Raw genomic sequence first — 57267 nt, 5'->3', positions numbered from 1 at the left:
CATGCAGCGAAACCGCGTGATGTTCGACAGTCAGGCCGCACTCACGGCGGCACTCCAGTCCCCGGCGCGCATTGCCATGCGGGAAGACTTCAAGACCTTCCCGCCATTCGAAGGTGGCAATTCGCATTTTCCGATGGCGACGAAGATCGTCGTGCCGAAAGACGCTTAAGCGTCTCGCGCAGCGGTGACGCCAGCGGCAACGCTTGCACCCAGAAACATCGTATCGCTGGCCAGCAGATAGAAGCTGATGCCTGCCTGCGACCACTTGGTCACGTCATCTGCCGAGGGGCGGAAAATTCCGACCGTTTTTCCGGCCTTGATAGCGGCTTGCGTGATTGTCAGTATGGCCGCCTCGAGCTTTGCCGCTCCTTCGGGGCCGAGTGCATTGATCGAAACGGAGAGATCGCCGGGGCCGATGAAGATCACGTCGATGCCTTCGACGGCGACGATCTCCTCGACATTGGCGAGACCTTCTGCGGTTTCGATCTGGATGGCCAGGACGAGGCTTTCATTGGCGCTCTTCAGATAATCGGGAATGCGATAGCCGTAACCGGCGGCACGTCCGGGCCCGACGCCGCGCTCACCAACAGGTGGATAGCGGGTGGCGGCAACGGCGGCTTTTGCATGGGCAGCGGTCGAGACACGTGGCACCAGAACGCCTGCGGCACCCGCATCCAGCACACCGGCAATCGATTCCGGCGCATGGCCCGGCACGCGCACCAAGGCGGGCACATGGTGAACATCGGAGGCGCGGATCAGGTTTTCGATCAATTCCCGCCCGATCTGCGAATGCTCCGCATCGATGCAGATGAAATCAGGGCCAGCGGCGGCCACGACCTCGATGGCGACCGGATGCGGGATGGCAGCGAATGTGCCGATCAACCGCTTTTGTCCAAGACATGCTTTTCGAAAATCGCTCATAAAGACCTCTGGGAACGGGGGTTTTGTCTGCCGTAATGCAGTGTTTTGATTAGTTTAAGTCTCAATCATATCGCCTGCAAGCGTGTAAACGGTATACGATAATCGATGTTAAATCACCTCATAATTATTTTATCCTTGAAATAAGCGCAAATCCGTATACGATTTTTGCAGGAGTTTACGATGCAAAAGTCGAACGACAATATCGTTGATGCCATTTACACGGACCTGCGCTTGCAGTTGCAACGCAGCGCGATTTTGCCGTCCGACCGGCTGGTCGATACTGCGATTGCGGCCCGTTATGGCGTTTCGCGTGTTCCTGCGCGTGAGGCACTGCTGCGGCTGGTGGCCGAGGGTTATCTGGTTGGCACGACACGCGGTTTTGCCCTGCGAGAGCTTTCGCTGGAGGATATTTCCGGCCTTTTCGAACTGCGTCGGCAGTTGGAGCCACGGGCTGCGGCAAATGCTGCGCGTGACATGACGCCGGAAATCGAGGCGGAACTGATGGAGGCCATGGGCCGGATCAAGTCTGCGCTGGCGGACAACAATATGCCGGTGTTGTTGGATGCCAATGTCGATTTTCGCAACGCGTGGCTGAAGGCCGTTCGCAACCGGCATCTGGCCGAGACCGTCGCGCGCTTCATCAACTACTTCCAGTCGGTCCGGCTCGATAGTTTTGCGGATGCGGACATGGTCAAGCACTATATCGATGGCCTGTCGCGCATTCATGCGGCCTTCGTCGCGCGCGATTCCGTTGTGATCGCGGAATATATGACGATTTACATGTTTGCGGCGGAAGAAGCCTTTCTCACCATTCGCCGCCGCCAGTTGGAACAGGCCAAAACAGGGCGCGGCGCGCGCCGCAAAACCATCAAAAAGGGAACGTCATGATCAAGCCTCACCCCTTGAAAGGTCCGAGCAAGCTGAAGCTCGGTGTCTTCTCGCCCAATGCCGATGGCGGTCTTGCCATCACCGATGTGCCGGAACGCTGGCAGGCCCGGTGGCAGGACAATCTGAACGCCGCCCAGATCGCCGATCGCGGCGGATTAGATTTTCTGCTGCCGATCGCCCGCTGGAAAGGCTTTGGGGGCAAGAACCGGGTGCGGGAATGGTCTTACGAAACCTTTACCTGGGCGGCGGGGCTTGCTGCCGTTACGGAGCGGATTGCACTCTTCATGACGGTGCATGTTCCCCTGGTGCATCCGCTTTATGCAGCAAAGTCGCTGGCAACGGTTGATCACATCAGTGGCGGTCGTGCAGGTCTCAATATCGTCTGCGGCTGGAACCCGAAGGAATTCGGCATGTTCGGCGTGCCGCTGGTCGAGAAGGGTTACGATCAGGCTGCGGAATGGCTGGAGATCGTCGAGCAGGCCTACGGTGCGCAAGCGCCCTTCGATTATGATGGCAGCTACTACAAACTGAAAGACGTGGTCAGCCGCCCCGCCAGCCTGCAATCGCCACGACCCGTAACGATGAATGCCGCCTTCGGTGGGCCGGGCCGGGATTTTGCCGCGAAAAACTGCGAATATCTCTTCACGACCTTCACCGAGATTGAAGAAGCCGGGAAGCACGTCGAGGACATCCGCACGCGGGCAGATGCGCAGGGTCGTGATGTCGGGGCCTATACCGTCTGCCACGTGGTGTGCCGCGAAACCCAGCAGGAGGCGGAAGATTATTACGAACGCTACGCCGTAACCCTTGCCGACCATGAGGCCGTTGATGCCCATATGGCCGGAAAGAAGGAGTTCTCCCAGTCCCACGACAAGGAAAGCTATGAACGTTACCGCAAGCGGTTTGCAGGCGGCGCGGGTGGATATCCGCTTGTCGGCACGCCGGAAAAGATCGTCGAGGACATGATCGCGATTTCGCAGCAGGGCTATTCCGGCATCGCCCTGTCCTTCGTCAATTACACTTACGAGTTACCATTCTTCTGCGACCGCGTGATGCCGCTGTTGAAGCAGGCCGGGCTGCGGGTCGAATGAACACGCACGCCGCACCGGATGAGGTCGAGGCTCTGCGGCTTGCCTTTCGCGAGGGCATGTCGCAACTGGCCGCTGCCGTCAACATCGTCACCACCGACGGTCCCGGCGGCAGGGCCGGGTTCACGGCATCCGCCGTTTGTAGCGTGACAGATCAACCGCCCACGCTGCTTGTCTGCCTCAACTGGTCCAGTTCCGTAGCGCATATGTTCGAGACAAATCGCGTGCTCTGCGTCAACACGCTGAGCCATAGCCAGGAAGCTTTGTCGCGGCGTTTCGGCGGCTCGACATCGCAGGAAGAGCGGTTTCTGGACGGTGCTTGGTCACCGGGGATAACCGGGTCGCCACGATTGGAGGGGGCACTTTTGTCCTTCGATTGCGAAATCGAAACGATGGTCGAGAGCGGCACGCATCAGGTCTTGTTTTGCCGTATCATCGAACTCGTACAAGGATCAGGAGAAAACGCTCTGGTTTATTTCCGCCGCCGATATCACGCGGTCGGCTGATGCCTCTGATGGCGCTGAAACACGCGCTGCCATTACCCGCATTTTTGTATGCTCAGCCGTTAAGCGTCGCGCCAATAATTTTCATGCAGATGCATTTTAAAGCAGCAATTTCGCAGTTTTTTTGATATGATTTCGGCCCATTTCAACGTTCTCATTTGACAATGCTATAAGCTTCAACTTATGAATATGCATATAAATGCGTGACATAAATGCATATAAATGCGTGACATAAAAGGGGAAGACCATGGCAGAACGGTCATTCGCGCGTGAAGTTGAGGATCTCAAGCTCGGGGAAGGTGAAATCTTCCGGGGCGAGGGTATTCTGGCGATCACGAAGGCATTGCTTCAATCCGGCGTGTCCTATGTCGGCGGCTACCAAGGCTCGCCCATTTCCCACCTAATGGACGTTTTGGCTGACGCCAAGGACGTCATGGAAGATCTCGGCATTCATTTCGAAACCTCGGCATCCGAGGCTGCGGCGGCTGCTATGCTGTCTGCCTCCGTCATGTATCCGGTGCGCGGTGCTGTGACCTGGAAATCGACGGCTGGAACGAATGTGGCATCCGATGCCCTGTCGAACCTGTCTTCCGGCGGCGTCACCGGTGGTGCCCTCATCATTCTCGGCGAAGATTTCGGCGAAGGCTCCTCCATCATGCAGGAGCGCAGCCACGCTTTTGCGATGAAATCCCAGATGTGGCTTCTCGATCCGCGCCCCAATCTGCCATCCATCGTGCAGTCGGTGGAAGATGGCTTCCAGCTGTCTGAAGCGTCCAACACGCCTGTCATGTTGCAGGTCCGCATTCGCGCCTGTCACGTCCACGGCCAGTTCATCGCCAAGGACAACAAGCGTCCGGAATATACGTTGCGGCAGGCGTTGGAAAATCCGGTCAGGGACGTCAACCGCATCGTCCTGCCACCCGCCAACTTCGCGCATGAGAAGGACAAGCTGGAGCGCCGCTGGCCTGCCGCCGTCAATTTCATCAAGGAGCGTAAGCTTAACGAGTTCTTCGGTCCTGAAGAGGGTGACATCGGCATCATCCTGCTGGGTGGCATGTACAACGGCGTCATGCGCGGCTTGCAGCAACTGGGCCTGGCCGATGTCTACGGCAATTCCGCCGTGCCGCTCTACGTGATGAACGTTGCCTATCCGACCATCGATGACGAGGTTGTCGAGTTCTGCGCCGGCAAGAAGGCCGTCATCATCGTCGAGGAAGGTGCGCCTGAATATATCGAGCAGACGCTGAACACGCTGCTTCGCCGTCGCGATATCCAGACGAAACTGCACGGCAAGGACATGCTGTCGCTGGGCGGCGAATATACCGCGCCCGTGATGATGAACGGCCTGAAGGCCTTCATCGAAACCTATGACCGTCTGCTGCTTGGAAACCAGCCGCCGGTGCCGGACCCATCGGATGTGCTCAACGACCCCAAAGTCAAGGCGCTGGCCGAAGTCGTGCCTGCCCGTCCTGCCGGTTTCTGCACGGGCTGTCCTGAAAGGCCAATCTTTGCGGCCATGAAACTGGTGGAAAAGGAACTCGGCGAGCATCACGTCTCGGCGGATATCGGCTGCCACCTCTTCTCGATCCTCCCGCCCTTCAATATCGGCGGCACGACAATGGGCTATGGCCTTGGCCCCGCCTCGGCCTCGGCCTTCAATGTCGAGTCCGACAAGCGCTCGATTTCGGTGATGGGCGACGGTGGCTTCTGGCACAATGGCCTTGCGACATCGGTCGGCAATGCCGTGTTCAACAAGCAGGATGGCGTCATTCTCGTTGTCGATAACTTCTATTCGGCAGCGACAGGCGGGCAGGACATTCTGTCGTCGCGCGCCACCAATCCGAACCGCAAGACCAACAACTCCATCGTCAATGCCGTCAAGGGCATTGGCGCGACATGGGTGCGTCAGATCGACCGCACCTATGATGTCGCCAAAATGCGCGACACGTTGAAGGAAGCGCTGACATCGAAGGAAAAAGGCCCGAAAATCATCGTCGCCTCCTCCGAATGCATGCTGAACAAGCAGCGCCGCATCAAGCCGCAATTCGCCAAGGCTGTCAAAGACGGCAAGCGCATGGTGAAGGAACGATTCGGCGTGGACGAGGATGTCTGCACGGGCGATCACGCCTGCATCCGTCTTTCCGGTTGTCCATCGCTTTCAGTCAAGCATACGGATGATCCTTTGAAGGATGATCCGGTCGCAGCCATCGACAATTCCTGTGTCGGCTGCGGCAATTGCGGCGAGGTTTCCGAAGCTGCGGTTCTCTGTCCGTCCTTCTACCGCGCCGATATCATCCACAACCCCACCGGTTGGGACAAGTTTGTCGCAAAAATGCGCGCTTCGGTCATCGGCTGGCTTCAGGCCCGCCGCGCGTCCAGCCGCATCGTATTTGCAGATTGAGGGTGGACCCATGAACGAAACGGTAAACCTCAAGACGACGCTCGCCTCCGACAAGCCCTTGACGCTGGCCATCATGGCCATGGGCGGACAGGGCGGCGGCGTGCTGGCAGACTGGATCGTCGGCCTAGCCGAAGCGCAGGGCTGGATGGCGCAATCGACATCCGTGCCGGGCGTTGCCCAGCGCACGGGCGCAACCATCTATTATATCGAGATGCTGCCTGCGCGTGACGGCGTCTCGCCCATCTTCTCGCTAATGCCGACGCCGGGTGATGTCGATGTGGTGCTGGCTTCCGAACTGATGGAAGCCGGACGCTCGGTGCTGCGCGGTCTGGTCACGCCTGAGCGCACAACGCTTATTGCGTCCACGCACCGTTCCTTTGCCGTCGGCGAGAAGGAAAAGCCCGGCGATGGCATCGGCGATCCGACGGTCGTGGTGGGCGCCACCGATTTCGCCGCCAAGCGCACCATCGCTTTCGACATGGACACGCTGGCGCTGAAAAACGGCAGCGTCATCTCGTCGTCCATGTTCGGTGCCCTGGCTGCAGCAGACGTTCTGCCGTTTGCCAAGGAAGCTTTCGAAGCAACCATCCGTGGCGGCGGCAAAGGTGTGGAGGCAAGTCTTCGTGCCTTCAACGCATCCTATGACCGCGCCAAGGCCAAGCCGCGTGATGAGGTCAGCGCCTCGCCGCACAAGCGTTTCGACACCATGCCGGAAACGGCTGGCCACCCGGAACTCGATCGTCTGGTCCACCGCATGCGCGCCGAATTCCCAGAGGCCGCATGGCCCCTGCTTTTCGCAGGCGTGAAGAAGCTGACGGAATTTCAGGACCCGGCCTATGCGGGAGAATATCTCGACCGCGTTGCCAAGCTTCATGCGCTTGACCGGACGAATGACGGCGAAGAGAAGGGCTATGCGTTTACGGTGCAGGCCGCCAAATATGTCGCCATCTCCATGGCCTATGACGATATCATCCGCGTCGCAGACCTGAAAACACGCGGCACGCGTTTCGATCGCGTGCGCAAGGAAGTGGGCGTCAAGCCGGACCAGCTTCTCTACATGACGGAATATATGCATCCGCGCATGGAAGAAGTCTGTGGCACCTTGCCCAAGGGGCTGGGCCTCTGGATTGAGGGCAGGCCGAAGGTGTTTGCCTTCTTCGATCGCCTCATCAACAAGGGCCGCCGTGTGCAGACGGGAACGATGTTCTGGTTCCTCTCGCTTTATCTCATCTCCGCGCTCCGCCGCATGCGCCGCAGCACGTTGCGCCACTTCCGCGAAATCGAACACCGCGACGCATGGCTCGGCACAGCCGCCTCGCTGGTATCGCGCAACTACGATCTTGCCGTGGAAGTGCTGAACAACAGGCGTCTGGTCAAGGGCTATTCCGATACCCACGCCCGCGGCCTTTCGAAGTTCGACCGGGTCATGTCGTCTCTGCCATCTCTGGAGCACCGCGACGATGGTGCCGCATGGATGCGCCGTCTGCGACAGGCCGCCCTTCTGGATGAGCAGGGCATTGCGCTGGACGGCGCGCTGAAGACGGTTTCGACGCTGTAAATATTCGGTGGCGCCTGGGGAAAGGCGCTAACCAATGGCCGCTCCACCACGGGAATCGGAGCGGTCTTATTCGGACATGACGAACAATAAGAGCGAAGGAAAAATCCTCGCAGGGGAACGTTCTGATGGACAAAATCACAACTGCCATACCGCCTGATTATAGCGCGACAAAGGAAGTTTCGCGCTCCAAGAGCCTGCTTGTCGTCGCACTTTGCTGGTTTGCAATTTTTGCAGAAGGTTACGATGTGGGTGTGCTGGGTGCCATTCTTCCCGCCCTCTCCACCGATCCGGTCTGGCAGTTGACGCCGCTGCAACTGGGGGCGATGGGAAGCTACACCGTCATTGGCATGCTGATTGGCGGTATCTTCGCTGGCACGATCAGCGAACTCTATGGTCGCAAGCCCGTCTTCATCGGCTGCCTCACGCTCTTTGCCCTATGCATGGTGGCGACAGCCTATGCGCCGACACCGACCTTTTTTGCCGTCAGCCGTTTCGTGGCGGGTCTCGGCCTCGGAGGCATCATTCCCGTTGCGGCGGCGCTGACGGTCGAGTATTCGCCCAAGAAGAGCAAAAGCTTCAATTACGGCCTGATGTACTCAGGCTATTCCATGGGCATTTTGGCTGCGGCTCTCTGTTCACGGGCATTTCTGGCAGAGCATGGCTGGCGCACCATCGTTCTGGTCGGCGCGCTCCCCGTTCTCGTCGTGCCGTTCTTCATGGTTTTCCTGCCTGAATCTGTCGAGTCTCTGGTGCTGCGCGGCAAGCGCGCTGCGGCGGAAAAGACAGCGCGGAAGATGGGCGTTCCCATCGCTTTCACCACCAAACAGACGCCGACGGACCGAAGCTGGACCGCGGTTTTGCGGCAAATCTTTGCGCCTGACAAAGCCTTTGAGACCATCTGCTTCTGGGCCGCGCTGTTTATGGGGCTTCTTCTCGTTTACGGGCTTGCCCAGTGGCTGCCGCAGATAATGCGCAAGAACGGCTATGACCTTGGCGACAGCCTGTTGTTCCTGGCGGTCTTCAGCCTCAGCTCCGCCGTTGGTGGTATCGTGCTCGGAACATGGGCCGACCGTTTCGGTACCCGATTGGTGGTTGCCCTTTCGTACCTTCTCGGTGCCTTCGGCATTGCCGCTCTGGCCTTCAAGGGCTCGTTGCTTATCAACTACGTCTTCGTGGCGATTGCCGGTTTCGGCACCGTGTCGGCCTCACTCATTCTGACCGGCTTTCTGGCGCAGCGTCTGGACGCGACGATACGCTCTGCCGGTACGGGTTTTGCGCTGAGCTTTTCGCGCATCGGGGCTCTGACCGGCCCGTTGCTGGGCGGCTTCATCGCCAGCACGAACGCCGCACCCGAATGGAATTTCTACATTTTCGCAGGCGTCTCCGCGCTGGCAGCCATTGCCACGCTGCTCATTCCTGTCGGCAAAACGAATTCGGACCGATGAAAAATTGCTCAAACATCAAAGTAACAGGGGAGCGGGCATGTTTATGACAAATGTTTGCCAGCCACGATGCATTGTCTCGCACGATGCGACATGTGAGGAGTTGGGCGGATGATCCGTTTTCTTCTTTTGAGACTGTCAGTCGCCATACCGACGATGTTCATCATTTCCGTCCTCGTCTTCAGTTTGCAGATGCTGCTTCCTGGCGATGTGGCGCTGGTGATTGCCGGTGGCGAAGCGTCGCCCGAAGTGGTCGCGCAGATCCGCCAGGAACAGGGGCTGGATGATCCGTTGCCGGTGCAATATCTGCGCTGGAGTGCGGCGGCTATCCAAGGCGATTTCGGCATATCCTATCGCACCCGCGATGAGATCGGCCCAATGCTGCTCGACAAGATCCCAGTGACGCTGACGCTGGCGACGGCGGCCCTTCTCATCTCGTTGCTAATCGGCATTCCTGCCGGAATCATGGCGGCCATCTGGCGCGGCAAGGGCTGGGACCATGCGGTAACGGTGGTTTCGCTGACGGGCATATCAATACCGAATTTCTGGCTCGGCATCATGCTGATCCTCATCTTCGCGGTCAAGCTGGGCTGGTTGCCAGCAGGCGGTTACGTTAGCCCATTCGAAGACCCGATCAGGGGCCTCAAATCCATCATCCTTCCCGCCACGGTGTTGGGCGCTGCCCTTGCAGCGGCGATGATGCGCCACACACGCGGTGCGATGCTAACCGTCATGCAGCATGATTACATTCGCACGGCGCGCGCCAAGGGCCTGACCGAACGCAAGGTCATCACCAAGCACGGCTTTCGAAATGCGCTCGTGCCCATCATCACGCTGGCGACGCTGCAATTCGGCGCGCTGATGGCCGGTGCCGTGTTGACCGAGCAGGTCTTCTCCATCCCCGGCCTCGGCAAGATGGTCGTGGATGCGGTGTTCAACCGTGAATATGCGGCGGTACAGGCGGTCACGCTGTTGTCGGGCTTCACCTTCGTGATGCTGAACCTGCTGGCCGACATCTTGTACTTCTGGGCCAACCCCAAGCTGAGGAGCCGCTCGCTATGACGAATGTTGCTGTCGCCAAACCACCTCGCCGTCGTCTGATCGAGTCCCGCGTGCTGCGCCGTTTCATGGCGCACCGGCTGGCGTTGATCGGCGCGATCATCGTGCTTCTCTTTGGCATCATGGCCATCGCCGCCCCCCTTATCGCACCCTATGAGCCGAATGCATCCAGCTGGTCGGCCATCCGCAAGGCGCCGACATGGCTGCACTGGTTCGGAACGGATGAAATCGGTCGCGACGTGATGTCCCGTGTCATCTGGGGCGCGCGCGCCTCGCTGTTGGCCGGTGTGGTCTCAGTCGCCATCGCCTTTGTCATCGGCGTTCCCGTCGGAATGCTTGCGGGTTATTTCGGTGGTCCGCTCGACACCGTCATCATGCGCATCATTGACGCGTTCCTGGCGATCCCCTTCCTCATTCTCGCCATCGCGATGGCCGCTTTTCTCGGGCCGAGCCTGACCAATGCGATGATTGCCATCGGCGTCTCCACCGCACCCGTCTTTGCCCGTATTGCGCGCGGCCAGACCATGGCCGTGAAGGTGGAGGAATATATCGAGGCGGCCCATGCCATCGGCACCGGCCACGTTGCTATTCTCATCCGGCACGTGTTCATCAACATCACGCCGCAGCTCGTCGTTCAGTCGACGCTGGCCATTGCGACAGCCATCATTGCGGAAGCAGCGCTTGCGTTTCTGGGTCTCGGTCAACAGCCGCCGGATGCCAGCTGGGGTTCGATGCTGAACTCGGCCAGCGCATCGCTTTCGATTGCGCCATGGATCGCCATCTGGCCGGGACTTGCAATCTTCCTCACCGTTCTGGGCTTCAACCTGTTGGGTGATGGCTTGCAGGACGCTCTGGATGTGAAGGGCTGATGACGATGGACGATAACAGAAGCAAGACGGAGAATGGCAATATGCAGGCAACGTCTGATGCGACCAATCCGGTGCTTTCCGTGCGCGATCTCACAACGGCCTTCCGCACCGAAAATGGCTGGACCGAAGTTATCAGGAACATCTCCTTCGATATCGGCGCGAAAGAGACCGTCGCCATTGTCGGTGAGAGTGGCTCCGGCAAGAGCGTGACCTCGCTGTCGATCATGCGTCTGCTCAACCCTGACAACACGAAGATTTCCGGCTCCATTAAGCTACTGGGTCGCGAGTTGACGACGCTCAGCAAGGACGAGATACGGCGCGTGCGTGGTCGTGACGTCTCGATGATCTTTCAGGAGCCGATGACATCGCTCAATCCGGCCTTCACCATCGAAAACCAACTCGCCGAAGCGCTGCTGTGCCAGGATCCTGATATCTCTCAGGCGGAGATCGAAACGCGTGCGCTGGCACTTCTGGAGAAGGTGCGCATTCCCTCGGCTCGTACGCGGCTGAAGCAGTATCCGCATGAGATGTCGGGTGGCATGCGCCAGCGGGTGATGATCGCCATGGCGCTGGCCTCGCGCCCGAAGCTGCTGATTGCCGACGAGCCGACGACGGCACTGGACGTGACGGTGCAAGGACAGGTTCTGGACCTCATCAAGACCTTGCAGGATGAAGAGGGCATGTCTGTGCTCTTCATCACCCACGACATGGGCGTCGTTGCCCAGATGGCGGATCGCACCGTGGTCATGCTGCGCGGCGATCTGGTGGAGGAAGGTGCAACGTCGCAGATCTTCGCCGCGCCGCGCCAGCCCTATACACGTGCGCTTCTTGCGGCAGTGCCAGTCCTCGGCTCGATGAAGGGGCATGACTTGCCACAACCTTTCCCGCTGATCGACCCTGCCAGCGGCGCGATCCTGCCAGCACCCGATATGCCTGATACGGTAGACCGCAACGCACCGCCGCTGGTCGAAGTGAAAGGCCTGATGAAACGCTTCCCCATGCCTTCAGGGCTGTTTCGCCCCACGGCCTTTCGTGTCCATGCCGTGGAGAATGTCTCGTTTCAAATCCAGCCCGGCGAAACGCTGTCATTGGTGGGGGAATCCGGCTGCGGCAAATCCACCACCGGTCGCTCTGTACTGCGATTGACCGAGCCGAGCGGTGGGGACGTGCGCATCGACGGAGCCGAGGTCGGCGGTCTTGGCCGCTACGGCCTGCGGCGTATGCGCCGCACCGCGCAGATGATTTTTCAGGACCCCTATGCCAGCTTGAACCCACGCCTCAGCGTCGGCACGGCAGTTGCGGAGCCACTCGTGGCGCACGGCATCGGCAATTCTGCGGAACGCCGGGCGCGCGTCAGTGAGCTGCTGGTGCGTGTGGGCCTGTCTCCCGAAATGGCAAGCCGTTATCCGCATGAATTTTCCGGCGGGCAGCGCCAGCGTATCTGTATTGCCAGAGCACTGGCACTTGAGCCGAAGCTGATCATCGCCGACGAAGCGGTGTCGGCGCTGGACGTGTCCATCAAGGCGCAGGTGGTCAACCTGATGCTGGACCTGCAAGCCAGTATGGGGCTCGCCTATCTGTTCATCAGCCACGACATGGCCGTCGTGGAGCGCATCAGTCACCGCGTTGCCGTCATGTATCTGGGTGAGATCGTCGAGATCGGTCCGCGCGCGGCGATTTTTGGTGATCCGCGTCACCCCTATACACGCCGACTGATCGACGCTGTCCCCGTGCCGGACCCATCCCAGCGTGGTCTGCGTGGCGCAGCGGTTGTCGGAGAACTTTCGACGCCCGTTCGACCTGCAGATTTCGTCGCCCCACAGCGGATTTACGACGAAGTCGCGCCCGGCCATCTGGTCATGCGCAGCGAGGCACGAGAAGAGTTGGCGATGGCGGTCTGAGCGCTCCGCCACGCTTTTCAGATGTCGGTCAATGCCCGGGTCAGCGCATGATCCGGGTCCAGAAAGCCATCGAGAACATCGAAATGATGACGGTTTGGCTCCGCGTAACAGGCGGTTACCGCACCGAGACCGGTCCACATATTGGCCAGCAACGCGTTCTGACGCAGGAATTCGTGGCGTTCGGCACCACCCACCCAGGCGCAAAGGCGGGCATGGCCAACCGGACGCAGCAGCGCAGGACTTTCCGCGAGCGCCTCGGCTTCATCGATGCGCAGCGTCTCGTTCAGTTCACTGCGCATCAGGGGACGCAGATCATGCAGACCGGAAATGGGTGCGGCAATTTCGACGCGGTCCAGCACGGCGGATGCAAGGGGCGTGCCCGCGCTGACCATACGCGCCGACAGATGCCCGCCCGCCGAATGGCCGGTGATGATGATCGGCCCCGCGACCTCCTCTGCGGCCCGCGTCACCGCATCGCCGATCTGGTGTGTGATCTCGGTGATACGAACGTCCGGGCACAGGTCATAGGACGGCATCGCCACAGCAAATCCCCGCGCCACGCAACCTTGCGCAAAGTGCGACCAGTAGCTGCGGTCAAGGCTCTTCCAATAGCCGCCGTGGATGAAGACGACGAGGCCGCGCGGTGTGCCTTCCGGCAGAAAGAGATCCAGCGCGTTGCGTTCACTCGCACCATAGGCCAGCCCAAGTTTGGCTCGTCCCGCAGCCAGCATCGCCTCGCGATAGTCGGCTGCCGGTTTGGCCCAGGCACTCGGCCAGCGCTCCGCACCGACGATATGCGCCCCGTTGGAATAGGCGTCCGTATAGTCGGCGATGCGGTGGTAATTCATGATGCGACTCCCGTTAATCATCTGATCAAACATCAAAAATTTTAACGGTCGCGTAAAGAACAAAATACGAAGTCGGGAGGAACGACGCGTGAAATGGTCACAAATGAGCGGGAATGCCCGAGGCGCGGTGCTGATGGTGTTCAACGCGCTGATCTACTCCATCATGGTTCTGATCATCAAGTCCGTATCACCAGATGTGCCGCTTTTCGTCATCATGTTCTTCACCGTTGCGACGCAGCTTCTGTTTGTCGGAGGACGCGCCTTCAGGCGTGTGGGACCACTGCTGATTGCCGGAGAACGGAGGGGTGCGCATGTGTTGAGGGCGACGGCGCTGATCTCCAGTATGTTGGCGGGATTTTACTCGGTCACGGCTCTGCCGCTGGCGATCTCAACGTCCCTTAGCTTCTCCAAGGCCATGTTCGTCACCCTGTTCGCGGCGTTGATCCTTTCCGAAACGGTCGGACGATGGCGGTGGATGTCCGTGATCATCGGCTTTACCGGCGTGGTCATTCTCTCCGGCCCAACAGGCACCGAAACCATCGCGGTGCTGGGCGTGGCCGCAGGCGTGGTTTCTGCTGCGACGGCGGCGTTTGGTGCGATCATGACACGGCGTCTGGCCAGCGAGACCTCCGATGTGTTGCTGCTGAATCAGTCACTGGTCGGCACACTTGTACTGGCACCTCTGGCATTCTGGACATGGCAAGCCATCGATCTGCCAACCATGGGATTGCTCGCCATGACAGGCTTGCTCAGCGTCGTCGGCAATACCAGCATGATCGCAGCTCTGCGTATGGGAGAAGCCTCCGCACTGGCCCCGGTGGATTTTTCGCGTGCCATCTTTGCCGGTATTATCGGATATCTGGCCTTTCAGGAAACACCCGGCTTAGCGGCGCTGGTGGGCATGGCCATTATCGTCATCGGCGCGTTGATGTCTCTGCGGCAGCGATGACCTTATGCGGCGATCGCCCTCAGTTCCTCCACTACCGCCAGATGGAAGGCGTTGTCGGCATCTCCCGTATTCAGATGAACGGTAAAATGGTCTGCATTTTCGAATGGCTGGCGGCGAACGGTTAGGCCACGGCCTTCCAATTGGTTTGCAAAATCCACGCCCGATTGCTGAACGGTGTCTCGTTCATCGGTGCCCCATGCCAATGTGAACCGGGCCGATGTAGGCCCGCTGAAATCCGCCGCACAGTCTGGCTGGTCGGCGGGCAATCGCCTGTCGGGATCGGGATGCGCATCGCCAATGCGTCTATGATAGCTGCCGCTCATCGCCATCACCGCCGCGATCGTGCCATCAGGAATACCAGCGGCCCGACGACGTTCCGCGTCCAGTTCCAGACGTGCAGCAATAACGGCCCCTGCCGAATGTCCACCGATGACAACGCGGTTCGGATTGCCACCGGAGTGCGAAATATTCTCGAGCACCCAACGAACCGTTGCCCGTGCATCGTCCATCAGTTCTTCGGAGCCGACATGCGGTAGCAGGCGATAATTCGCGGAAATGAAGATGGCCGGAACGGCGAGCAGTGCCGGTGCCATAAAGCCGCACCACTCCTTGTGACCATGGGTGAAGCCGCCGCCATGCCAAAATATGAAGACCGGCAGATTGGTATGCGATCGTAATCCGTGATCCGGCAGATAGATGTCCATCCGCTGCGCCGGGTTAGGCCCGAAGGGAATATCGGCCAAGCGCGCGATGCCGGATGACCGCAGCAGGCTCGTCTCCGCATAGGCATCGGCAGCGGCGTTGATGGAGCCTTGCGGCGGCAAATCTCTGGCAAACACGGCTATCTCCCCCTTTTTGGTTTCTACCGGCCCACCGGCCTGGGTATTGTCTGCGCCCATTGCCGCAACAAACGTTCCAGCGCGATCAGAAATCGGGCTGGTGCGCCTTCCAACTTGCGACCGGCGCGAAGAATGAGGCTGACGCTGGTCTTTTCCATCATGTCGTCAGCAATCGGCACGCTGACCATGCTTCCGCGTCGAAGCTCGGACCAGACTGACAGCTGCGGCAGGATCGTCAGCGCCACACCGGCCCGCACCGCTTCCAGCATCACAAAAATCGAGTTGGTGGTGATCGCGGGCTCTATACGCTGCCCACTGTGGGCTTCCGCCTCACTCAAAATCTGGCGCAGACGAAAGCTGCGCTCGGAAAGGCACAGCGGATAGTCCTGCAACTGGGCAATCGTGACGCTATCTTGTCGTGCAAGCGCATGATCCGGCGGCACAATCACCATCAGGGGCTGGGCGATGGCGGAGCGAACCTGGATTTTCATATCGTGCGGCGTCTGAAAGACGAGCCCCATATGCGCTTCGTCATCTGCGACCATACGGGCGATTTCCTGACTGGCGCCGATATTGATGTTCAGCCGCACTTTGGGATTGTCGCGGTTGAAGGAATTGATGAGGTCGGTGAAGGTTTCACCGAGAAATCCCTCGCCCGCCGAAAGCGTAACGCTACCCGTCTTGACCGATCGCAAATCCTCCAGCTTGGCGCGTAGAGCTTCGCGGTCGGACATCTGGTTGCGGTAATGCTCCATGACCATTTCACCTGCATCGGTCAGCTTGATGCCACGGCGGCCCTTGACGATGAGCGCGATACCATGCTGCTCTTCCAGTTGCGCAATCTGGCGGCTGACGGAGGATGCAGCAACATTGAGACGATCACCTGCTGCGCGCATGGACCCCGCATTCAGCGCCTCCAATAAATATCGCAGTCCGTTTTCCGACATCATCGCGTCCTTCTGCCCATCATTGACCCGCTCTTCCGGCATTGTGATACCGGGAAAGCCCTCATGACAACAGCAGGGACCTTTGTCTCAGACATCAAGTATCATATCGCTCAATGGGATAGATTGGCAGGTCAGGCAACTGTCGGGCGCCAGTTCGGTTTCGACGGGACAGAGGAACTGCCCCTCCGTTACCTTGACGGCACAGCTTTCGCACTGGCCGACCTGACAGCCGCTCGGCAGCGAAATACCGGCAGCGAGTGCGGCTGAGAGCAGTGAGCCTGACGCCTTGGTCCATTCAAAACTGGCGCCGCTACGTGCAAGGGTAATGCGTGCCGGGGCAATGTCCTTCGGCAATGCCAGCTCGCTCTTGAAGGCTTCGGCGATGATATCGGCGGTCGGCATGCCGCGCGCCACGAGCGCCTGGCGAACACCGTCCATCAACGCTGCCGGTCCACACAGATAGACCAGCGGGCGTCTGGCCAGCAGGGCATCATCCATCGTTGCGACGATGTGTGCGATATCGCCGCCCGTTCTGACGTGGGATTGCGTCCGGGCATCGCCGCGGCGAAGCCAGAGATTTAAGGATAGCCAGTCGCTGTTTCGAGCAAGGTCAGCGAGTTCCCGTTCGAAGGTCGCTGTCTCCCAGGTTCCGGCCACGTAATGCAGCATGATGGGAGCCGTCGAGCCACCCTTTGCAGCAGCCCGCAAGGCCGACAGGAACGGTGTGATCCCGATGCCGCCCGCAATGCAGACGATGGGTCGGTCGATGGAAGGTGAGATCACGAAGCTGCCGGATGGCGGCGTCACCATCAATTCCGCACCGACCTCCAGATGATCGTGAAAATGATGCGACATGGAAAATGACACGAGCGGATCGGCGCTCGGGCTGCGTCTCACCGCGACTTCGAAGCTGTCTGATGACGCGCCATCGCAGATGAGGGAGTAGAAGCGACGTTCCTGCGCGCCGGGTATTCTGACGCCGATATGCTGGCCGGGGAGAAATGCGGGGAGAGGAAGGCCGTCTTCCGGCACAAGGACCAATCGCAGCACATGGCCTGCAAGCTTCTCTCGGGCCTTGACGATGAAGCTTCGCTCGCCCGACCAGTTGCCGATCGATGTCGGCACATCACGCCTGATGGCGCAGACCATATGGCGAAGCGGCGGCGCGCCGCTCAGGGGATCACGGGTCTCGTCGCTGATGATGGCGTTGATATTGCTGGAGTGTTCACCGGATGTGGGAGCGCTTGGCCTGCCAAGAGCATCATTGCCTTGCCACCAGCCGAATTCCGCAATTGCCACGTCATCGGCCAGATCACCGTCGATCCGTACCCGTAATCGCACCGTTCCATTCGTCGTAGTCACCAGCGCCCAGTCGTTCTCGGACAAACCTTCCCGTGCCGCAAGCGCCGGAGAAATTTCGATAGCCGGATCAGCGGAGCGCCGTCGCAACGAGGTGATATTGCGCAGCGATGAGTGCGTATAATAGCCTGATTTGGCCGTGGTCAGGGTAATGGGGAATTCGGGATCGACTGGTAATGGCGGCGCGGCAGAGGCGATGGCCGGATAACCATGCGCCTGCAACTGCCCGGAATGAAATTCGATCCGCTTCGATGGTGTTGGAAAACCGACAGGCGCTCCGCTTGCATCGCGCGCCGCATAGGCGCGTTCTGTAGCGGGCTGCGCCAGCGTGATGCCTTCCGGTGATGCCCGCAATCGATCCACGCTCAGTCCGGTGGGTTCCAGCACGGTGTCGATTGCCTTGACGAAAGGTCCCTGCCAGAGATCGCCTTCCAACCCCAGACGCTGGCCGAGCCCGCGTGCAATGGCATAATCCGGCCTTGCCTTGCCGGGTGCTGGCAAGAGAGCAGGACGGAACTGGATATGTGAGGCAGCCCGCGCCGAAATCTCGAAGCCGACTCGCATCGCATCATGTTCCCAAGGCGCGGTGACGGGCAGCAGGATGTCGGCGGTATCTGCCATCGGGGTCATGAACAGGTCGCAATGGACCTGAAAATCCAACGCTTCCAGCGCTCTTTTCGTGCGGCGCGCGTCGGGATGCGTCAGAGGCATATTGGCCCCAAAACCGATCAATGCCCGCACCCGGTTTTGCGCATTGCCTTCGATGGACTCGCACAAATCCCGCGCCGTGATGAAGCCGAAGCGAGGTGGGCCAAGCGGTAGTTCCACACGGCCAAGCGCTTTCTCCAGCTGCGAGGCAGGGAGATGTTTGAAGTCGGCGATCTTTGCTATGAGAGGTCCGGCAAACCAGCGGTTTCCACCGGCTCGATCGACATCATCCCGCAGGGCGAACAGGTTGGATATGGCCCGTGTCGTCTGCGTGGCGTTCAGCGCCTGCGCAATCCCGGTCCAGTGATAATAGGAAATGCTTGGTGAGGACGCGACGACTTCGAAGAATTCGGCGAGTTGAGTTTCCGGGATACCCGTTGCCGCTGCAACCTGTGACGGGGTCCATTCGAGACTTGCCTCATAAAGCAAAGCAAGCGAGGTGGCGCAGTGTCTTTCATGCCCGTGGGTATCGACAATCGTTCCGTCGAAAAACAGATCAGCATCGGGATGCACGCCATAGTCAACAGCAGGATTGACGGTTTCGAGCGACCCGTCTTTTCGCCTGATGACGAACCCTGCATCGGCACCGAAAGCAGTGGCGGAAAGCTTTTCGCCCGTCTGTCGGTCTACGAGAAAGGCTGCATCGGTCCAGTCGCGAACGAAATCCTGTGCGAAGCGCGTCTGCTCGATCAGAAAGCGGACCGCCCCCATTGCCAGCGCGGCATCTGAGCCGGGGCGGATGCGCAACCACAGATCGGACTGTTCGCCGCTGCCCGAACGCTTCGGGTCGATCACGACGATGCGCGCGCCGCGCTGCCGTGCTTCGGCGATGCGTTGCGCCTCCGCCAGCCATGTTCTGGCAGGATTATGACCCCAGAGAATGATGGTATCGGCATTGGCGAAATCCGGCACACCCAATGGCAAACCGAATGTGAAGGCTTGCGCGTAGTCCTTCTGGAAATTGCAGACCTCGACCGAGGTGACGAGGTTGGGTGTGCCGAACTGCCACGCCAGCCGCAATATCCAGTCGATACTATCGGAAATGGCCGTACCGCTAGGTGTCGTCGAGGCGATGGCCACGGCTTCCGCGCCGTAGCGGTCACGAATATCGGCCATACGTGCGGCGATCTCGTCCAGCGCTTCCTCGTAGCCGATTTCTTGCCAACCCGGATCGGCACTGCCTTTCGGGTTGGTCCGTCTCATCGGTACGGTCAGGCGGTCGGGGTGATGGACGATCTCAGGTGCTGCGCGGCCTTTGGCGCACAGAGCGCCGCCGGTCGGATGGTCGCGATCAGGATCGACGCGCAACATGCGGCCATCCTGAACGGTATAGATCGCGCCACATCGGGACCTGCACAGCGTGCAATAGCCCCGGGTGGTCACCGGTAAGGATGGAGAGGCGTGATCCATAATCGCTTCCTTCGCTGTCATAGCGCCTGTGTCCATTCTACCATCGAAATGACGGGATCACATCATGCCAAGCTCTTTGAGAGTCTTTGCAATCTGCTCGCGATGAGCGTCGCTGACATCGCGCAAAGGCGGGCGAACCCGTCCACCGGGAAGGCCGCGGGCATTCAGCGCGGCTTTGAGGATGGCCGGGCCGGAGCCGAAGCGACCGATCAGGTCTGGTGTGTACCATTCCTTCATCAGCACCCGGTCCTTCAAGCCGCAGGCCCGCGCCGCCTCCAGATCACCGGCCCAGAGATTGTCGTAGAAACCAGTCTGCGCGCGTCCGAGAACGCCGCCCGCGCCCATCGTGCCATCTCCGTCATGGACGGAGAGCATGGTGAGGCCGAGTTCGTTCATAGGGAAGCCGAAGACGCGGACTTTGTCTTTGAGGGCAAAGAAGGTTTCGGCAAAGCGTGAAAAGTCGGGCGTCGATTGTTTGATCGCAACGACGGCATCGATATCGGCCAGACGTTCCAGCAGCGACAGCGGCATGTCGATGCCGGTGCCGGGCGGCCAGTTATAGACGCAGATCGGCAGTTCCGATGCGGCGCCGACAGTGGTGTAGAAATCGACGATTTCATCCGCATTCGGACGCACATAAGGCGGTGGTGTGAGCAAAATCCCATCGAAGCCTGCACTCTTTGCAAAGGCCGCAAATTCGATGCTTTCCTGCGCGGTGAAGCTGGAGCAGCCCGCGATCAGAGGAAGTTTGCCGCGCATCTGCTCACCGGTTTTTTCGAACAGGCGCGCACGTTCCATCTTGGACATGCTGGTCCATTCGCCGGTGGTACCAGCCAGAACGAGGCCGTGCATGCCCTCGCCATGCAGCCATTCCAGGAGGACGCCGAGGCCCGCCTCATCAAGAGAAAGGTCGTCTTTGAAGGGAGTGGTGATAGCAGGCAGGTAACCCCGCCAGTTCACGCGCGATCTCTTGTTTTGGGTCATGTCATTCTCCGAAATATAGTCGTGCGTCAGATGTGTCGCGAAGGCGGGACAAGGCATCTGTGCTGGTTTGACGGACACGCGCATGGTGATCAGACGCGTGTCGTTGATGTTTTCAGGAACTTACGTTGAGATTTCCGACAATGGCGCCCAGCGCTTCAGGCAATGAGCGGCCAAAGCCATAGGCGCGCTCTGGCGACCAGCCGGTTTCAGGCATCGGAAACTCCGTCACATCCTTATAGGGCTGCTCCAGCAAGACAGAGAGCGCGTGAGGGAAGCGGTTGCCGATCCAGTTCCAGCCCATTCCAAGATCCGGCTCTGTCGGGCAGCCACCCGGATAGGGATGACCGAGTTCGTAGTCCGGCGACGCCGCTGCCCAAGCGTTTTCGAACTGGGTGAAGATATCGCGACGCTCCGGCTTCCATGTCGGCACGTTTTCAGACGGCCAGATGAAGTTGCAGCGCAGTTCCTTGTCGGCATGGCAATCGAGGCAGAAATCGACGCCGATCTCTTCCATCTTGTTGCGAAGATGGAAAATCTCCGGGGATTTCTCCAGCGATGGCGACGTCCATTCACGATTGAGATTGGCACCAACGGCATTGCTGCGTGTCAGACCAAGAGCCGAGCCATCGGGATTGCAGTTGTGCACGACGTAGAAAACCGCAGAGGACAGCAGCGCACGGGCCGTCGGATCTGTTTTGTGGAGCAATCTGTCGACAATGCCCTCGACGAAGTAACCGCCTTGCGTTTCGCAGGAGTGCTGGCGTGAAATGATCCAGCAGGAGGGCTTGCCCGGTCCCGGTGTGCCGATCGTCAGCATATCGATGGGGCGGCCCTGAACGCTCTCCCCGATGGTCGTCAGTGAGACGAGATCGGATGTCTGCGCCTTGGAGATGAAGGCAAGTTCGCGGGCAGGCTCATAGGGTGCCCAGAAGGCGTAATAGCAGATATCGTGTTCCGGCGTGTGCTTGAAGCTGTAGATTTCGCAGTCGTAATCGCCGCGCAGTCGAAACCAGGTCGTGCCGTCATAACTGGCAACCGGTCCGGTGTTCTGCCACATATTCTCGTAGTCTTCACGGTTTGCCAGACGCCAGCCCAGCGTCTCATTGGCATTTTCGAAGCTGAAACGGCAGTCTTTGCCCTGCGCGCCGCTGATGCGGAAATGGTACCATCCGAGAAACACATCACCTGGGTCTTTTCTCAGGCGCAGGCGGATATCGCGGTGATCGGTTGCAGAGACGATCTCGCCGCTGCCGGATGGAATCTTGGATGTGACTGAAACCATTTTGTTTTTCCTGTCTGTCGATGGCCCGGCCCTGAACCAGTTCATGTGGCTGAGCGAACCATCTGTCATTCTGCCAGCGTCCCAAGTTACGGAACGTCCGTGTGGAAACCAGCAGTGAGTAGGTTAGGTAGGGCGGCCTCGATTGGCCGCCCGTGATGCGTTTAGGAGGGATTACCCTTCGATCTTGGCACCGCGCAGGATCGGGAAACCATCGCCTGTCAGGGTCACGCCCTTCAGGCTGGCTTTCAGCGCGAAGATCGGTGCCTGGTGGTAGAGGTAGATCACCGGCAGGTCCTTCGCGACGAGCGCCTGAGCCTGCTTGAACAGTGCGATGCGCTCCTTTGGATCGACGGCTGCACGGGTGGCATCGAGAAGGCGATCCATTTCCGGGTTGTTGTATTTGCCGACGTTTCTTCCGCCCTTGCTGGACAGGACCGGCACGGCCAGAGTGTCCAGATCGTTGGCGGATTGCTGGCCGATCGGGCCCCAGGATTCGAAATCGCCATCGGCGGTCAGCTTCAGCGTGGTCGCGAAATCGACGACGTTGAGTTTGGTATCGAAACCAGCCTCGACCGTCATCGCCTGAATGAGTTCACCGACGCGTACCGACAAAGGCCTATTCGGCACCAGCATGGTGAAGGGCACGGGCTGCTTCACGCCTGCTTCATCCAAGAGTTTCTTGGCTGCGGCAACGTCGCGGGCCGGAATAGGAAAATCCGTGTTGTAGAACGGCGAATCCGGGCTGGCGAACTGGTTGGCCGCCTTGTAGTAGCCGGCAAAAACCGCATCCACGATGGCCTGTTTATCCAGCGAAAGCTCCAGCGCGTGGCGAACGCGCGGGTCTTGCATCGGGCCCTTGCGTTCAAGGTTGAACATCAGCGCCTGGGAATTGGCGGCGAAGTTCTGGATCATGGCAAGGCTCTCGTCTGACTTGACGGTATCGGCCAAGGCGGGATCGAGCTTTTCGATCATATCGACATCGCCGGACTGAAGGTTGGCGAGACGCACGCTGTCAGCCGGGATGATGCGGAAGATCACGCGATCGAAGGAATAATCCTTGGCAAAGCGGTAGTTCGGATCTTTCTCCAGAGTGATGCGGTCTTGCGCAACGCGGCTGACGAACTTGTAAGGGCCAACGCAGACAGGTGCACGACCGACGTTCGCGCCTTCACGCTCCAGGGCTTTGGGCGAAAAATACATGCCGTTACGCTCGGCCAGCGTTCCCAGAAGCTGGGCGGCAGGCTGCGCTACTTTTATGACGACCGTCTGTGGATCGGGCGTTTCGATGGAGGAGATGCTGGTCAGATCGGAATAACGCTGCGTGCCGGGCTTGCGGGCGCGGTCGAGATTGACCTTGACGGCAGTGGAATCGAACGGCGTTCCGTCCTGGAACTTGACGTCCTTCGCCAGGTGTAATGTCAGCGACAGGGCGTCATCAGACCACTCCCAGCGTTCGGCAAGGCCTGGCAGAATGTTGAGTTTGGCATCTGTATAGAGCAACCGTTCGCACATGGTTGACAGAACCGAAATGCCCGTCGAGGCAGCGTTGGATACCGGGTCCAGTGCATCCGGGTCGTCGGCGAGCGCAATGCGCAGATCGGCAGCGCTTGCAGAACCGGCCATCAGGCCCCCGGCCAATATCAAGGCCGTCATAATCTTGCGTGACATGAGTTCGTTCCCTTTATTATTTTTGAAAACTGCTTGTGTCGTCTCTATGCCGTCAACCCGCGACCGAGGTCAAAACGAGGTCGCTGGATGGATCGGTGATCTGCTGCAGTTCAACGAAATTGCCATCCGGGTCGCGGCAGTAGCAGACGCGCATCGGGCCGACATCGATGGGTTCGGAATTGAAGACCACGCCATCTGCCGAGAGGCGGGCGTGATCAGCAATCACGTCGTCGCTGTCGAAGCAGATGTGGGAATATCCACGCTGCGATAAGCCACGGTCATCCATGCGTTCGGATGCTGGCAGGGTGTATTCGAAGATTTCCAGAAACGCATTGCCAGCCTTCAAAACGGCAGCGCGCGCAGTGGAATCGGGGATTGTCGTGATCTGGCCGGCAAAGGCTGCCATATCGGTTCCGGCTTCCCAACCGAAGGAAAAGACTTCCGTAAAGCCGAGCTTGTCCTTGTAGAAGGTCAGTGCACGATCGAGATCACCAGTGGTGATGGAGGGGTGATGAATGCCACGTAGCATGGGAAATCTCCTTTAAGCGTAAGCCGTTGCTTCGATTTCGACCAGAAGATCAGGCGTAAACAGTCGCGAGACCTGAACGAGCGTGCTCGCTGGCTTGTGACCGAGGGCATTGAAAGGTCCGACGACCTCGCCCCAATTGGCCAGAGTGGCATCGATATCGGTCGTGTAAACGCGGATGCCCGCAACATTGGTGTAGGTCATGCCAGCATCGGCCAGAACCTTGCCGAGATTTTCGAGGACGAGCTTGAGCTGGCCCTTCATATCACCCAGATGCTGCGGTGCGCCGTCCGGGCCGGTCGCACATTGGCCAGACAGGGTGAGCACCCGTGACATTCCACTGACTTCGGTTGCGTGCGCAAAGCCAAAGCCTTCCTGCCAATTCCAGGGGTTGATCGATTTCGTTTCCATAGCTGTTCCTTTTTATAGCTGTGCGGCGTCGAGAGGATGCAAAAGCGCAACGCTTGCGAAGCGTTGGTGAATTTCGATCTTTCGGACATGACGAAGGCGTCGACCTGACGGATGCGCAGACGCGCAGCTTCCCGGCCACTCTCGCGGCCTCAGGCACCATTTCGTTCCCCTGTCATGACATGCTGGCCGAACTGCCGCGATTTCGAGATGCGGTGCCCGGCTCTTGTTCTTAACTCAGGAAACGTCATGCCTAGCGTTCGTTCAATGACGCTTATTGTCAGATTATGTTGCGTTTTACGCAACGTTAAAACCAGAATTTTTGACGGAGCGTCTTGATGCCGTATTTCTCACGATCTCGTCTTGTCGCGAATTTCCAATGGTTTTTCGTGGTTTAGATTCCCGAACTTTAGCTTTCCCAGTCACGAATTTGGATCATATCCCAGCGCGTTTATCTGATCCGGTTGAGGGTAAGTGCCAATATCTACAGGAGAATTGACTTGAAAACGCGCACTCACAGTGCACACTCGTCACAATCTCGAAAGGTGAAATACTTGCTCCAAATATGGTTGAACATCATGCCTGTGGTCTCACCGGCGCCATGATGATTGATTGCCTCATCATCGGCGGCGGCCTGTTGGGATCGGCCACGGCATTCAATCTGGCCACGGAAGGACTGTCGGTTCTGCTGGTCGAGAAAGGCCAGATCAACGGTGTCGCATCCAGTCAGAACGCCGGAAGCCTGCATTTTCAGCTCGAATATAGAATGATCGAGAACGGCGCGGATGCGGCGCGCAAGGCGGCGGAAGCCATGCCGTTGCATCTGGATGCCATGGCGCGGTGGGGCAGTGTCGAAGCGGAGCTCGGCGCGCCGGTTGGCGTGAAGCGAACGGGCGGCCTGATGGTTGCCGAGACAGCCGAGCAGGTGGCCGTGCTGGAACAGAAAGCCGCGCTGGAACGTGCATCGGGTCTCGATGTCGAATTGCTGGACCGATCTGCACTGGATGGTCTGGCACCTTATCTGGGACCAGCCGTCATGGCTGCGGCCCATTGCAAGGGCGAGGGAAAGGCCGATCCGAAGCAAACGACGCTCGCCTTCGCCAGAGCTGCGATAAAAGCGGGCGCGCAGATCGAGACAGGCTGCGAGGTGTTGGAGCTGTCGCGGCACGGCAATGTTTGGCATGCGAGATTGCAGGACGGTCGGCTCATCCACGCCAAAACCGTCGCCATTACCGCAGGCGGATGGTCGGGACGTGTGGCGGCCATGGCGGGCATGCAGATGCCCGTCAGCCCGGTGGGGCTGACCATGACGGTCACGATGCGCACACAGCCGCTCATTCCGCATCTGGTTCAGCATGCCGGGCGACGTCTGTCTCTGAAGCAGACACCGGAAGGGCAGGTGCTGATCGGCGGCGGCTGGCCCGCACAACTGCGCCATGTCGGTGGTGTCATCGATCTCGACGCACGGCCCGCGCTGCAACTGACATCACTGGCCGGCAACATGGCCGCTGCCGCTTCCGTCGTGCCGAAGCTGGAACAGTTGCAGGTGATGCGCGTGTGGACCGGCATGACCTCGCTGATTGCCGACCAATTGCCGCTGCTGGGCGAAATTCCCAAGGCGCCCGGCCTTTTCATCGCGACTGGCGGCTCCGCTTTTACACTGGGCCTGACCTATGCGCGTCTGCTGGCCGACGCCATTTGCGGCAAGCCACCCATTCTGGATGTTCGCCGGTTCAGTCCCGGCCGTTTCGGGAGCCTCACCCTTGTCTGACCCGCGTCGTCTTCCCGAAAGCAAAGATTTGCACCGTCCGCCTGCGGTCTCCATCACCGTTAATGGCAAGCCAACTCTTGCCCATCCGGGCGAAACCCTTGCGGCAGCATTGATGGCCAGCGGACATAGCGGGTTTCGCCGAACGCAAAGTGGTGCGCTTAGGGCGCCCTATTGCAATATGGGTGTATGTTTCGACTGTCTGGTAACGGTCGATGGACAGAGTGGGCAACGCAGCTGCCTCATCCCCGTGCGGGCCGATATGGTCGTGGAGTTGGAAAATGTCTGAGCCCCAAACCGTTGATCTGGCAATTGTCGGCGCTGGTCCGGCGGGTCTGGCGGCGGCACTCGCAGCCAGTGAGCAGGGTCTGAGTGTCGTTGTGATCGATGAGCAGCCGGAGATAGGCGGCCAGATATTTCGCCAGCCGCCCCGCAGTTTTAAAGCCGCTCCCAGCAGCGCCTTTCGCAGCTATCCCTTCGGCACCAAGCTTCTAGAGCAAGCGCGCGGCGGTTCCCGGATCCGCTTTCAACTGGGGACGACGGCCTGGGGCGTGTTCGAGCCGCGCGATGGCGGACGGGGTGTCGAGCTTGGTCTGTCATCGCAGGACGGTGGGCTAATGTTGCGCAGCAAGGCATTGCTGATCGCCACCGGCGCTCACGACATGCCGGTGGCCTTTCCCGGCTGGACACTTCCTGGCGTCATGGCGGCAGGGGGCGTTCAGACGTTGCTCAAAAGCCAGCACATTCTCTCAGCAAAGCGCTATGTTCTGGCAGGCTCGCACCCGCTGATTTTCGTACTCGCCGAACAGCTTTTGAAAGCCGGGGCGGAGATTGCGGAAGTGGCGATTGCGCGCCCATTCCCCGGGCTCGGTGAAATGCTCCGCGCAATCCCCGCGCTGCCCGGCCAGGGTCGCGTGGTAGCTGATCTCATGCGCAGTCTGTTGGCTTTGCGCCGCCATAAAGTTCCCCTCTCTTTCTCCACGAGCATTCGCCGTGCGGAGGGAACGGAAGAGGGTGTCGCGCGGGTGGTTCTGCAAAGCGTTGATGGCAATGGAAAGCTTGAAAAGGGCACCGAGCGCACTGTCGAGGGTATCGATGGTGTTGCAATCGGTTACGGTTTGCTCGCCAGCACCGAACTTGCCCGGCAGGCGGGATGCGCCGCGCATTGGGCGCCAGACCGTGGTGGCTGGGTGGTCGGCCATGATGACGACATGCAAACGTCCCGAACCGATATTTATGTGGCGGGTGAGCCAGCCGGGATCGGCGGCGCCAGACGCGCGTTTCTTCAGGGCAAGCTCGCAGGGTTGACGATAGGTGCTGCGGTAAGGGGCAGCGATCGTGCATCACACGCTATACGGGACGCCAAATCGGCAGTTTCCAGAACGGACACGTTTGCTTCCACCATGGCGCAAAGTTTCGCGCCGAATCTTACACTCCTAGCATCTTTGGCGGATGATGAGACGATATTGTGCCGCTGCGAAGAGGTGGCATCCAAAGATGTGGACGCATTCCTGAAACAGTCGCCCTTCGTGACATCGGTCAATGCGGTCAAACTCGGATGCCGCACGGGAATGGGACCGTGCCAGGGACGCTACTGCCAATTGTCCGTTGCGATGAGAGTGGCGGACCGATGCAATCTTCCCGTCGAGACCGTCGGTCAGTTCACCGCTCAGGCACCGATACGGCCTGTGCCATTGAAGCATCTGGCCAAGCTGGGATTGGATTAAGCCCTCTAGATGTCGTCTCTCTCGTCACCTGAAAGATGATTGCGGGCCGACTGCTTGACCTGGCCGACATGGGTCAGCAGGCCGGAAATGACGATGGGATCGACATCACCCATCATGTCCTCAAGCCAAGTGCCATGCGCCTGTGCCATCGCTTCGAACGTGGTGCGGCCTTTCTCCGTCAGGCACGCGACGATGACGCGGCGATCATCGGCAGGTCTTTCGCGGACCACGAGGCCGTCAATTTCCAGTCGCTCGACCAAGCCGGTAATGTTGCCATTCGTGACCATGGTGCGTTTGGAAAGCTCGCCAAGGCGCAGGCCCTCGGGCTCGCGATAGAGCTGCGAGAGCAGGTCGAATTGCGGTAGCGTTGCCCCGAATTCGCGGCGCAAACGGCGGCGGATTTCCTGGGAGATTAGCTTGGTGGTGGACAGCAGGCGCAGCCAGAGCCGAAGCTCCTGCTTCTTGCCCTCCTGCGTCTCGTTCATGATAATTTCGAGATCAATCGCTGACATAAACCTGTCCCTTGCACGCCACCACGTCCCGAACATCATCCATTGCGATCACGTCGATATGTTTGAACGTTCGAAGAACAAGGCCAATATCAGCACTTAGGAAAATTGGCCAGTATAAAGCTGTAACAACGGTATCGTCTGTTTGCTCGTAGCGTCGTCGGATGGGCTGAGAGGGCTCGCGACGTTAAATAATTTAAGCTTCAACAAAATTCTTGCGCAATCGATTTTTTGCTCATACGCTTCCTTCCATCATTCGCATCTGCCTGTGGCAGCACCGATAACGTGTTCGAACAGTGCGATAAAAAGGGGAACATGGAATGACAGATACATCCACCATTTCGGCACTCGCAACCGGCCTGCTGACAGGCTCCATCAAGGTCGTGGATTTGAGCGCGCCACTGGGACCCGACACGCCCGTGCTTTATCTGCCACCGCAATTCGGCAAGAACACGCCGAATGTGAAGGTGCACACCATTTCCGCCTATGATCAGGACGGACCGTTCTGGGCCTGGAACTGGCTGGAACTGGGCGAGCATACCGGCACCCACTTCGATGCGCCGAGCCACTGGATCACCGGCAAGGACAATCCGTCCAACACCACCGACACCATCGCACCACAGAATTTCGTAGCGCCTGTGAACGTGATCGACCGCTCGAAGGAATCGGCTGAAAATCCGGATTATCTGCTGACGGTTGACAGCATTAAGGAGTGGGAAGCCGAGCACGGCGAGATCGCGGCAGGCACATGGGTGCTGTTGCGCACCGATTGGTACAAGCGCAACGGCTCGACGGAAACATTCCTGAACGCTGATGAAAACGGTCCTCATTCTCCCGGCCCGACGGCGGAAGCCATCGAATATCTTCTGTCGAAAGGCATCATCGGCTGGGGCCAGGAAACCATCGGCACGGATGCTGGTTCTGCCGGTGGCATGACCCCGCCGTTCCCAGCGCACAACCTGATGCACAAAGCCAACAAATATGGTCTGGCCAGCCTTTGCCATCTCGATCAGCTACCGCCCAAGGGTGCGATTTTGATCGCCGCACCGCTCAAATTGGTAAAAGGCACGGGCTCACCTGTGCGCGCTCTTGCTCTGATCGTCTGAGACGATAAAAAAGCCAATGGCCTTGTCGTGTCGGCAGGGCCATCTGGCACGTTTCCATAGAAGGGAGCTCAATTCCTTCTGTGAAGACCAGAGACGCCTGTCGCGAAGGCTACCTCCTGAAATGATGTAAGGACGACAAGTATGGAAAACGGATTTTCCGGCGCGGTTTTCGAAAACCCCGGTAAACAGGAGAGCCGGATTCCAAGCCTTGGCGAAATCGGCCTGAACAATTTCGCGCCCTATATCATGAACCGGATCATGGCGCGGTGGAATGCCAATCTTTTGGAAGATTTGAAGGCCCGAGATATTACCACCGTCAAGATGCGGGCGCTTGCCGTGCTGAATGTTTCCGCGTCGCTGACGATCAACGAGTTGTCTATCTACACGGTCATCGAACAGTCGACCATGAGCCGGACAGTTGACGCTCTCGAAGAGCAGGGACTTATCAGGCGCACGCCCAGACCGGATGATATGCGGGTTCGAGATGTGACCATCACAGACGAGGGCAGGGCGATGTTCGAGGACATCTGGCCGATCATGTACGATGATCTGCGCCGCATGTTCAAAGATATCGACGACGACGAATATCGCGTCTTCCTTGGCACGCTTCACAAAATTCTCAAGAATATACGCAGACACGACATTTGATGGATTAAGAGAATAGCCGCGGGTGCGTATCTCTCGCTGGTCATTTGATGGTGCCAATCTCATTCTTTGGCAATACCCTTTTACGCGGCAACATAGTCCGGCTCAAGATAACGGCTGAGAAGGACAATGGTCTCTTCCGTCAAGCGCGCTCGATCCTGTGCTGGCAACGTGCAGGCGTGAACGATCAGGGCATGAGCAGCTTCCACGACGATTGTGGCGTGCAGGTCCCGATCGGTGCCCGTGTTTGGCATCCGCAATGTCAGGAGATGGGATATGACGGCCTTCGTGTGATCGAGAAGGCTTGCACTTTTGCCAGCGCTACCGCCGCGTACCGCGCGATAGACATGGTGGAAAGCAGGGTTTGTCTTGTGGAACACGACGGTTGCGCGAACGATCCACTCGATAGCGTCGCGAAGTGGCCAATCGGCAATGCCCTCGTTCTCCTGCTGACCGATCAGCCCTTCTATTTCCGTCACATATTTTTCTGCCATCACTTCGACCAACGCCTGCTTGTTGGGGAAGAATTTGTAGAGCACGCCGACGGAGGTGTTCGCGCGCGCCGCAATCGCATTCGTCGTCGCATTATCGACGCCGACCTCTGCAATCACGTCCGCTGCCGCATCCAGCAATTGCTGTACGCGTCGCCGTCCCCGTTCCTGAACGGGTGTGCGCCGTACGCCAGAGGCTGGAGCTCCGGCATCAGCAACAGTGGGTTTCAACGACATCGTCAGCCTTTCCGCAATGGCGGTCCTTCGCAGGGCAATACCAAATATCCCTCGTTGACGTTAGCCATTACCGGGAATAAAACTAAAAAAGTAGAGTTATTGCTCTCCTTTTAAAAAAGGTGAGCAAACTCAGTGGAGGAGGACGTTGTTTGAAAAATTTGAACGGGAAGACGGTTCTGATTACCGGCGGCGCATCCGGCATCGGGCGGCTGATGGGGAGACGATTTCTCGATCAGGGTGCAACGCATCTGGTGATCTGGGATATTCAAGAGCAGGCATTGCACGAAACGGTCGCGGCGTTGAGCGCCGAAGGCCTTCGCGTGTCAGGATACGCTGTCGATCTAGCTGATCCTGCCCGCATCGAGGCCGCCGCGGACGAGATGAAGGCAGCCGGTATCGCAGTCGATATCGTGGTCAATAATGCGGGTGTGATTGTCGGGAAAACCTTTGTCGAGCATAGCTCGAAAGATATATCGCTGACGATGGACGTGAACACACTGGCACCTATCTATGTCGCAAAGGAATTCCTGCCCGGCATGATCGCTCGCGGCAGTGGCCATATCGTCAACATAGCCTCGGCAGCGGGCTTCGTGCCCAATCCCAAAATGTCGGTGTATTGTGCCAGCAAATGGGCGATGATTGGCTGGTCCGACTCGTTGCGCGTCGAAATGGAGAGGGCCAAGACCGGCGTCGGCGTAACAACGGTAACACCATATTACATCGACACTGGCATGTTCGCTGGCGTGCGCTCTCCCTTCATCCCCATTCTCAAAGCGGAGTATGTCGCAGACCGCGTGATCGCAGCCATCAAATCCAATCGCATCTTTTTACGCCTGCCCTGGATTATCAATCTGGTGCCACTCCTGCGGGGCATTTTGCCCTTGCGCTGGTTTGACAAGATCGGTGGTGAGTGGCTGCGTATATATCATACGATGGATAATTTCCGCGGGCGTAAATAAGCCTCGTGGCAGCTGACGTGCCGATTGCGCGTGAGGATCTCAAACCTTTTCACGTCACTCTTGAGCGTATCCGATATTTCGGATTGTCCCAGAGCCGCTCGTTGATAACCTTTGCCACGATCTCAATGGCGTTGACCACGTCATCTTCTCCAACGAACAGAGGGCAGAACCCGAAACGCATAATGTCAGGCGCACGGAAGTCGCCGATGACGCCGTGATCGATGAGGGCCTGGATTGCTTCGTAGCCATGCTCGAACCGGAACGACACTTGCGATGCCCGCAGTTCGCTCTGCCTCGGAGACGCAAGTTTGAGGTCCGGGCACCGGGCTTCCACACCCTCGATGAACATCTCTGTCAACTTGACGGAGACGTCCCTCACATCGCTCATCTCCACGCCGTCCCAGAGATCGAGGGCTTGGTCGAGAATCGATAGCTGCACGATGGCGGGCGTTCCGACGCGCAGCCTTTCCGTCGACATGGCTGGCCGATAGGAAAGCTCCATCGCGAAGGGTGCGTCATGCCCCATCCATCCGGCCAGTGCGGGTTTGACGTCGTTGATGATGTCGGGCCGGACATAGATGAAGGCTGGCGAGCCGGGGCCGCCATTGAGATATTTATAGGTACAGCCAACAGCAAATTCGGCGCCGCAACCCGCCAAATCCACCGGCACGGCTCCGGCGCTGTGGGCCAAATCCCAGATCACCACGGCGCCTGCGTCCTGCGCCTTACGCGTCAGCGCCGCCATGTCGTGCATGCGTCCGGTTCGGTAATCGACCTGTGTGAGGATAACGACGGCGACCGTGTCATCGATGTGCTGGCTGACCTCATCGGGTGCGGGCGTGAGCAGGCGGTAATCACCGCCAATCGTCTCGATCAGTCCGCCGATCATGTAGAGATCAGAGGGGAAATTACCGCTGTCGGAGAGGATGACCTTGCGGTCGGGTCGCATTTTGAGAGCCGCAGCGACAGCCTGATAGACCTTGATGGACAGTGTATCTCCCGTCGCAACCGAACCTGCCGGTGCGCCGATCAATCGGGCGATCTTGTCTCCCACGCGCTGCGGAAGGGAAATCCACCCGGCACTATTCCAGGCGCGTATGAGTTCCACGCCCCACTCCTGCTTGATCGTTCTGGTGGCGCTTTCCACGGCATTGGCAGGCAACGGGCCAAGGGAGTTGCCATCGAGATAGATGATGCCCTCTGGTAGATCGAAACGCTCTTTTCGCAAAACTGTTTTCAGTGTCATCACAAGTCTCCACGCAGATGCCAAAGCTCTGGAAATAATTCGACGCTCAACATTTTTCTAAGATACTCGACGCCAGCGGTTCCACCCGTGCCGCGCTTGAAGCCAATCACCCGTTCCACTGTCGTGACATGGTTGAAACGCCATCGGCGAAAATAATCCTCGATATCGACAAGCTTTTCGCCGAGCTCATAGAGCGCCCAGTATTTGTCGATATTCTCGTAGACGATTTTCCAACGCGCCTGCACCTCGGGAATTTTTGCGTGAGGCGAACGGAGCTGGGGCGGCGGTACATGCTCTTCTGAGCCATCGACGACGCGAAAGAGATAGGTGATGACCTCATCGTAGAAGCTGGGTCGGTCCAGCTCATCCACCAGCATCTGGTGGATTGCCGGGCGGTGCTCGTGCGGTTTCAGCAAATGTGGATTTCTGTTGCCGAGCACATACTCGATCATGCGGTTCTGATAGGATTGAAACCCGGAGGAAGGGCCGAGCGCATCGCGAAATCGCGTGTAGTCGGCGGGCGTCATGGTTCGCAAAACATCCCACGCATTGTTCAATTGCTCAAAAATGCGCGACACGCGGGCAAGCATTTTGAACATGCCGGATGTATCGCCCGCCTTCAAGGCGTTACGGGCTGCATTCAACTCGTGGATCACGAGCTTCATCCACAGCTCGCTTGTCTGGTGCTGTATGATGAACAGCATCTCGTCATGCGCCTGGCTCAGTGGTTGCTGCTGGTCGAGAATTCCATCGAGATGAAGGTAATCGCCATAGGACATCGCCCCCTTGAACGACATCTTCGCACCCTCGGTGCCGGGATCATAAATAGTCTCAGCCATAATATTCGTTACCTTTCAAAAATATCGCCGAGCCGAACGGGTCGGCACCTGCGCTTGTTACCGCGCCATGTTGGCCACTAGGTCGCTGAACCTTTCCCCCTGAATGCCGACATGAGCGCGTAGCAGGCGGCGGGCCTCTTCACCATCGCCCGTAAAAATCGCATCGATAATGGCGCAGTGCTCCTGAAATGACGTCGACAAGCGGTTGCGGACGCGCAATTGCAGGCGCCGATACGGACGCAGCCGCCGGTGCAGTTGCAGGCATTGCTCCTGGAGGAATTCGCTTTGGCTGGCGATGTAGATGGCTTTATGAAATTCCTCATTGTCGTAATAATAGGCGTCGCTGTCTCCGGCAGAGGCTGATTGCTCGCAACGGCTATGGGCTGTTTTAATCGCTTCGCGTGAACCGGCATCCAGCCGTCTTGCGGCAAGAGAGCCCGCCAGCCCTTCCATTTCGGCCATGACCTCGAACATTTCGTAGACGCGGTGCGGGCCCGGATCGATGACGACTGCACCGCGCCGGGGCCGGATTTCGATGAGGCCGATTGCATCCAGCTGCATCAGCGCTTCCCGTACAGGTGTTCTTGAAACGCCGAAACGTGTGGCCAAAACCGTTTCGTCAAGCCGTTCACCCGGTGCGAACTCATTGGAAAGTATCGAGTTTTCGATCTCATCCCGCAGCCACCGGCCAACGTTTTCTGACATGTGCTTCAGCTCCAGAAATACAATTAGGTAAATCTTGTATACAAGATGCTTGACAGAGTGCACAAGTCTTGAGAGCTTACATGCTACCGGCAAGGGCGGCGTGTGGGAAGACGCTGTGACAGCTTTTATCAGGGAGGACTGATATGTCTGAGACTTCGTTTTTTACGGACATGCTCCAAAGCATCACCGACCGCGGTCGCAAATTGCTGTTCTCCGGCTCCCGGGTTGCAGATGTCGCTGCTAATGCCGACACCGAAAAGCTGTGCGAAATGCTACTGTCAAGCCGGGGCGAAGCATCCGGCATGGCGCTGGCCGCTGAAATTCTGGACCGGTGGAGCAGGCTCGACACCGATGGCGCACGTCAGTTTTTTGTTCTGCTGTCGGAGAAATTCGGTCCCGATACGGCCAAGCTCGAACAGGCCATCGAAACCTATCGCAAGGAACAAAGCTCTGCGGCGGTCATAGGCCTCCATCAGGCGGCTGAACCACGACGGCAGGAATTGCTGCGCCGCCTCAATCAGGCCCCGAGTGGTACAGCCCGCCTGGTTCGGATGCGCGAACAACTGTTGCGGCTGAAAGAAAAGGAAAAGGGTTTTCAGGCGCTGGACGCCGACTTCACGCACCTTTTCAGCTCATGGTTCAATCGTGGATTCCTGTCGCTGAGGCCGATAGAATGGTCGACACAGGCCAATATTCTGGAAAAAATCATCGCTTACGAGGCGGTGCACGAGATCGCCGGATGGGAGGAGCTTCGCCGCAGGCTGGCGCCGTCTGACAGACGTTGCTTTGCGTTCTTTCATCCCCGTCTTGCTGACGAACCCCTTGTTTTCGTTGAGGTTGCGCTGACGCGTGCGGTTCCGGCCAACATTCATGACGTGCTGGATGAGACCCGCGAGCAGATCGCAGCCGACGAGGCAACGACGGCCGTCTTCTATTCCATCTCCAACTGTCAGGATGGCCTGCGCGGTATTTCCTTCGGTAATTTCCTGATCAAGCAGGTGGTCGATGATCTGAAGAAAGAGCTACCGGGTCTGACCAACTTCGTTACCCTGTCGCCCGTGCCCGGTTTTGCGCGCTGGTTTTCCGCCATCCGTACCGCAGAAAACGATCCCGCCCTGTCGAGCGAGGAGCGCGCGACGCTGTCGGCGATGGATAAGCCTTCCTGGAGCGATGATGCTGAGGTTGTTGCCAAGATCGAGCGCATTATTCTCCCGATGGCCGCGCATTACTTTCTCACCGCGAAAACGGCAGATGGTCGCCCAATCGATCCCGTGGCGCGGTTCCATCTGGGCAACGGCGCACGTCTTGAAAGGCTGAACTTCCTTGGCGACCGTTCGCCAAAGGCGATGAAGCAGGCGCATGGTCTGATGGTCAATTATCTCTACAAGCTGGATGATATCGTGGCCAACCATGAAGCGCTTGCGCAACGGGGTGAGGTGGCTGCATCACCTGTTGTGAGGACATTGTTGAAGCAGCGCGGTGATCTCAAGACTGCCGCGAATTCCGGCGGCTTTCAAAGCAGGCCGCGAAAATCATAAAGACAAGATAGTGAGGGAGGGACCAATGACTAACCACCTTTTCGACGCCATAAAAGCATCCGCGCGTAACGACGCGCCGTTCATTTTGTTGAACGGCGGGCGTTCGTGGACCTATGGCGAAGTGTTCGATCTATCCGGGCAGATCGCCAACACGATCGACCGGCTTGGGATAAGCCCTGGCGACAGAGTAGCCGTTCAGATCGAGAAGAGCGCAGAAGCTCTCATACTCTATCTCGCCTGCGTACGCAGTGGCGCCGTCTATCTGCCGCTCAACACCGCCTACACGCTTACCGAGTTGGACTATTTCATCGGAGATGCACAGCCAAGGCTCGTCGTGGTTTCCTCTTCTTCGCGCGACAGCGTGGAGACGATTGCCAAACCGCATGGTGCGAAGGTTGAAACGCTCGATGCAAACGGCACCGGTTCGCTCATGGATCTGGCGAAAGAACAGCCGATCGACTTCGTCGATGCCGCTCGTGGGCCTGACGATCTCGCCGCTATTCTTTACACCTCGGGCACGACGGGACGGTCGAAGGGCGCCATGCTCACGCATGACAACCTCTTGTCCAACGCGCTGACGCTGCGCGATGTCTGGCAAGTGTCCGCACAGGATCGCCTGATCCACGCTTTGCCGATTTTCCACACCCATGGCCTGTTCGTCGCGACGAATGTGACGCTTCTGTCTGGCGCGTCGATGATTTTGCTGCCGAAGTTCGAACCGGAGGAAGTTCTGTCGCTGATGCCGCAGGCAACACTCCTGATGGGCGTACCAACCTTCTATGTCCGCCTGCTGCAAAGCCCGCGTCTCGACCAGAATGCGGTTGCCTCCATGCGCCTGTTCATCTCTGGCTCCGCGCCATTGCTCAGCGAGACGCATGTGGACTTCAAGGCCAGAACCGGTCACGCCATTCTCGAGCGTTACGGGATGACCGAAACAAATATGAACACATCCAACCCCTACGAAGGCGAGAGAATTGCCGGTACCGTCGGACGGCCTCTGCCGGGCGTGACGGTCAGGATCACCGATCCCGTGTCGGGTGAAATGCTGCCGGAAAATGAGACCGGCATGATCGAGATCAAGGGCCCGAATGTTTTCAAGGGCTACTGGCGGATGCCTGAAAAGACAGCTGCCGAATTTACCGCAGATGGCTTCTTCATCAGCGGAGATCTCGGCAAGATCGACAGTGACGGATATGTTCACATCGTCGGTCGCGGCAAGGATCTGGTGATCTCAGGCGGCTACAACATCTATCCAAAAGAGGTCGAGAGCGAGATCGATCAAATCGAGGGCGTCGTGGAAAGCGCGGTCATCGGTGTACCGCATCCCGACTTCGGTGAGGGCGTTACGGCTATTGTTGTGAAAAAGCCGGGTGCTGCGCTGGACGAAACCCAGATCATTGGTGCGCTGGCTGACAGACTTGCCCGCTACAAGCAACCGAAACGGATCATCTTCGCCGATGACCTGCCACGGAACACGATGGGCAAGGTCCAGAAAAACGTTCTGCGTCAACAGTTTGCGCAGCTCTACGCTGCAACGTAATAGGGCCGCGTGTGGGGAGAACACGCGCGTCCGCATCACCGCTGAAAGAGCCACCACAGCATCCGCTTGAGAACCGGAAACGGTTTTCGCAAAGCGAAATGCGTCAATTCGGAAGATCGAAGCGTCCGCCGCGCATCCTCATGGACGCATGACGCTTCAAGGCGCGGGAGGCGCCGGAGGGAGAGGGAGACCATGGGTATTGAATTGCTGTCCATAGGGTTGCTCGTTGCGATGTTCATCATCGCGACGATACAGCCGATCAACATGGGTGCGCTGGCGTTTGCCGGTGCCTTCGTGCTGGGTACGATCGTCATCGGAATGAAGACCAACGACATTTTCGCTGGTTTCCCAAGTGACCTGTTTTTGACACTTGTTGCCGTGACCTATCTGTTCGGTATCGCGCAGATCAACGGCACGATCGACTGGCTGGTCGAAGGCGCCGTTCGCGTGGTGCGCGGGCGTATCGGTCTCATTCCCTGGGTGATGTTTCTGGTCGCGGCCATCATCACCGGCTTCGGGGCTCTGGGACCAGCGGCCGTCGCCATTCTTGCGCCAGTTGCCCTCAGTTTTGCCGTCCAGTACCGTATCCACCCGGTCATGATGGGCCTGATGGTCATCCACGGCGCTCAGGCCGGTGGGTTTTCGCCGATCAGCATTTACGGGGGCATCACCAACCAGATCGTCGCGAAGGCTGGATTACCTTTCGCTCCAACGTCGCTGTTTTTGTCCAGCTTCTTTTTCAATCTAGCAATCGCGGTCCTGGTGTTCTTCGTTTTCGGCGGTGCAAAGATTGCACGGCAGATATCGGCATCATCCGGCCCTCTGCCTGACCTCCACCCGGAAGGCGTGGCCGAATCGATTCGGGGACACGGCGGTACGCCTGCGGGTCCGATCAAGCAGCATGGTTATGGTACGGCTGGCGACACCACCTCCACCATTACATTGAATAACGAGAGAATCGTCACTCTGATCGGTCTGACGCTGTTGGGCGTCGGTGCGCTGGTCTTCAAATTCAACGTCGGCCTTGTGGCAATCACGGTTGCGGTCGTCCTCGCATTGTTGTCACCCAAAACCCAGAAGGCAGCGATCGACAAGGTCAGCTGGTCAACCGTGTTGTTGATCGCGGGTATCATCACCTATGTCGGCGTGATGGAAAAAGCAGGCACCGTCGATTACGTGGCCCATGGCATTTCCAGTCTGGGGATGCCCATGCTGGTCGCATTGCTGCTGTGCTTCACAGGTGCCATCGTTTCGGCATTCGCCTCGTCCACGGCACTGCTCGGAGCTATCATTCCGCTCGCCGTTCCTTTCCTTTTGCAGGGACATGTCAGCGCGGTCGGCGTGGTCGCCGCAATCGCCATCTCCACGACGATTGTCGATACAAGCCCGTTTTCCACCAATGGTGCATTGGTCGTCGCTAACGCGCCGGATGAAAGCAGACAGCAGGTCCTCCGGCAATTGCTGATCTATAGCGCGCTGATCGCGATCATCGGCCCCATCGTTGCGTGGCTGGTTTTCGTGGTGCCGGGTGTGATCTGACGATTATATCCGACTAATAACATCAAACAGGGCGGCGCCATGGGTGCCGCCCTGTTTGTGTGTATGACTAGTATCTCATATCCAGATCGGCACGTGTTCTACATCCCCTTCAAAGGAACGGCGCGCTTGATGTCTGACAGAGACGGACCTCGAACGGTGCGGTAACGGGCCGCCACGAGATTGTAGATGCCGAAAGCGGCGAGGCCCACTGCGACGATGAGATAAACGGCGGAGCCGAATGGAAGCTGGCGAAGCCATTGTAACGCATCAGACATGCTGCCCGCCTGTTCTGGATCGACCTTGAACCCGGCGTAGGCAAACAGAATTCCCGTTACCGCAAACACGATGCCGCGTGCCACGAGGCCGTAAACACAAATCCAGGCAATGATGCCGTGCTCGTCTGGAACTTTGATGTATTTCTCAAACTTGCGGAGAATGCCTTTGGCGGCGGTTACGCAGCCGCCGATGATGAAGCCGGTACCAACAGCGATTGCCAGATAAGATCCGAACGGCTGTGACATGATCCACTGCGCCAATCCCTGCTCGCCCGAACCTTCGCTGCCACCGCCTGAAAGCATGGCATGGCCGGTGGCGTATGTCGCCAGACCAAAATAGGTGAAAGCACTGCCAAGGAGGGCAGCCCTGATGACGATGGCCTTTCCGCCAGTGCCATGGCCGTCACTGTCGGCCAGAGCTTGCGCCAGTCGCCACGCGACAAAGCCGAACAGACCAAGCCCGATCATGCCGACCCATATCCGACCGAAGGGCTGTTCAAGAAGGGAAGAGATCGCCGATTTTGAATCAGCTTCCCCATTGGCAACGCCAGAGAAGACAGCAAGTGCGGCAACGAGCAGAAAGACCACCCCTCTGGCGGCATAGCCGAACTTTGCCAGGAGTTCGAAGCGTAGATTAAGGGGCATAGGTGTGTCCTGCTGTCATGTTTCGATGAACAGACAACGCGTAACTATCGCGAAAGTTTATGCGCGGTCGCTTTAATAGCCAGACTTTTCCACCACTCTGCTCTCTGTGGAGCCCATGGTGTCCACGTCTGATGCTTATTGAATGTCCAGAAGGCGCTCCAGATAACGGCGTTCCGTTTCACCGGGCGGGTTGTTGCCGAGCTTCTCTCGGATGGCCTCGAGAATTTCGCGCGCCCGCTGGACGTCGATTTCGTCCGGCACTCTCACCTGATTATCGCCGAAGTCCGGGCCGTTGTTTTCACGCGGACGTCCAAGCGGGTCGCGCCCGTTCTGACCGCCCTGACCCATCATGCCCTCTTGCCCTGGTTGCTGGCCGGGCTGGCGCATCGCCTGCATGATCTGGCCCATCATATCCTGAGCGCCTTGGCGAAGTGCGTTCAGTGCATTGCCTTGGCCCTGAACCGCCTGCTCGCCCTGGCTGTCGCCCAGTGCCTCGCCTGCGCCCTTCATTTCCTGCTCGGCCTTGCCGAAGTTCTGGCCGGGCTCCATTCCAAGGTCGCGAAGGCCTTTTTGCAGTTCACCGAGTTGCTTTCCAAGACCGTCCTGCTGCTCGCGCAGCTTTTTCAACGCATCGCGCAACTGCTCAGCCGTCATCTGGTCGGTCGGGTTCTGGCCATTTTGACCCTGCTGCGGGTTTTGCTGGACTGGCGGTTCGCCGTTTTCGCCCATTTGCGGATCGCCGCCCTCCTGGCCGGGCTGTGGGTCACCGCGTTGCATCCGGTCGCGAAGCGCCTGATCGAGCTTGAAGGTCTCATCCATCAGCTTTTGCTGCTGCTGCATGATCTCACCCAGCTTATCGATCTGCTGGCGCAACTGGCTGTTTTGCTGCTGTTGTTGACCCTGCTGTCCGCGCTGTGGGCGACCCGCCTGCAAGTTGTTCATCATCCGCTGCAATTGCGAGAGCATTTCCTGTGCGGCATCGCGATTACCAGACCGGGCGAGATTTTCTATCTGGTTCATCATGTTTTCCAGATCGCGCTGACGCAGCACATTCTGCGCCTGCTGGTTCATATTAGCCTGCGGTGCGTTCTGCATGCGTTGGGCAAGTTCCTTCATGAACTCGTTCATCGCCTCGCGAAGCTCCTGCATCAGCTTGGCAACCTCTTCATCCGGTGCCTTACGCTCCAGCGCATCGGACAGTGCGGACTGCGCGTCGCGCAACTTCCGTTCCGCCTGCGAAAGATCGCCGTCTTCGATTCCCAGCGCAATTTCCCAGAGATAATCGGCGGTGTTCTTCAGCATTTCCTCATTGTAGGCCAGCTTCATGCGCGTTCTGGCAGATTGCAGTAGCAGATAATGTGTGGTGTTCGGTATCGTCTCGTCCGGGCGCATACCGACCGCCTCATTATAGGCAATCGCCTTCGGCATCTGTCGCGTATCGAGCGAGAAAATCTGCCGTTGCTCGACGATGGATGCGGCGAGCGGCTCGGAAAAATTGCGCCCGGGCAGGGTCATGACCTGCGAGGGGCTGCGGCCCGTCTGCCCGGCACCATCGGTGGCAACAAGCGTGATACGAACCTTTTTGCCCGCCATCGGGTGTTCGGTCAGGTTGCGGCTGGTCACACCCTTCATATCGCGCGGGTTCTGGCGCGGCAGGTCAAGTTTGAACTCGGGCGGTGGATACAGAGGTGTCGCATCGCTTGCCACGCCAACGGGCTCGATGATCGCGTGCGCTTCTCGCACACCGTAATCGTCCTTTGCAGTAAAGCCGATTTCCAGCGAACCATTGACCGCACGGCGGGGAAGCTTATCGAAGGCAATGGTGGGCGCGCGGTCCGGGATGACGTTGAACTGCCATTCCTGATCATTGGCCTCAATCGTTCCGCTTTCCTTGATGTCCATGGAGAACGTTCTCGGGGCGCGAGGCACATTGGTCTCGTTGTCGGTATTGGCTGGTGCGGCGGCACTTTTCTGTTCCGCTGCCTCCGGCGCCAGCTTTTGCAACTGGCCCGCCTCTTGCGGCTCGAACGTCACCTCTTCATCGCCATTGCCACCCGTCATGCGGATGGTCAGTTTGGAGGACTGCGGCAGAGAAACCGTGTCAGTGGCCGCAGCATTGTTTCCAGTCAGAAAAATCGGCGCACGCCCCGTGTAGGACGGCGGGGTGACCCAGGCGTCCAACCGGATGTCAGGATTGTCTGGGCCACCCGATGGAGCGTTGCGGAAAGCATCTGCAATAGTGCCCGCGCCATTGGAAAAGGAAAAGCCGAAAGCGGCAACGAGAATGAGCGCGGGAATGGCACGCAGAGCCATACGGTCATGGCGGGCGATGTCTGGTCTGGGAAGACCGGCATCCAGCCCGGCGATGCGCTCGGCCATGCGAAGCTGATGCTCTTTCCATAGGGCGCGCGCAAAGGGCGTCTCGAACGCGGGCTCATCTTCCTGAACGCCAACAGGTTGGTGCGCCAGACCGTTTCGGGCCTCAAGCAGACGAGAGGCCTCGTCCTTGGTCGGCCACTTGATGCGAGCGATAGGAAGCAGTGAGGTGATGAATGCGAAGATCAGGACGAAAACAACGGCGATGCGCAGAACATCAGGCATCTGCCGGTACAGCCCGAACCAGGCCAGCGCCACAAACACCGCAGCAAGCGACAGCGGAAGCAGTGTTTTCGGCGCGATGCGCTCGGAAAGAAGCACGAGTTTTGCGAAGAAGCGCTTTGCCACTACACGGCGTGCAAGCTCCGGTCTGCCCTCGAAAGCGCCTTTTCCGCCCTGTCTGGATGTGGTCATCAATCCGTTCTCCCGGTTCTGGCCACCCGATTTCGCCATTCCGGGGAACAACGACTGAACTCAGTGCAACGTAACAACGATACCATTCTTTATGGCGAAGACGAGGGCAGCTAGGTTCCAGCGCCCATTTTTCCGCGCATTTCGCTCAATCGTGATCGTTGACTGCGTCAATCCAGCCAGGCGGGCACCGAATCCAGCGCGATCAGCTCTTCATACGTCCCGCGCGGACGGATGATGTGGAACTCGTTACCCTTGACCAACACTTCCGGCACCAGCAGGCGGGAGTTGTAAGTGCCTGCCTGTACCGCACCGTAGGCACCCGCAGAGCTGACGGCGATCAGATCGCCCGGCTGGGGTGCCGCCATCTCGCGGTCGAGTGCCAGATAGTCGCCGGTTTCGCAGACCGGGCCGACGACATCGGCCTTGATGCGCGGCGTATCTGCGGAAGGCTGCACCACCGGTCGAATGCCGTGATAGGCCTCATACAGCGTCGGGCGAATGAGATCGTTCATCGCACCATCGACGATGACGAAGGTCTTATCGCCCCCATCTTTGACATAGATGACTTCGGTCACCAGAATACCGGCATTGCCGACGATCAGTCGGCCCGGCTCGGTGATGATCTTGCAGTTGAGGCTCTGCAACTCGTTCTTGACGATGTAGGCATAGGCATCGGGCAGAGGTGGCGGGTTGTTGTCTTCCCTGTAGGGAATGCCGAGGCCGCCACCGATATCGACATGGCTGATCGTGTGGCCATCGCCGCGTAGTGCCTCTACCAGTTCGCGCAGCAACCGGAATGCGTCTTCGAAAGGCTGGAGTTCGGTGATCTGGCTGCCGATATGCATATCGATACCGCTGACCTGAATACCGGGCAGCGTTGCCGCATGCGTATAGACACCGCGCGCGCGTTCATAGGCGATGCCGAACTTGTTTTCCTTCTTGCCGGTCGAAATCTTGGCGTGGGTGCCCGCATCAACATCCGGGTTGATGCGGAAGGAGACATGCGCACGCTTGCCCGCCTTGATGGCGCGCAGGTTCAGAATCTCCAGTTCCGGCTCGGATTCGATGTTGAAGCAGTAAATGCCTGCTTCCAGCGCGAAATCCATCTCGGCCACCGTTTTGCCGACGCCGGAGAACATGATGCGGCTTGCAGGAACACCCGCTGCCAGCGCACGCCGCAACTCGCCGCCCGATACCACATCGATGCCCGCACCGAGCTTTGCCAGCGTCTTCAGCACGGCCTGATTGGAGTTGGCCTTCATGGCATAGCAAACCATGGAATCGACGTCGCTGAAGGCTTCGGAGAAAACCCTGTAGTGCCGTTCCAGCGTCGCCGTGGAATAGACGTAGAAAGGCGTGCCGACTGCCTTGGCAATTTCAGGCACGGGGACGTTTTCAGCGTGAAGCACGCCGTCGATGTAGTGAAAATGGTTCACGGTGGCAGACCTTACAGGAGCTTGTCGAGAATGAATGGCCGCTCTGGCGTTGCTTCCACCTTGCCATCCGTCGAACGAAGGTTGCGCTCTTCCTTCGGCGTGCTTGGCTTGTCGATGTCGCCTTTGCGGCCGCAGCCGGAAAGCGCAAGGCCGACGGCAAGCGTCAGGCCGACTGGAACGATGAAACTACGCAGGGTTTTTAAAAGCATGGGCCTGTCCAAAGGAAATCTGTTCATTCCTGATAACGAAAAACAGGGCGCTTGTGCACCCTGTTTCTTTTGATGCTGGCCTAACGCCAGATTGATCAGTTCTTTGTGCGCCACCAGGCAATCTGCTTGCGCACTTCAGAAGGTGCGGTGCCGCCAAAGCTGGTACGGCTGGCAACAGATGCCTCCACCGAAAGCACATCGAAAATGCCAGCCGTGATCGCAGGGTTGATTGCCTGCAATTCTTCCAGAGACAAATCGGCCAAATCGCAGCCTTTCTTTTCAGCGAGCGCTACGGCATGGCCGGTTGCGTGGTGGGCATCGCGGAAGGGTAGGCCCGCCTCTCGCACCAGCCAGTCGGCCAGATCGGTCGCCGTGGAATAGCCCGAGCCTGCGGCGTCGCGCATCTTATCGACGCGCACCTCGAGGTCACGGATCATCCCGGTCATTGCTGCAATCGCTAGTTCCAGGCTCTCGGCAGAATCGAACACCTGTTCCTTGTCTTCCTGCATATCCTTGGAATAGGCGAGCGGCAGGCCCTTCATGATGGTCAAAAGTGCGATCAGCGAACCATTGATACGGCCCGTCTTTGCACGTACCAGTTCGGCGGCATCAGGGTTTTTCTTCTGCGGCATGATGGAAGAGCCGGTCGAAAACGCATCAGACAAACGGATAAAGCCGAACTGCGGCGTCGACCAGATGACGATTTCTTCGGCGAGGCGCGAAAGGTGGGTGGCGCAGATGGAGGCGATGGACAGGAATTCCAACGCAAAGTCACGGTCCGAAACGGTGTCGATGGAGTTGCGGGTCGGCTCGCGGAAGCCCAGCGCATTGGCCGTCATGTGTCGGTCGATGGGGTAGCCGGTGCCTGCGAGAGCCGCAGCGCCAATCGGGCTTTCATCCATGTGTTCGATCGCGTGGCGAACGCGTGCGCGGTCGCGCCCGAACATTTCCACATAGGCCATGCAGTGATGACCGAAGGTCACCGGCTGTGCCGTCTGGAGATGGGTGAAGCCCGGCATGACGGTGTCGGCATGTTCCTGCGCACGGTCGAGAAAGGCCGTGATCAGGGCCGTCAGCATGCCTTCGGTCTTTTGAAGCTCTTCCTTGACCCACAGACGGAAATCGAGTGCCACTTGGTCGTTGCGCGACCGTGCGGTGTGCAAACGTCCAGCGGCGGGGCCGATGAGGTCGGCCAGGCGCGCCTCGATGTTCATGTGGATGTCTTCGAGCTTGCGCGAAAATTCGAACGTCCCGGCTTCGATCTCTGACAGGATCGTGTTCAGGCCGTGAATGATCTTGTCTTTATCTTCATCGGAAATAATGGCTTTTGCCGCCAGCATGGTGGCATGCGCTATTGAGCCGCGGATGTCCTGCGCGTAAAGCTTCTTGTCGAAGCCGATAGAGGCATTTATCTCTTCCATGATAGCTGAAGGACCGGAAGCGAAACGTCCGCCCCACATCTGGTTGGAGGATTTTTGTTCGATGCCGTCAGCCATTCTTCGCCTGCCCTGGAGTATTTTATGACAGAAAAAACGCCTTTCAGGCTTCCTTCCGCCAGACTTGTTGCAATTGCCGCTATCGCCGGTGTCGTCTGCGGTGCGGGTGTGGTGGCGTTCAGGCTTATTGGGTCTGAGGGTCAGGTTCAAGGGGCAGCAGTGGCGCAAGCGGGTTTATGTGAGGGTGCAGCCAAGCGCATAGCCTCGTTGAAGCCGCTTCTGAAGGGGCAGGTCGCCGCCATGTCGGCCAATGAACGCCCCCGTGTCGTCCCGCTGTCGTTCAAGGGACCTGATGGTGCTGCCATGACCGAGGCCGATCTCAAGGGCAAGGCGGTTCTTCTTAACCTCTGGGCCACGTGGTGCGTGCCCTGCCGTGAGGAAATGCCCGCGCTGAACGCTTTGGAGAAGGAGAAAGGCGGCGATGGATTCGAGGTCGTCACCGTGAACATCGACACTGGCGAAGACGAGAAGCCAAAAACTTTCATGAGCGAATACGGCATCGATTCGCTCAAGCTCTACCGGGACAGCACGATGGGCGTGTTCAACGCCTTGAAAAAGGAAGGCCTCGCCTTCGGGCTTCCGGCAACCCTTCTCATCGATGACAAAGGCTGCCTTCTCGCATCCATGAATGGACCTGCCGCATGGGACAGCCCCGACGCCAAGTTGCTGGTCGATACGGCCAAGGCGCCGTAACGACTTGTGACATTACCGCGTCGGAACGGGTGTTTCGCCGCGGTAATCGTAAAAGCCGCGACCGGATTTGCGACCAAGCCATCCCGCTTCGACATATTTGACCAGCAGCGGGCAGGGGCGATATTTGCTGTCTGCCAGACCGTCATGCAGGACCTGCATGATCGACAGACACGTGTCGAGGCCGATGAAGTCAGCCAGCTGCAAGGGTCCCATCGGGTGGTTCGCGCCAAGCTTCATGGCCGTATCGATGGCTTCGACGGAGCCGACACCTTCGTATAGCGTGTAGATCGCTTCGTTGATCATCGGCAGGAGAATGCGGTTGACGATGAAGGCCGGGAAGTCTTCGGCAACGGTGATCGCCTTATCCAGCGAACGCACGAAATTCTTGGCGGTCTCAAAAGTCTGTTCGCCGGTTGCGATGCCGCGCACCAGTTCCACCAGCTTCATCACCGGCACCGGGTTCATGAAGTGGATGCCCATAAACTGCTCGGGACGGTCGGTTGCCGATGCAAGGCGGGTGATGGAAAGCGAGGATGTATTGGTTGCAAGAAGCGCCTCAGGCTTTAGCACCGGGCAGATCTGCGCGTAAATCTTGCGCTTGGTTTCTTCATGCTCCGTCGCTGCTTCGATCACCAGATCCATCGCTGCGAGGTCGTTGACGTCGGATGAGCCGCCGATGCGCGACAGCGCGGCCTTGCGGTCTTCATCGGCCATCTTGCCGTTGCTGACCTGACGCGCCAGATTGCCATTGATCGTCGCCAGTCCAGCCTCGATACGATCCTTGGCCAGATCATAGATGTGGACCTTGTAACCCGCCAGTGCAGAAACATGTGCAATGCCACAGCCCATCTGACCGGCGCCAATAATACCGACGTTCTTGATTGGGGCGGTCATGATGTCTCTCCTGTGAGAAGGTGCGTGTCGCACGTGCGCGGATGTTACGCATATTGCAAAAAAACAAAAGCGGCGCGTTGGAAAAACGCGCCGCTTTTGGAATTGATTGGATCAGAGTGCTTTTTCGAGCTCAGGCAGGGCGTCGAATAGATCGGCCACGAGGCCGTAATCGGCAACCTGGAAGATCGGCGCTTCCTCATCCTTGTTGATGGCGACGATGACTTTCGAGTCCTTCATGCCGGCAAGGTGCTGGATGGCCCCGGAAATACCGGCAGCGATATAGAGCTGCGGTGCCACGACCTTGCCGGTCTGGCCAACCTGCCAGTCGTTCGGTGCGTAGCCTGCATCCACGGCTGCGCGCGATGCACCGACGGCAGCGCCCAGCTTGTCGGCGACGGGCAGAATGACGTCCTTGAACTTTTCCGAAGAACCGAGCGCGCGGCCACCGGAGATGATGATCTTGGCCGATGTCAGCTCCGGGCGATCGGATGATGCGAGTGCATCCGATACGAAGGAGGATACGCCGGGGTTCTCAGCCGTTGCCACGGCCTCGACCGAAGCCGAACCGCCAGCCTCTGCGGGTGCAAAGGTGGAGGTGCGAACGGTGATGACCTTTTTCGCGTCGCTTGCCTGCACGGTCTGGATGGCGTTACCGGCATAGATCGGGCGCTTGAACGTGTCGGCGGAGATGACTTCGATGATTTCGGAAATCTGTGCGACATCAAGAAGAGCCGCCACGCGCGGCAACACATTCTTGGCGGATGCGGTCGCAGGCGCGATGATCACGTCATAGGATGCGCCGAGCGACACGATGAGCGCGGCCAGTGGCTCAGCGAGCTGGTTGGCATAGGATGCATCGTCAGCCAACAACACTTTGGAAACGCCTGATAGCTTTGCTGCTTCGTCAGCGACAGCCTTTGCGCCGGAGCCTGCGACGAGAACGGTGACATCGCCACCGATTTGTGTCGCCGCCGTCAGCGTCTTTGCCGTCTGGTCGGACAGGGTTGCGTTGTCGTGTTCTGCCAGAAGAAGAATGGCCATGGTAAAATCTCCCTATCCGTATTCTTAAAGAACGCCGTCGGCTTTAAGCTTCGACACCAGTTCGGCAACCGAACCAACCTTGACGCCAGCCTTGCGGCCTGCCGGTTCCTCGGTCTTCAAGACCTTGAGGCGTGGCGTGATATCGACGCCGAAATCGGCGGGCGTCTTTTTGTCGAGCGGCTTTTTCTTGGCCTTCATGATGTTCGGCAAGGACGCATAACGCGGCTCGTTCAAACGAAGGTCCGTCGTCACGACGGCTGGAAGCTTAAGTTCCACCGTCTGCAGACCGCCATCGACTTCGCGCGTCACGGCAACCTTGCCATCCGATGGCTCGACCTTGGAGGCGAATGTGCCCTGACCCCAGCCCAGAAGCGCTGCCAGCATCTGGCCGGTCTGGTTGCTGTCGTCATCGATGGCCTGCTTGCCGACGATAACAAGGCCCGGCGCTTCGGCGTCGACCACGCCCTTCATAAGCTTGGCGACGGCCAGCGGCTCTACGGCCTCATCGGTTTCGATCAGGATGGCGCGGTCGGCACCCATGGCCAGCGCCGTGCGCAGCGTTTCCTCAGCCTTGGCAGGACCGATGGAGACGACCACGACTTCCTCTGCCTTGCCTGCCTCTTTGAGGCGGAGTGCTTCTTCGACGGAGATCTCGTCGAACGGGTTCATCGACATCTTGACGTTGGCAAGTTCAACGCCCGAGCCATCCGCTTTTACGCGGATTTTGACGTTGTAATCCACCACACGTTTTACTGGGACGAGAATCTTCATCGATAACCTTCCTTCGACACCTGACCATAAGGCGAAACGCCGAATGGACCTTCTGACAATCAAGTTGCGACATGGATACGCATTTTTTCCGCGAATTCAACGGAGCAATGCTCATCACCTCATGAGCTGCGGCGATATTTTACGTTAACGTGAACGTAAATATCAATCCTTGGCTTAGTTTTCATCGAATGCTGTCGAAAGGCCGTTCCGTTTGCGACACGACAGCGGCCTGCGGCCCCTGGTTTTTGTGTTGCACGGCTCTGGGTGTGACGATGGTTCTGTCAAACAGCGGCACGCCGCGCCTGCGCAGGAAAAGCACAAGAACCACACCCGCAATAATGCCGCCGACATGGGCGCTCCACGACACCCTGTCCTGCATGCCGAAGATGAACATGAAGAACTGCTGGGCGATCCAGAACGCCAGCGGAATGAAGGCTGGCAGGGGTATGGGAATGCGCATGAACACCAGCACCCAGACCCGCACGCGCGGATGCAGCAGCATATAGGCGGCAACGACACCGGAGACAGCGCCCGATGCACCGATCAGCGGCGCTTCCGAGGTCTGGGACACCAAGCCATGAAAGAGGGCGCCTGCCGCCGCACAGGCAATGTAGAACAGCAAAAACCTGACATGACCAAACGCGTCCTCGACATTATCGCCGAAGACCCAAAGGAAAACCATGTTGGACGCCAGATGCCAGAAACCAAGATGCAAAAAAGCATAGGTGACGACGGTCGCTCCCTCGGGCACCAGTTTGACCGCCGGATCGAGATAGGCGTAATCGAAGATGACAGCGGGAATTAAGCCGAGACCGAGAGTGGCGGCACCTGCCGCTGCATCATCGGCCAGCACGCCCGTCAGCAGCCACACCAGCACGTTAATGCCGATGAGCGACAGCGTCACATATTGCAGCTTGATATGCTTGTGCGAGTTCGCATCGTGCAAGGGAATGAACATGCAGTCGGCCCCTCGCGTGTCTTAACGGTTCTGACCAGGAACCCAGAGAATATCGGGCATCTCGGCCTTCGTCGCATCGTTGGCAGAGCGTGCTGCCACGAACAGGAAGTCTGAGAGCCGGTTGATGTATTTCAATGCGGCAGGGCTGACCGTCTCACCTTCGATCAGTGCCAGTTCCACCATCTGGCGTTCTGCACGCCGTGAAATGGTGCGCGCAAGGTGAAGATAGGCAGCCGCCGGTGTTCCGCCCGGCAGCACGAAGGACGTGAGCGCGGGCAGATCGGCATTCAGCGCGTCGATCTCGTTTTCTACGCGCGTGACCTGCGCCTCAACGATCCGCAGCGGTTCATAGGACAGCACTTCGCCCGTATCGGGGGTCGCGAGGTCTGCACCGAGATCGAAAAGATCGTTCTGAATGCGAAACAGCATCGCATCGAGTTCGGTGAGGTCGGATGTGTGAAGCCGGGCAACGCCGATAGCGGAGTTAGTTTCATCCACCGTTCCGTAGCTTTCGACACGCAGATCGTGCTTGGCGCGGCGCGGGCCGGAGACCAGTGCCGTCGTGCCATCATCGCCGGTTCGGGTGTAAATCTTGTTCAGTTTGACCATGTCGTTATCGCCCTCCACCCGTCAGCCACAGCGTGGCCATGATGAGGATGATGGCAACCGCCTGCAACAGAAGCCGCAACTGCATCAGCTTGTTGGATTTGTTGGCATCCGTACCTTTGAGCATGGTGAACAGGCCGCGTATCAGAACAAGGACCACCAGACCCATGACGATGACGGTAAGTACCGTGGTGAAACTGGACATGCTCGACGCTCCCAAAAATGCCGTTGCCTGCGTTGTAGCTGATTAGCGCGCCGCAGCGCTAGTCGAACCTGCGCAGGAACCGGTAAAAGAAATCGGCTGGCAGAAACCTCTTCAAAATCACGGCCTGTTTCGCTGGCATGGTAATGATGTAGTGGGGCTTCGGGCGTTTGGCGGTCAGTGCGTGTTTCAGTTCCTTGTAGACGGCATCGGGACCAAGCTTGTGCTTGTTTTTCTGGCCTGCGCCCTCCAGCCGCGCAAGCTGACGCTTGTAATCCTGCGCGTGAACGGAGTTTTCAAGATCGATATTGCCCTTGATCTGGGCCAGCGCCGTGGCCGTGAATTTCGAGGCGATGGGGCCGGGTTCGATCAGGCTGACCTCGATACCGCTGCCTTGCAGTTCCATGCGAAGCGTGACGCCCAGTCCTTCCAGCGCGAATTTGGACGCCGTGTAGGCACCGCGATAGCGATAGGGAACGAGGCCCAGAATGGACGAGCAGTGCACGATACGCCCGTATCCGCGTTTGCGCATGAGCGGAATGACACGGCAGGTCAGGTCGTGCCAGCCGAAAACATTGGTCTCGAACTGCCGCCGCAGGACATCGACGCTCAGGTCTTCCACCGCACCGGGCTGTCCATAGGCGCCGTTGTTGAACAGCGCATCGATCCGCCCGCCAGTGCGCGCCGAGACATCATCAACCAGGGCCGCAATCGTTTCCGGCTGGGTATAGTCCATGATCAGCGTTTCGATGCCGCACGCCTGAAGGTCTGCCATGTCTTGCGCACGCCGCACCGTGGCAAAAACCCGCCAGCCATCGTCTTTCAATGCCTTTGCACAATGGGCGCCGATCCCGGACGAGCAGCCGGTGATGATGATGACCGGTTTTTCAGACATCAAAAGTATTTCCTAAGTCATGACGTGTTAAGGATGGTGCATTGAACGGGTGTAGGGATTCAGTAGCGCACAATTCTTCTTGATCAGGTGGAACCAGTGCGCAGTCTCAAGCGCTGTACAAGCGGTGACTGACTTCCCATATCTCGCCCCGAGTTACAAACGAAATGCCGATTGAGGAGGCGACATGGTTGCAGCAATGGACATCGTGCGAAAAGTGGCCCTTGACGCCTACGTCCATTTTGCCGAGGACGATGGCTGGGCCATGGCCAGTCACGTGGCGCTTTCCATCCTGCTGGCGCTTTTTCCGTTTCTGATCTTCGGCACGGCCCTGGCGAGTTTCCTCGGTGCTGACCAATTCGCCGAAACCGCCGTTCACATCATTTTCGATACATGGCCAGCGGCAATTGCCGGGCCGCTTGCAGCTCAGGTCCAGCAGGTGCTGACCATTCCACGTGGTGGGCTGTTGACGATTTCGGTGCTCGCTGCCGCCTATTTCGCCTCCAATGGCGTCGAGGCACTGCGTATATCGCTCAACCGCGCCTACCGCGTCAGCGAGACCCGCTGGTGGTACGTCACGCGTCTTCTCAGCCTCTTCTACGTCGTCATTGCAGTGACCATTTTCGCAGCCATCAGCATCGTTCTCGTTGCCGTGCCCGTCGCACTTTCTTTTGCCGAAACACGCTTTCCGCTGTTGAAGGATTTTCTGGTGACCGTGTCCAACCTCGGTCTCTACGGCACCATCATCGTTTTGGCCGTCGGCCTTGCTGCTGCCCACCTGTGGCTTCCCGCTGGCCGTCGCCGCATCTGGGATGTGCTGCCCGGGATATTCCTGACGCTGCTGTTCTGGGTCATCGGCGCGGGGATTTTCGCCTATTATCTCGCAACATTTGCGAATTATGCAGCCACCTACGCCGGTCTGGCGTCGGTCATGATCGTGCTGGTGTTTCTCTACATGGTCGGCGTCATCTTCATGCTGGGTGCAGAAGTCAACGCGGCCCTGATGAAATACCGCATCCGCCATGTCATCAAGGCCGGTATTCACAATGGCAGCCTGAGAGAGGCCCTAGATGCCGAGGAGGCCGCGGATATCTGATCCCGCTAGGCCTTGCTCTTGCAGTACCTGAAGGCTGGCACTGCCCCTGCTTTTTGAAAGCTTGTTTCCGGTGTCATCCAGAATAAGCCGGTGGTGGTGGTATTCAGGTGCAGGTAAGCCCAGCAGTTCCTGCAACAGCCGGTGAACGGATGTGGCGTGATACAGGTCCATGCCGCGCACAACATGGGTGACACCCTGAACGGCATCGTCCATCACCACGGATAGATGATAACTGGACGGCGCATCGGAACGCGAAAGCACGACATCGCCCCACGCCGCAGGGTCGGCGTCGATCACCTCGTCAGAGCCCCTACCGGTCTCACGCCATTGCAACGGGGTTTCAAGCAGGGCCAGGCCTTTATCCATATCCAGCCGCCACGCATGCTTTTTACCTGATGACAAAAGTGCTGAGACCTCATGTTCAGTTCGTTGTTTGTCCAGTGCAGGATAATGCAACGCGCCGTCTGGATCCCGAGGCCATATCCTCCCCCCGGCCTCGTGATCCGTCACGAAAGCCTTCACGTCGCCCCGGCTCATAAACGAGGGATAGGCCACACCCATCGCGATGAGTCGGTCCAACCCTTCACGATACACATCGAAATGGTCGGACTGTCTGCGCACCGGCAGTTCCCAGTTCAGTCCCAGCCATGCTAAGTCCTCATATATCCCCTGCTCAAGCTCATCCGTGCACCGCGCCAGATCGATGTCCTCGATCCGCAACAGAAACCGCCCCGCTATCGCCTTTGCCATATCGTGGTTGATAATGGCGGAAAGCGCGTGGCCAAGATGCAGCCGCCCGTTGGGGCTGGGCGCAAAACGCAAAACTGGCTTTTGACCTGAAAGCAAAGACATGGTTTCTTCTGCCATGTCTTGCGGTGCTTCGCCAAGGCGAAGTCATGGACGCTGGAGCCTGGTTGAGCAAAATCATCCGAAATATGTCTGATATCGAGGAAGGTCTGGCGGTCCTCCTGCAACTCGACCCGCGCCTCGTGCCGATCGCTGAAAAGGCCGGTCCGCTGCCGTTGCGGCTGAGAGAGCCCGGCTTTGAAGGTCTGGCCCAAATCATCGTTTCGCAGGTGGTGTCACGTGCCAGTGCAGACGCCATATGGCGGCGCATGGAAGCAGAGATGGGCGATGTGACAGCGGTCCATTATATCGCTGCCACGAATGACGACACGCCCCTCTTCGGCCTGTCCCGCGCCAAGGCGAAAACGTTACGCGGTCTCGCCACGGCCATCGTCGACGGAGATTTGAATCTTGAGGCAATCTCTACGCTTGACGATGTGTCCGCCTACGCGTCACTCACGGCGCTCAACGGCATCGGGCCATGGACCGCGCAGGTTTATCTCATGTTCTGTCTCGGCAATGCCGATATGTTTCCATCCGGTGATGTGGCGTTGCAGGCAGCCGTCGCCCACGGTCTGCAACTGGACGCGCGACCCGGTGAAAAAATGCTGCGGGATATCGCCTCTAACTGGGCTCCGTACCGATCCGTCGCAGCCCGGCTTTTCTGGGCCTATTATGCCGCGATAACGCGCCGTGATGCGCTTCCTGCCGCCTGAAATTAGCCTTTCTTTCAGCGCTTCATTTATGGGCTTCACAATCCTGTAACAACGGACCTAATATACAGGTGTAGATGCAGAATCGATCAGGAGACGCCCTTGACGATTGCCGTTTCACCACAGGCTTTGCCCGCGCTCGTTTTGAACGCAGACTACCGGCCGCTGAGTTACTATCCCTTGTCGCTGTGGTCCTGGCAGGACGCGATCAAGGCCGTATTTCTTGACCGCGTAAACATCATTGCAGAATACGATCACGCAGTATGTTCGCCTAGTTTTTCCATGCGGCTGCCCAGTGTTGTCAGCCTGAAAACCTATGTGCAGCCCACCCGCAACCCCGCATTCACACGCTTCAACGTGTTTTTGCGTGACAAGTTCGAGTGCCAGTATTGCGGCTCCCATGACGATCTGACCTTCGACCACGTCATTCCGCGCGCCCATGGCGGCGAAACGACCTGGCTCAACGTCGTCGCAGCCTGTTCACCCTGCAATCTCAAAAAGGGCAGCAAGCTGCCGAAGATCGCGGGAATGGTGCCCCACCAGAAGCCTTACCAGCCCACGGTCCAGGACCTGCACAACAACGGTCGCTCGTTTCCACCCAACTATCTGCACGAAAGCTGGATGGATTATCTCTATTGGGATACAGAATTGCAGCCGTAATGGTTCAAGCGGCTTTGCGGGTTGCGCCAAAAAACGCGATGCCCGCAAGCACGATGCTGGCAACCACGTTCCATCCTGCAAACGACAGTCCAAGCACACGCAATGCCGCGTCATTGCACGATGGCGCCTTGATGGCATTGAGGTCGCTCAACAGGTTCCCGGCATTGGTGGTAATGGAGGGCGCGCCAGTCGAGCAGGTGGTCGGGCCCGGCCAGAAACCCCATTCAACGCCTGAGTGATACACACCAAGACCAGCGCCTATCAACATGGCAACGCCGACGATAATGAGTGCGGACCGTGAGAGCCAGACCGGTAGCCTGAACAGGCTCGCCGCTATCGCCAGAATGCCGACGGGAATCGCGTAATAATAGGGGTCACGCTCCAGCAAACACAACGCGCAGGGCGTATAGCCGCCAATATGCTGAAACCCTAGTGCAGCGCCCACCGTTACAATCATCCCAAGCGTAACGAGAACAGCGGAAGCGCTGCGGTTCTTGTCTGCGGAAACTGCACTCGTCATCATGTGGTCCTTCACATTCGACCCAACACTTCAAATAGCCCATCTGGCAAAACAGGGCCAAGCGCGGTATCGTTTAACCCGCTATCCCATGCCTCTAATCCAGTCTCACCGCGCTTGCAAATGCTTCGTTGAAGGTGCCAAGCAGGAGGCCAAGCAAAGTTTCGTGAAATCGCGTTTTTCGCAAAAATCGGTTGACGTTATAGGGTCGGTTCGTATAGTCCGCCGCATACCAAGGAATAAGATTCCAGAGTTGCCCCTTTGGCGGAATTGGTAGACGCGCCTGACTCAAAATCAGGTTCCGAGAGGAGTGCTGGTTCGATTCCGGCAAGGGGCACCATCAGCTTTCCATCATTATTTCGGAAAATAAGCCCTCGGCGCTTTTGTGCAATGAACTGCTATCAGCAGAATTCAGGCTGCTCCTAAGAAGTACATCACCAATAAATCATTTGAAATCAGTGCCTTAAATCGAGTGCGCTCCGCAATTGGCAACAGGCAAATTACCCAAAACGATTCGTTCTAGCGCGGAACGATTGCCGCACTGATTGGTTGAATCATGCTTGTTGTGTGAGGAGTGTGCATATCGTGGTTTCCCCCAGAGCGAACTGGAAGGGCTTCATCAAATTTGGCGAAGTCTCGTGCGCGGTGGCCCTTTACACGGCGGCTTCGTCTTCCGAGCGCATCGCGTTCAACACGTTGAACAGAGCGACCGGTAACCGCGTCAGACGCGAGTTTGTCGATGGCGAGACGGGAGATGTTGTCGAGCGGGATGACCAGATCAAGGGTTACGAGACAGAGAACGGGCAATATGTCGTTCTTGAACCGGATGAGGTTGCTGCGGCAGTTCCCGATAGTGACAAGACGTTGGCGATCGAATCTTTTATTCCCTGCTCGGAAATCGATAATGTCTATTTCGACAAACCCTATTATCTGACACCCGACAAGGTCGGGACTGAAGCCTATGTGTTGCTGCGCGACGGCATGAAAAAGGCCAAGGTGGCCGCCATTGCACGCACCGTGTTGTTTCGCCGCTTGCGCACGGTTCTTATTCGACCACACGGCAAAGGCCTGATCGCATCGACCCTTAATTTCGATTATGAAGTCCGGTCCTCTCAGGAAG

At 58.3% G+C, this 57267-nt stretch carries 54 protein-coding genes and 1 tRNA gene (2 of these 55 only partly in view); 26 read left to right on the top strand and 29 right to left on the bottom strand.

All coding sequences use genetic code 11. From position 1 onward, the window contains the following. Positions 1 to 169, top strand: partial view of a hypothetical protein gene (locus tag QRN55_RS04500; protein ID WP_284775187.1) — the 3' end only. Its footprint begins 545 nt before the window's first position; 169 of the gene's 714 nt are visible here — the last part of the coding sequence; its start codon lies beyond the left edge, outside the window; the stop codon is at positions 167 to 169. On the opposite strand, the gene QRN55_RS04495 is transcribed toward QRN55_RS04500, so the two are convergent. After that, positions 166 to 921, bottom strand: a complete 756-nt coding sequence (locus QRN55_RS04495; RefSeq protein WP_284775184.1) for an HpcH/HpaI aldolase family protein — start codon at positions 919 to 921, stop codon at positions 166 to 168. The two genes, QRN55_RS04500 and QRN55_RS04495, sit on opposite strands and share 4 nt — an antisense overlap. A gap of 180 nt (positions 922 to 1101) precedes the next feature. On the opposite strand from QRN55_RS04495, the gene QRN55_RS04490 reads away from it, so the two are divergent. The 9 genes from QRN55_RS04490 to QRN55_RS04450 all read left to right on the top strand — a co-directional run bounded on the left by QRN55_RS04490 (position 1102) and on the right by QRN55_RS04450 (position 12630). After that, complete coding sequence (locus QRN55_RS04490; RefSeq protein ID WP_284775182.1) at positions 1102 to 1809, top strand: GntR family transcriptional regulator; 708 nt, start codon at positions 1102 to 1104, stop codon at positions 1807 to 1809. Further along, positions 1806 to 2900: an LLM class flavin-dependent oxidoreductase gene (locus QRN55_RS04485; RefSeq protein ID WP_284775180.1), complete on the top strand. Its 1095-nt coding sequence runs from the start codon at positions 1806 to 1808 to the stop codon at positions 2898 to 2900. The genes QRN55_RS04490 and QRN55_RS04485 overlap by 4 nt, the downstream gene beginning before the upstream one ends. Next, positions 2897 to 3403 carry a flavin reductase gene (locus tag QRN55_RS04480; RefSeq protein ID WP_284775178.1) on the top strand — a complete coding sequence of 169 codons (507 nt, stop codon included), beginning with the start codon at positions 2897 to 2899 and terminating at the stop codon, positions 3401 to 3403. Before QRN55_RS04485 ends, QRN55_RS04480 begins: the two co-directional genes overlap by 4 nt. Positions 3404 to 3647: 244 nt before the next feature. Then, positions 3648 to 5801: a ferredoxin family protein gene (locus QRN55_RS04475; protein ID WP_045229185.1), complete on the top strand. Its 2154-nt coding sequence runs from the start codon at positions 3648 to 3650 to the stop codon at positions 5799 to 5801. Between the two features lie 10 nt (positions 5802 to 5811). Next, complete coding sequence (locus tag QRN55_RS04470; RefSeq protein WP_284775176.1) at positions 5812 to 7359, top strand: indolepyruvate oxidoreductase subunit beta family protein; 1548 nt, start codon at positions 5812 to 5814, stop codon at positions 7357 to 7359. A gap of 125 nt (positions 7360 to 7484) precedes the next feature. After that, positions 7485 to 8804, top strand: coding sequence for an MFS transporter (locus tag QRN55_RS04465; protein WP_284775173.1), 1320 nt, complete (start codon positions 7485 to 7487; stop codon positions 8802 to 8804). A 108-nt stretch (positions 8805 to 8912) separates the two neighbouring features. After that, the gene (locus QRN55_RS04460; RefSeq protein ID WP_284775171.1) at positions 8913 to 9863 is read left to right on the top strand and encodes an ABC transporter permease; all 951 of its coding nucleotides are present in this window, start codon (positions 8913 to 8915) and stop codon (positions 9861 to 9863) included. After that, the gene (locus QRN55_RS04455) at positions 9860 to 10729 is read left to right on the top strand and encodes an ABC transporter permease (RefSeq protein ID WP_284775169.1); all 870 of its coding nucleotides are present in this window, start codon (positions 9860 to 9862) and stop codon (positions 10727 to 10729) included. The genes QRN55_RS04460 and QRN55_RS04455 overlap by 4 nt, the downstream gene beginning before the upstream one ends. 5 nt (positions 10730 to 10734) lie before the next feature. After that, positions 10735 to 12630 carry an ABC transporter ATP-binding protein gene (locus tag QRN55_RS04450; RefSeq protein ID WP_502871293.1) on the top strand — a complete coding sequence of 632 codons (1896 nt, stop codon included), beginning with the start codon at positions 10735 to 10737 and terminating at the stop codon, positions 12628 to 12630. A 17-nt stretch (positions 12631 to 12647) separates the two neighbouring features. Here the strand turns inward: QRN55_RS04450 and QRN55_RS04445 are convergent, their stop codons facing one another. Then, entirely contained in the window at positions 12648 to 13478 is an 831-nt protein-coding gene (locus QRN55_RS04445) for a hormone-sensitive lipase (RefSeq protein WP_284775167.1), read from the bottom strand. Between the two features lie 88 nt (positions 13479 to 13566). Between QRN55_RS04445 and QRN55_RS04440 the strand changes: the two genes are divergently transcribed. Continuing rightward, on the top strand, positions 13567 to 14427 hold the full coding sequence (locus QRN55_RS04440) for a DMT family transporter (protein ID WP_284775165.1): 861 nt from the start codon (positions 13567 to 13569) through the stop codon (positions 14425 to 14427). 2 nt (positions 14428 to 14429) lie between these two features. Here the strand turns inward: QRN55_RS04440 and QRN55_RS04435 are convergent, their stop codons facing one another. From QRN55_RS04435 to QRN55_RS04400, 8 genes are all read right to left on the bottom strand, one after another. After that, on the bottom strand, positions 14430 to 15266 hold the full coding sequence (locus QRN55_RS04435; RefSeq protein ID WP_284775164.1) for an alpha/beta hydrolase: 837 nt from the start codon (positions 15264 to 15266) through the stop codon (positions 14430 to 14432). 23 nt (positions 15267 to 15289) lie between these two features. Next, positions 15290 to 16255, bottom strand: a complete 966-nt coding sequence (locus tag QRN55_RS04430; protein ID WP_284775161.1) for a LysR family transcriptional regulator — start codon at positions 16253 to 16255, stop codon at positions 15290 to 15292. Between the two features lie 45 nt (positions 16256 to 16300). Then, a complete protein-coding gene (locus QRN55_RS04425) occupies positions 16301 to 19711 on the bottom strand; it encodes a molybdopterin-dependent oxidoreductase (RefSeq protein WP_284775159.1) in 3411 nt (1136 codons plus the stop codon). 36 nt (positions 19712 to 19747) lie between these two features. Beyond that, positions 19748 to 20674, bottom strand: coding sequence for a dihydrodipicolinate synthase family protein (locus tag QRN55_RS04420; protein ID WP_284775158.1), 927 nt, complete (start codon positions 20672 to 20674; stop codon positions 19748 to 19750). Positions 20675 to 20786: 112 nt separating this feature from the next. Next, positions 20787 to 21956, bottom strand: a complete 1170-nt coding sequence (locus QRN55_RS04415; RefSeq protein ID WP_284775156.1) for a M14 family metallopeptidase — start codon at positions 21954 to 21956, stop codon at positions 20787 to 20789. Between the two features lie 171 nt (positions 21957 to 22127). Then, positions 22128 to 23624, bottom strand: a complete 1497-nt coding sequence (locus QRN55_RS04410; RefSeq protein WP_284775154.1) for an ABC transporter substrate-binding protein — start codon at positions 23622 to 23624, stop codon at positions 22128 to 22130. 52 nt (positions 23625 to 23676) lie between these two features. Next, the gene (locus QRN55_RS04405) at positions 23677 to 24153 is read right to left on the bottom strand and encodes a VOC family protein (protein ID WP_045229160.1); all 477 of its coding nucleotides are present in this window, start codon (positions 24151 to 24153) and stop codon (positions 23677 to 23679) included. Between the two features lie 12 nt (positions 24154 to 24165). Beyond that, positions 24166 to 24561, bottom strand: a complete 396-nt coding sequence (locus QRN55_RS04400) for a RidA family protein (protein WP_111838773.1) — start codon at positions 24559 to 24561, stop codon at positions 24166 to 24168. 562 nt (positions 24562 to 25123) lie between these two features. Here QRN55_RS04400 and QRN55_RS04395 point away from each other — a divergent pair. The 3 genes from QRN55_RS04395 to QRN55_RS04385 are packed head-to-tail and all read left to right on the top strand — an operon-like array spanning position 25124 to position 28053. Beyond that, positions 25124 to 26329 carry an NAD(P)/FAD-dependent oxidoreductase gene (locus tag QRN55_RS04395; protein ID WP_284775149.1) on the top strand — a complete coding sequence of 402 codons (1206 nt, stop codon included), beginning with the start codon at positions 25124 to 25126 and terminating at the stop codon, positions 26327 to 26329. Next, entirely contained in the window at positions 26322 to 26615 is a 294-nt protein-coding gene (locus QRN55_RS04390) for a (2Fe-2S)-binding protein (RefSeq protein WP_284775147.1), read from the top strand. The genes QRN55_RS04395 and QRN55_RS04390 overlap by 8 nt, the downstream gene beginning before the upstream one ends. Next, entirely contained in the window at positions 26608 to 28053 is a 1446-nt protein-coding gene (locus QRN55_RS04385; RefSeq protein WP_284775146.1) for an FAD/NAD(P)-dependent oxidoreductase, read from the top strand. The genes QRN55_RS04390 and QRN55_RS04385 overlap by 8 nt, the downstream gene beginning before the upstream one ends. A 5-nt stretch (positions 28054 to 28058) precedes the next feature. Here QRN55_RS04385 and QRN55_RS04380 read toward each other — a convergent pair whose 3' ends face one another. Further along, positions 28059 to 28565, bottom strand: a complete 507-nt coding sequence (locus QRN55_RS04380) for a MarR family winged helix-turn-helix transcriptional regulator (protein ID WP_111838776.1) — start codon at positions 28563 to 28565, stop codon at positions 28059 to 28061. Positions 28566 to 28882: 317 nt separating this feature from the next. Between QRN55_RS04380 and QRN55_RS04375 the strand changes: the two genes are divergently transcribed. Together QRN55_RS04375 and QRN55_RS04370 are read left to right on the top strand one after the other, a co-directional pair. Further along, positions 28883 to 29668 carry a cyclase family protein gene (locus tag QRN55_RS04375; protein WP_284775143.1) on the top strand — a complete coding sequence of 262 codons (786 nt, stop codon included), beginning with the start codon at positions 28883 to 28885 and terminating at the stop codon, positions 29666 to 29668. 141 nt (positions 29669 to 29809) lie between these two features. Further along, the gene (locus QRN55_RS04370; protein ID WP_284775141.1) at positions 29810 to 30316 is read left to right on the top strand and encodes a MarR family winged helix-turn-helix transcriptional regulator; all 507 of its coding nucleotides are present in this window, start codon (positions 29810 to 29812) and stop codon (positions 30314 to 30316) included. 80 nt (positions 30317 to 30396) lie between these two features. Here QRN55_RS04370 and QRN55_RS04365 read toward each other — a convergent pair whose 3' ends face one another. Further along, complete coding sequence (locus QRN55_RS04365) at positions 30397 to 31041, bottom strand: TetR/AcrR family transcriptional regulator (protein WP_284775139.1); 645 nt, start codon at positions 31039 to 31041, stop codon at positions 30397 to 30399. Between the two features lie 149 nt (positions 31042 to 31190). On the opposite strand from QRN55_RS04365, the gene QRN55_RS04360 reads away from it, so the two are divergent. After that, a complete protein-coding gene (locus tag QRN55_RS04360) occupies positions 31191 to 32000 on the top strand; it encodes an SDR family oxidoreductase (protein WP_284775137.1) in 810 nt (269 codons plus the stop codon). A gap of 49 nt (positions 32001 to 32049) precedes the next feature. On the opposite strand, the gene kynU is transcribed toward QRN55_RS04360, so the two are convergent. Genes kynU through QRN55_RS04345 form a run of 3 tightly spaced genes read right to left on the bottom strand, consistent with a single transcriptional unit; the run spans position 32050 to position 34790 of the window. Further along, positions 32050 to 33246 (bottom strand): kynureninase, encoded by a 1197-nt coding sequence (gene kynU / locus QRN55_RS04355; protein ID WP_284775135.1) that lies wholly within the window; start codon positions 33244 to 33246, stop codon positions 32050 to 32052. Next, a complete protein-coding gene (locus QRN55_RS04350; protein WP_284775133.1) occupies positions 33246 to 34085 on the bottom strand; it encodes a tryptophan 2,3-dioxygenase in 840 nt (279 codons plus the stop codon). Before QRN55_RS04350 ends, kynU begins: the two co-directional genes overlap by 1 nt. Positions 34086 to 34142: 57 nt before the next feature. Beyond that, entirely contained in the window at positions 34143 to 34790 is a 648-nt protein-coding gene (locus QRN55_RS04345) for a GntR family transcriptional regulator (RefSeq protein WP_111838783.1), read from the bottom strand. Positions 34791 to 34933: 143 nt separating this feature from the next. Between QRN55_RS04345 and QRN55_RS04340 the strand changes: the two genes are divergently transcribed. The 3 genes from QRN55_RS04340 to QRN55_RS04330 all read left to right on the top strand — a co-directional run bounded on the left by QRN55_RS04340 (position 34934) and on the right by QRN55_RS04330 (position 39407). Then, positions 34934 to 36328 carry a malonyl-CoA decarboxylase gene (locus tag QRN55_RS04340; RefSeq protein WP_284775130.1) on the top strand — a complete coding sequence of 465 codons (1395 nt, stop codon included), beginning with the start codon at positions 34934 to 34936 and terminating at the stop codon, positions 36326 to 36328. Between the two features lie 25 nt (positions 36329 to 36353). After that, positions 36354 to 37868: a malonate--CoA ligase gene (locus QRN55_RS04335; protein WP_284775128.1), complete on the top strand. Its 1515-nt coding sequence runs from the start codon at positions 36354 to 36356 to the stop codon at positions 37866 to 37868. Between the two features lie 192 nt (positions 37869 to 38060). Next, entirely contained in the window at positions 38061 to 39407 is a 1347-nt protein-coding gene (locus QRN55_RS04330; protein ID WP_111838786.1) for an SLC13 family permease, read from the top strand. A 98-nt stretch (positions 39408 to 39505) separates the two neighbouring features. Here QRN55_RS04330 and QRN55_RS04325 read toward each other — a convergent pair whose 3' ends face one another. The 5 genes from QRN55_RS04325 to argH all read right to left on the bottom strand — a co-directional run bounded on the left by QRN55_RS04325 (position 39506) and on the right by argH (position 46258). Continuing rightward, positions 39506 to 40327, bottom strand: coding sequence for a DUF1206 domain-containing protein (locus QRN55_RS04325; RefSeq protein ID WP_284775126.1), 822 nt, complete (start codon positions 40325 to 40327; stop codon positions 39506 to 39508). 135 nt (positions 40328 to 40462) lie between these two features. Beyond that, positions 40463 to 43117: a TIGR02302 family protein gene (locus QRN55_RS04320; RefSeq protein ID WP_284775125.1), complete on the bottom strand. Its 2655-nt coding sequence runs from the start codon at positions 43115 to 43117 to the stop codon at positions 40463 to 40465. Between the two features lie 167 nt (positions 43118 to 43284). Next, positions 43285 to 44553, bottom strand: coding sequence for a diaminopimelate decarboxylase (gene lysA / locus QRN55_RS04315; protein WP_284775123.1), 1269 nt, complete (start codon positions 44551 to 44553; stop codon positions 43285 to 43287). Positions 44554 to 44564: 11 nt separating this feature from the next. Continuing rightward, positions 44565 to 44762 carry an LPS translocon maturation chaperone LptM gene (gene lptM, locus QRN55_RS04310; RefSeq protein ID WP_111838790.1) on the bottom strand — a complete coding sequence of 66 codons (198 nt, stop codon included), beginning with the start codon at positions 44760 to 44762 and terminating at the stop codon, positions 44565 to 44567. Between the two features lie 95 nt (positions 44763 to 44857). Then, positions 44858 to 46258: an argininosuccinate lyase gene (gene argH, locus QRN55_RS04305; RefSeq protein WP_284775120.1), complete on the bottom strand. Its 1401-nt coding sequence runs from the start codon at positions 46256 to 46258 to the stop codon at positions 44858 to 44860. A 24-nt stretch (positions 46259 to 46282) separates the two neighbouring features. On the opposite strand from argH, the gene tlpA reads away from it, so the two are divergent. Then, a complete protein-coding gene (gene tlpA, locus QRN55_RS04300; protein WP_284775118.1) occupies positions 46283 to 46951 on the top strand; it encodes a thiol:disulfide interchange protein TlpA in 669 nt (222 codons plus the stop codon). Positions 46952 to 46963: 12 nt separating this feature from the next. Here the strand turns inward: tlpA and QRN55_RS04295 are convergent, their stop codons facing one another. The 7 genes from QRN55_RS04295 to QRN55_RS04265 form a co-directional block, all read right to left on the bottom strand. Then, positions 46964 to 47845, bottom strand: a complete 882-nt coding sequence (locus QRN55_RS04295; RefSeq protein WP_111838793.1) for a 3-hydroxybutyryl-CoA dehydrogenase — start codon at positions 47843 to 47845, stop codon at positions 46964 to 46966. A 111-nt stretch (positions 47846 to 47956) separates the two neighbouring features. Next, positions 47957 to 48886: an electron transfer flavoprotein subunit alpha/FixB family protein gene (locus tag QRN55_RS04290; protein WP_112498072.1), complete on the bottom strand. Its 930-nt coding sequence runs from the start codon at positions 48884 to 48886 to the stop codon at positions 47957 to 47959. Positions 48887 to 48910: 24 nt separating this feature from the next. Next, positions 48911 to 49657, bottom strand: coding sequence for an electron transfer flavoprotein subunit beta/FixA family protein (locus tag QRN55_RS04285; RefSeq protein WP_284775115.1), 747 nt, complete (start codon positions 49655 to 49657; stop codon positions 48911 to 48913). Between the two features lie 181 nt (positions 49658 to 49838). Then, positions 49839 to 50615 (bottom strand): rhomboid family intramembrane serine protease, encoded by a 777-nt coding sequence (locus QRN55_RS04280; RefSeq protein ID WP_284775113.1) that lies wholly within the window; start codon positions 50613 to 50615, stop codon positions 49839 to 49841. A gap of 21 nt (positions 50616 to 50636) precedes the next feature. Beyond that, positions 50637 to 51224, bottom strand: a complete 588-nt coding sequence (locus tag QRN55_RS04275; protein WP_284775110.1) for a cob(I)yrinic acid a,c-diamide adenosyltransferase — start codon at positions 51222 to 51224, stop codon at positions 50637 to 50639. A gap of 4 nt (positions 51225 to 51228) precedes the next feature. Then, positions 51229 to 51426, bottom strand: a complete 198-nt coding sequence (locus tag QRN55_RS04270; protein WP_111838798.1) for a twin transmembrane helix small protein — start codon at positions 51424 to 51426, stop codon at positions 51229 to 51231. Positions 51427 to 51484: 58 nt separating this feature from the next. Further along, complete coding sequence (locus tag QRN55_RS04265) at positions 51485 to 52318, bottom strand: SDR family oxidoreductase (protein WP_284775107.1); 834 nt, start codon at positions 52316 to 52318, stop codon at positions 51485 to 51487. A gap of 184 nt (positions 52319 to 52502) precedes the next feature. On the opposite strand from QRN55_RS04265, the gene QRN55_RS04260 reads away from it, so the two are divergent. Further along, positions 52503 to 53411, top strand: coding sequence for a YihY/virulence factor BrkB family protein (locus QRN55_RS04260; protein ID WP_111838800.1), 909 nt, complete (start codon positions 52503 to 52505; stop codon positions 53409 to 53411). On the opposite strand, the gene gluQRS is transcribed toward QRN55_RS04260, so the two are convergent. Further along, positions 53382 to 54278 (bottom strand): tRNA glutamyl-Q(34) synthetase GluQRS, encoded by an 897-nt coding sequence (gluQRS, locus tag QRN55_RS04255; protein ID WP_284775105.1) that lies wholly within the window; start codon positions 54276 to 54278, stop codon positions 53382 to 53384. The genes QRN55_RS04260 and gluQRS overlap by 30 nt on opposite strands. Before the next feature lie 68 nt (positions 54279 to 54346). On the opposite strand from gluQRS, the gene QRN55_RS04250 reads away from it, so the two are divergent. Further along, positions 54347 to 54973, top strand: a complete 627-nt coding sequence (locus tag QRN55_RS04250; RefSeq protein ID WP_502871292.1) for a DNA-3-methyladenine glycosylase family protein — start codon at positions 54347 to 54349, stop codon at positions 54971 to 54973. Positions 54974 to 55072: 99 nt separating this feature from the next. Further along, a complete protein-coding gene (locus tag QRN55_RS04245; protein ID WP_233124355.1) occupies positions 55073 to 55630 on the top strand; it encodes an HNH endonuclease in 558 nt (185 codons plus the stop codon). A 4-nt stretch (positions 55631 to 55634) separates the two neighbouring features. On the opposite strand, the gene QRN55_RS04240 is transcribed toward QRN55_RS04245, so the two are convergent. After that, positions 55635 to 56150, bottom strand: coding sequence for a disulfide bond formation protein B (locus QRN55_RS04240; protein ID WP_111838896.1), 516 nt, complete (start codon positions 56148 to 56150; stop codon positions 55635 to 55637). Positions 56151 to 56402: 252 nt separating this feature from the next. Between QRN55_RS04240 and QRN55_RS04235 the strand changes: the two genes are divergently transcribed. Both QRN55_RS04235 and ku read left to right on the top strand, forming a co-directional pair. Continuing rightward, a tRNA-Leu gene (locus tag QRN55_RS04235) sits at positions 56403 to 56487 on the top strand. A 245-nt stretch (positions 56488 to 56732) separates the two neighbouring features. Further along, on the top strand, positions 56733 to 57267 hold the 5' portion of the coding sequence (ku, locus tag QRN55_RS04230) for a non-homologous end joining protein Ku (protein ID WP_284775100.1). The gene runs 347 nt beyond the window's last position; only the first 535 of its 882 coding nucleotides appear in the window; its start codon is at positions 56733 to 56735; its stop codon lies beyond the right edge, outside the window.

Source organism: Agrobacterium sp. lyk4-40-TYG-31, assembly GCF_030209855.1.
GTDB lineage: Bacteria > Pseudomonadota > Alphaproteobacteria > Rhizobiales > Rhizobiaceae > Agrobacterium > Agrobacterium vaccinii.
This window is presented reverse-complemented; position numbering and strand designations above follow the sequence as displayed.

Bases quoted from the DNA above. Each gene is read 5' to 3' on its own strand.
- QRN55_RS04495 (WP_284775184.1), bottom strand. From the start codon at position 921: ATGAGCGATTTTCGAAAAGCATGTCTTGGACAAAAGCGGTTGATCGGC.
- QRN55_RS04490 (WP_284775182.1), top strand. From the start codon at position 1,102: ATGCAAAAGTCGAACGACAATATCGTTGATGCCATTTACACGGACCTG.
- QRN55_RS04485 (WP_284775180.1), top strand. From the start codon at position 1,806: ATGATCAAGCCTCACCCCTTGAAAGGTCCGAGCAAGCTGAAGCTCGGT.
- QRN55_RS04480 (WP_284775178.1), top strand. From the start codon at position 2,897: ATGAACACGCACGCCGCACCGGATGAGGTCGAGGCTCTGCGGCTTGCC.
- QRN55_RS04475 (WP_045229185.1), top strand. From the start codon at position 3,648: ATGGCAGAACGGTCATTCGCGCGTGAAGTTGAGGATCTCAAGCTCGGG.
- QRN55_RS04470 (WP_284775176.1), top strand. From the start codon at position 5,812: ATGAACGAAACGGTAAACCTCAAGACGACGCTCGCCTCCGACAAGCCC.
- QRN55_RS04465 (WP_284775173.1), top strand. From the start codon at position 7,485: ATGGACAAAATCACAACTGCCATACCGCCTGATTATAGCGCGACAAAG.
- QRN55_RS04460 (WP_284775171.1), top strand. From the start codon at position 8,913: ATGATCCGTTTTCTTCTTTTGAGACTGTCAGTCGCCATACCGACGATG.
- QRN55_RS04455 (WP_284775169.1), top strand. From the start codon at position 9,860: ATGACGAATGTTGCTGTCGCCAAACCACCTCGCCGTCGTCTGATCGAG.
- QRN55_RS04450 (WP_502871293.1), top strand. From the start codon at position 10,735: ATGGACGATAACAGAAGCAAGACGGAGAATGGCAATATGCAGGCAACG.
- QRN55_RS04445 (WP_284775167.1), bottom strand. From the start codon at position 13,478: ATGAATTACCACCGCATCGCCGACTATACGGACGCCTATTCCAACGGG.
- QRN55_RS04430 (WP_284775161.1), bottom strand. From the start codon at position 16,255: ATGCCGGAAGAGCGGGTCAATGATGGGCAGAAGGACGCGATGATGTCG.
- QRN55_RS04425 (WP_284775159.1), bottom strand. From the start codon at position 19,711: ATGACAGCGAAGGAAGCGATTATGGATCACGCCTCTCCATCCTTACCG.
- QRN55_RS04420 (WP_284775158.1), bottom strand. From the start codon at position 20,674: ATGACCCAAAACAAGAGATCGCGCGTGAACTGGCGGGGTTACCTGCCT.
- QRN55_RS04415 (WP_284775156.1), bottom strand. From the start codon at position 21,956: ATGGTTTCAGTCACATCCAAGATTCCATCCGGCAGCGGCGAGATCGTC.
- QRN55_RS04410 (WP_284775154.1), bottom strand. From the start codon at position 23,624: ATGTCACGCAAGATTATGACGGCCTTGATATTGGCCGGGGGCCTGATG.
- QRN55_RS04405 (WP_045229160.1), bottom strand. From the start codon at position 24,153: ATGCTACGTGGCATTCATCACCCCTCCATCACCACTGGTGATCTCGAT.
- QRN55_RS04400 (WP_111838773.1), bottom strand. From the start codon at position 24,561: ATGGAAACGAAATCGATCAACCCCTGGAATTGGCAGGAAGGCTTTGGC.
- QRN55_RS04395 (WP_284775149.1), top strand. From the start codon at position 25,124: ATGGTTGAACATCATGCCTGTGGTCTCACCGGCGCCATGATGATTGAT.
- QRN55_RS04385 (WP_284775146.1), top strand. From the start codon at position 26,608: ATGTCTGAGCCCCAAACCGTTGATCTGGCAATTGTCGGCGCTGGTCCG.
- QRN55_RS04380 (WP_111838776.1), bottom strand. From the start codon at position 28,565: ATGTCAGCGATTGATCTCGAAATTATCATGAACGAGACGCAGGAGGGC.
- QRN55_RS04375 (WP_284775143.1), top strand. From the start codon at position 28,883: ATGACAGATACATCCACCATTTCGGCACTCGCAACCGGCCTGCTGACA.
- QRN55_RS04370 (WP_284775141.1), top strand. From the start codon at position 29,810: ATGGAAAACGGATTTTCCGGCGCGGTTTTCGAAAACCCCGGTAAACAG.
- QRN55_RS04365 (WP_284775139.1), bottom strand. From the start codon at position 31,041: ATGTCGTTGAAACCCACTGTTGCTGATGCCGGAGCTCCAGCCTCTGGC.
- kynU (WP_284775135.1), bottom strand. From the start codon at position 33,246: ATGACACTGAAAACAGTTTTGCGAAAAGAGCGTTTCGATCTACCAGAG.
- QRN55_RS04350 (WP_284775133.1), bottom strand. From the start codon at position 34,085: ATGGCTGAGACTATTTATGATCCCGGCACCGAGGGTGCGAAGATGTCG.
- QRN55_RS04345 (WP_111838783.1), bottom strand. From the start codon at position 34,790: ATGTCAGAAAACGTTGGCCGGTGGCTGCGGGATGAGATCGAAAACTCG.
- QRN55_RS04340 (WP_284775130.1), top strand. From the start codon at position 34,934: ATGTCTGAGACTTCGTTTTTTACGGACATGCTCCAAAGCATCACCGAC.
- QRN55_RS04335 (WP_284775128.1), top strand. From the start codon at position 36,354: ATGACTAACCACCTTTTCGACGCCATAAAAGCATCCGCGCGTAACGAC.
- QRN55_RS04330 (WP_111838786.1), top strand. From the start codon at position 38,061: ATGGGTATTGAATTGCTGTCCATAGGGTTGCTCGTTGCGATGTTCATC.
- QRN55_RS04325 (WP_284775126.1), bottom strand. From the start codon at position 40,327: ATGCCCCTTAATCTACGCTTCGAACTCCTGGCAAAGTTCGGCTATGCC.
- QRN55_RS04320 (WP_284775125.1), bottom strand. From the start codon at position 43,117: ATGACCACATCCAGACAGGGCGGAAAAGGCGCTTTCGAGGGCAGACCG.
- lptM (WP_111838790.1), bottom strand. From the start codon at position 44,762: ATGCTTTTAAAAACCCTGCGTAGTTTCATCGTTCCAGTCGGCCTGACG.
- argH (WP_284775120.1), bottom strand. From the start codon at position 46,258: ATGGCTGACGGCATCGAACAAAAATCCTCCAACCAGATGTGGGGCGGA.
- tlpA (WP_284775118.1), top strand. From the start codon at position 46,283: ATGACAGAAAAAACGCCTTTCAGGCTTCCTTCCGCCAGACTTGTTGCA.
- QRN55_RS04295 (WP_111838793.1), bottom strand. From the start codon at position 47,845: ATGACCGCCCCAATCAAGAACGTCGGTATTATTGGCGCCGGTCAGATG.
- QRN55_RS04290 (WP_112498072.1), bottom strand. From the start codon at position 48,886: ATGGCCATTCTTCTTCTGGCAGAACACGACAACGCAACCCTGTCCGAC.
- QRN55_RS04285 (WP_284775115.1), bottom strand. From the start codon at position 49,657: ATGAAGATTCTCGTCCCAGTAAAACGTGTGGTGGATTACAACGTCAAA.
- QRN55_RS04280 (WP_284775113.1), bottom strand. From the start codon at position 50,615: ATGTTCATTCCCTTGCACGATGCGAACTCGCACAAGCATATCAAGCTG.
- QRN55_RS04275 (WP_284775110.1), bottom strand. From the start codon at position 51,224: ATGGTCAAACTGAACAAGATTTACACCCGAACCGGCGATGATGGCACG.
- QRN55_RS04270 (WP_111838798.1), bottom strand. From the start codon at position 51,426: ATGTCCAGTTTCACCACGGTACTTACCGTCATCGTCATGGGTCTGGTG.
- QRN55_RS04265 (WP_284775107.1), bottom strand. From the start codon at position 52,318: ATGTCTGAAAAACCGGTCATCATCATCACCGGCTGCTCGTCCGGGATC.
- QRN55_RS04260 (WP_111838800.1), top strand. From the start codon at position 52,503: ATGGTTGCAGCAATGGACATCGTGCGAAAAGTGGCCCTTGACGCCTAC.
- gluQRS (WP_284775105.1), bottom strand. From the start codon at position 54,278: ATGGCAGAAGAAACCATGTCTTTGCTTTCAGGTCAAAAGCCAGTTTTG.
- QRN55_RS04250 (WP_502871292.1), top strand. From the start codon at position 54,347: ATGTCTGATATCGAGGAAGGTCTGGCGGTCCTCCTGCAACTCGACCCG.
- QRN55_RS04240 (WP_111838896.1), bottom strand. From the start codon at position 56,150: ATGACGAGTGCAGTTTCCGCAGACAAGAACCGCAGCGCTTCCGCTGTT.